Origin of the sequence: Salirhabdus sp. Marseille-P4669 (assembly GCF_900240405.1) — a bacterium.
In the GTDB taxonomy this organism is placed as follows: Bacteria; Bacillota; Bacilli; order Bacillales; family Alkalibacillaceae; genus OEQK01.
Genome location: NZ_OEQK01000002.1, coordinates 1 through 57671, shown reverse-complemented (window position 1 = coordinate 57671; position 57671 = coordinate 1). Strand labels below are relative to the sequence as shown.

General features: G+C 35.5%; 54 protein-coding genes, 1 rRNA gene and 1 other annotated feature. Of the genes, 20 read left to right on the top strand and 35 right to left on the bottom strand.

The features are described 5' to 3' along the window. Positions 1–20 precede the first annotated feature (20 nt). Positions 21–647: a DUF2953 domain-containing protein gene (locus C1A05_RS03300; RefSeq protein ID WP_102026772.1), complete on the bottom strand. Its 627-nt coding sequence runs from the start codon at positions 645–647 to the stop codon at positions 21–23. Between the two features lie 129 nt (positions 648–776). On the opposite strand from C1A05_RS03300, the gene C1A05_RS03295 reads away from it, so the two are divergent. Beyond that, positions 777–1580: an NAD kinase gene (locus C1A05_RS03295; protein WP_102026771.1), complete on the top strand. Its 804-nt coding sequence runs from the start codon at positions 777–779 to the stop codon at positions 1578–1580. Positions 1581–1741: 161 nt separating this feature from the next. Here C1A05_RS03295 and C1A05_RS03290 read toward each other — a convergent pair whose 3' ends face one another. From C1A05_RS03290 to ezrA, 4 genes are all read right to left on the bottom strand, one after another. Next, entirely contained in the window at positions 1742–1951 is a 210-nt protein-coding gene (locus C1A05_RS03290) for an alpha/beta-type small acid-soluble spore protein (protein WP_102026770.1), read from the bottom strand. Positions 1952–2054: 103 nt separating this feature from the next. Then, complete coding sequence (thiI, locus tag C1A05_RS03285; protein ID WP_102026769.1) at positions 2055–3260, bottom strand: tRNA uracil 4-sulfurtransferase ThiI; 1206 nt, start codon at positions 3258–3260, stop codon at positions 2055–2057. Positions 3261–3266: 6 nt separating this feature from the next. After that, complete coding sequence (locus C1A05_RS03280) at positions 3267–4403, bottom strand: cysteine desulfurase family protein (protein WP_102026768.1); 1137 nt, start codon at positions 4401–4403, stop codon at positions 3267–3269. Between the two features lie 296 nt (positions 4404–4699). Beyond that, positions 4700–6400 carry a septation ring formation regulator EzrA gene (gene ezrA, locus C1A05_RS03275; protein WP_102026767.1) on the bottom strand — a complete coding sequence of 567 codons (1701 nt, stop codon included), beginning with the start codon at positions 6398–6400 and terminating at the stop codon, positions 4700–4702. 324 nt (positions 6401–6724) lie between these two features. Here ezrA and C1A05_RS03270 point away from each other — a divergent pair, with 324 nt between their 5' ends. Beyond that, positions 6725–7204, top strand: a complete 480-nt coding sequence (locus tag C1A05_RS03270; protein ID WP_304528543.1) for a GAF domain-containing protein — start codon at positions 6725–6727, stop codon at positions 7202–7204. Between the two features lie 116 nt (positions 7205–7320). On the opposite strand, the gene C1A05_RS03265 is transcribed toward C1A05_RS03270, so the two are convergent. Continuing rightward, on the bottom strand, positions 7321–9171 hold the full coding sequence (locus tag C1A05_RS03265) for a sensor domain-containing diguanylate cyclase (protein WP_159461984.1): 1851 nt from the start codon (positions 9169–9171) through the stop codon (positions 7321–7323). Between the two features lie 465 nt (positions 9172–9636). Here C1A05_RS03265 and rpsD point away from each other — a divergent pair, with 465 nt between their 5' ends. The 8 genes from rpsD (at position 9637) to C1A05_RS03225 (ending at position 16815) form a co-directional block, all read left to right on the top strand. Continuing rightward, positions 9637–10239, top strand: coding sequence for a 30S ribosomal protein S4 (gene rpsD, locus C1A05_RS03260; RefSeq protein ID WP_102026765.1), 603 nt, complete (start codon positions 9637–9639; stop codon positions 10237–10239). A gap of 393 nt (positions 10240–10632) precedes the next feature. Continuing rightward, positions 10633–12084 (top strand): NADP-dependent glyceraldehyde-3-phosphate dehydrogenase, encoded by a 1452-nt coding sequence (locus C1A05_RS03255; RefSeq protein ID WP_102026764.1) that lies wholly within the window; start codon positions 10633–10635, stop codon positions 12082–12084. Positions 12085–12274: 190 nt separating this feature from the next. Further along, complete coding sequence (locus C1A05_RS03250; RefSeq protein WP_102026763.1) at positions 12275–13930, top strand: AAA family ATPase; 1656 nt, start codon at positions 12275–12277, stop codon at positions 13928–13930. A gap of 23 nt (positions 13931–13953) precedes the next feature. Beyond that, the gene (locus tag C1A05_RS03245) at positions 13954–14403 is read left to right on the top strand and encodes a hypothetical protein (RefSeq protein ID WP_102026762.1); all 450 of its coding nucleotides are present in this window, start codon (positions 13954–13956) and stop codon (positions 14401–14403) included. Between the two features lie 4 nt (positions 14404–14407). Then, complete coding sequence (locus C1A05_RS03240) at positions 14408–14623, top strand: DUF2997 domain-containing protein (protein ID WP_102026761.1); 216 nt, start codon at positions 14408–14410, stop codon at positions 14621–14623. Positions 14624–14629: 6 nt separating this feature from the next. Further along, complete coding sequence (locus C1A05_RS03235) at positions 14630–15382, top strand: ComEA family DNA-binding protein (RefSeq protein WP_102026760.1); 753 nt, start codon at positions 14630–14632, stop codon at positions 15380–15382. Then, positions 15382–15984 carry a 4Fe-4S single cluster domain-containing protein gene (locus C1A05_RS03230; RefSeq protein WP_102026759.1) on the top strand — a complete coding sequence of 201 codons (603 nt, stop codon included), beginning with the start codon at positions 15382–15384 and terminating at the stop codon, positions 15982–15984. Before C1A05_RS03235 ends, C1A05_RS03230 begins: the two co-directional genes overlap by 1 nt. A 93-nt stretch (positions 15985–16077) precedes the next feature. After that, the gene (locus C1A05_RS03225) at positions 16078–16815 is read left to right on the top strand and encodes a DUF3784 domain-containing protein (protein WP_102026758.1); all 738 of its coding nucleotides are present in this window, start codon (positions 16078–16080) and stop codon (positions 16813–16815) included. Positions 16816–16882: 67 nt separating this feature from the next. On the opposite strand, the gene tyrS is transcribed toward C1A05_RS03225, so the two are convergent. Continuing rightward, on the bottom strand, positions 16883–18151 hold the full coding sequence (gene tyrS, locus C1A05_RS03220) for a tyrosine--tRNA ligase (protein WP_102027348.1): 1269 nt from the start codon (positions 18149–18151) through the stop codon (positions 16883–16885). Positions 18152–18209: 58 nt separating this feature from the next. Then, positions 18210–18424: a binding site (T-box leader), on the bottom strand. A 127-nt stretch (positions 18425–18551) separates the two neighbouring features. Here tyrS and C1A05_RS03215 point away from each other — a divergent pair. From C1A05_RS03215 to C1A05_RS03200, 4 genes are all read left to right on the top strand, one after another. Next, positions 18552–21920 (top strand): transglycosylase domain-containing protein, encoded by a 3369-nt coding sequence (locus C1A05_RS03215; protein ID WP_102026757.1) that lies wholly within the window; start codon positions 18552–18554, stop codon positions 21918–21920. 187 nt (positions 21921–22107) lie between these two features. Continuing rightward, the gene (locus tag C1A05_RS03210; RefSeq protein WP_102026756.1) at positions 22108–22749 is read left to right on the top strand and encodes a GNAT family N-acetyltransferase; all 642 of its coding nucleotides are present in this window, start codon (positions 22108–22110) and stop codon (positions 22747–22749) included. Positions 22750–22761: 12 nt separating this feature from the next. After that, positions 22762–23409 (top strand): acetoin utilization AcuB family protein, encoded by a 648-nt coding sequence (locus tag C1A05_RS03205; protein ID WP_102026755.1) that lies wholly within the window; start codon positions 22762–22764, stop codon positions 23407–23409. Continuing rightward, positions 23406–24572: an acetoin utilization protein AcuC gene (locus tag C1A05_RS03200; protein WP_102026754.1), complete on the top strand. Its 1167-nt coding sequence runs from the start codon at positions 23406–23408 to the stop codon at positions 24570–24572. The genes C1A05_RS03205 and C1A05_RS03200 overlap by 4 nt, the downstream gene beginning before the upstream one ends. A gap of 27 nt (positions 24573–24599) precedes the next feature. Here C1A05_RS03200 and motS read toward each other — a convergent pair whose 3' ends face one another. From motS to C1A05_RS03180, 4 genes are all read right to left on the bottom strand, one after another. Beyond that, a complete protein-coding gene (gene motS, locus C1A05_RS03195; RefSeq protein ID WP_102026753.1) occupies positions 24600–25394 on the bottom strand; it encodes a flagellar motor protein MotS in 795 nt (264 codons plus the stop codon). After that, the gene (gene motP / locus C1A05_RS03190) at positions 25384–26211 is read right to left on the bottom strand and encodes a flagellar motor protein MotP (RefSeq protein ID WP_102026752.1); all 828 of its coding nucleotides are present in this window, start codon (positions 26209–26211) and stop codon (positions 25384–25386) included. The genes motS and motP overlap by 11 nt, the downstream gene beginning before the upstream one ends. 53 nt (positions 26212–26264) lie before the next feature. Further along, positions 26265–27260, bottom strand: coding sequence for a catabolite control protein A (gene ccpA, locus C1A05_RS03185; protein WP_102026751.1), 996 nt, complete (start codon positions 27258–27260; stop codon positions 26265–26267). Positions 27261–27611: 351 nt separating this feature from the next. Next, positions 27612–28682: a bifunctional 3-deoxy-7-phosphoheptulonate synthase/chorismate mutase gene (locus C1A05_RS03180; RefSeq protein WP_102026750.1), complete on the bottom strand. Its 1071-nt coding sequence runs from the start codon at positions 28680–28682 to the stop codon at positions 27612–27614. Between the two features lie 254 nt (positions 28683–28936). On the opposite strand from C1A05_RS03180, the gene C1A05_RS03175 reads away from it, so the two are divergent. Next, positions 28937–31087, top strand: a complete 2151-nt coding sequence (locus tag C1A05_RS03175; RefSeq protein ID WP_102026749.1) for a cell division protein FtsA — start codon at positions 28937–28939, stop codon at positions 31085–31087. A gap of 43 nt (positions 31088–31130) precedes the next feature. On the opposite strand, the gene ytxJ is transcribed toward C1A05_RS03175, so the two are convergent. The 9 genes from ytxJ to C1A05_RS03130 all read right to left on the bottom strand — a co-directional run bounded on the left by ytxJ (position 31131) and on the right by C1A05_RS03130 (position 40069). Then, positions 31131–31463: a bacillithiol system redox-active protein YtxJ gene (ytxJ, locus tag C1A05_RS03170; protein WP_102026748.1), complete on the bottom strand. Its 333-nt coding sequence runs from the start codon at positions 31461–31463 to the stop codon at positions 31131–31133. A gap of 20 nt (positions 31464–31483) precedes the next feature. Further along, positions 31484–31876: a YtxH domain-containing protein gene (locus C1A05_RS03165; RefSeq protein WP_102026747.1), complete on the bottom strand. Its 393-nt coding sequence runs from the start codon at positions 31874–31876 to the stop codon at positions 31484–31486. 19 nt (positions 31877–31895) lie between these two features. Next, positions 31896–32300, bottom strand: coding sequence for a DUF948 domain-containing protein (locus tag C1A05_RS03160; RefSeq protein WP_102026746.1), 405 nt, complete (start codon positions 32298–32300; stop codon positions 31896–31898). A 328-nt stretch (positions 32301–32628) separates the two neighbouring features. After that, positions 32629–33924: a UDP-N-acetylmuramate--L-alanine ligase gene (gene murC, locus C1A05_RS03155; protein WP_102026745.1), complete on the bottom strand. Its 1296-nt coding sequence runs from the start codon at positions 33922–33924 to the stop codon at positions 32629–32631. 254 nt (positions 33925–34178) lie between these two features. After that, positions 34179–35282 carry a nicotinate phosphoribosyltransferase gene (locus tag C1A05_RS03150; RefSeq protein ID WP_102026744.1) on the bottom strand — a complete coding sequence of 368 codons (1104 nt, stop codon included), beginning with the start codon at positions 35280–35282 and terminating at the stop codon, positions 34179–34181. A gap of 188 nt (positions 35283–35470) precedes the next feature. Continuing rightward, a complete protein-coding gene (locus C1A05_RS03145; RefSeq protein WP_234998314.1) occupies positions 35471–37936 on the bottom strand; it encodes a DNA translocase FtsK in 2466 nt (821 codons plus the stop codon). A 197-nt stretch (positions 37937–38133) separates the two neighbouring features. Continuing rightward, positions 38134–38739 (bottom strand): YtpR family tRNA-binding protein, encoded by a 606-nt coding sequence (gene ytpR, locus C1A05_RS03140; protein WP_102026743.1) that lies wholly within the window; start codon positions 38737–38739, stop codon positions 38134–38136. 18 nt (positions 38740–38757) lie between these two features. After that, positions 38758–39564, bottom strand: coding sequence for a DUF1444 domain-containing protein (locus tag C1A05_RS03135; RefSeq protein ID WP_102026742.1), 807 nt, complete (start codon positions 39562–39564; stop codon positions 38758–38760). 172 nt (positions 39565–39736) lie between these two features. Continuing rightward, positions 39737–40069 (bottom strand): thioredoxin family protein, encoded by a 333-nt coding sequence (locus C1A05_RS03130; RefSeq protein ID WP_102026741.1) that lies wholly within the window; start codon positions 40067–40069, stop codon positions 39737–39739. Between the two features lie 184 nt (positions 40070–40253). On the opposite strand from C1A05_RS03130, the gene C1A05_RS17960 reads away from it, so the two are divergent. After that, on the top strand, positions 40254–42410 hold the full coding sequence (locus C1A05_RS17960; protein ID WP_102026740.1) for a methyl-accepting chemotaxis protein: 2157 nt from the start codon (positions 40254–40256) through the stop codon (positions 42408–42410). A gap of 166 nt (positions 42411–42576) precedes the next feature. On the opposite strand, the gene C1A05_RS03120 is transcribed toward C1A05_RS17960, so the two are convergent. Then, entirely contained in the window at positions 42577–43101 is a 525-nt protein-coding gene (locus C1A05_RS03120; RefSeq protein ID WP_102026739.1) for a hypothetical protein, read from the bottom strand. A gap of 182 nt (positions 43102–43283) precedes the next feature. Between C1A05_RS03120 and C1A05_RS03115 the strand changes: the two genes are divergently transcribed. Beyond that, positions 43284–43724, top strand: a complete 441-nt coding sequence (locus C1A05_RS03115) for a YtoQ family protein (protein WP_102026738.1) — start codon at positions 43284–43286, stop codon at positions 43722–43724. 41 nt (positions 43725–43765) lie between these two features. Here the strand turns inward: C1A05_RS03115 and C1A05_RS03110 are convergent, their stop codons facing one another. Continuing rightward, the gene (locus C1A05_RS03110) at positions 43766–44275 is read right to left on the bottom strand and encodes a DUF84 family protein (protein ID WP_102026737.1); all 510 of its coding nucleotides are present in this window, start codon (positions 44273–44275) and stop codon (positions 43766–43768) included. A gap of 57 nt (positions 44276–44332) precedes the next feature. Then, positions 44333–45400, bottom strand: coding sequence for a M42 family metallopeptidase (locus C1A05_RS03105; RefSeq protein WP_102026736.1), 1068 nt, complete (start codon positions 45398–45400; stop codon positions 44333–44335). A gap of 146 nt (positions 45401–45546) precedes the next feature. Here C1A05_RS03105 and C1A05_RS03100 point away from each other — a divergent pair, with 146 nt between their 5' ends. After that, entirely contained in the window at positions 45547–45855 is a 309-nt protein-coding gene (locus C1A05_RS03100; RefSeq protein WP_102026735.1) for a PepSY domain-containing protein, read from the top strand. A gap of 31 nt (positions 45856–45886) precedes the next feature. On the opposite strand, the gene C1A05_RS03095 is transcribed toward C1A05_RS03100, so the two are convergent. From C1A05_RS03095 to C1A05_RS03065, 7 genes are all read right to left on the bottom strand, one after another. After that, the gene (locus tag C1A05_RS03095; protein ID WP_102026734.1) at positions 45887–46741 is read right to left on the bottom strand and encodes a YtnP family quorum-quenching lactonase; all 855 of its coding nucleotides are present in this window, start codon (positions 46739–46741) and stop codon (positions 45887–45889) included. A 126-nt stretch (positions 46742–46867) separates the two neighbouring features. Beyond that, complete coding sequence (gene trmB / locus C1A05_RS03090) at positions 46868–47506, bottom strand: tRNA (guanosine(46)-N7)-methyltransferase TrmB (RefSeq protein ID WP_102026733.1); 639 nt, start codon at positions 47504–47506, stop codon at positions 46868–46870. A 109-nt stretch (positions 47507–47615) separates the two neighbouring features. Continuing rightward, positions 47616–48413: a phosphotransferase family protein gene (locus C1A05_RS03085; protein ID WP_102026732.1), complete on the bottom strand. Its 798-nt coding sequence runs from the start codon at positions 48411–48413 to the stop codon at positions 47616–47618. Between the two features lie 122 nt (positions 48414–48535). Then, positions 48536–49465: a diacylglycerol/lipid kinase family protein gene (locus C1A05_RS03080; RefSeq protein WP_102026731.1), complete on the bottom strand. Its 930-nt coding sequence runs from the start codon at positions 49463–49465 to the stop codon at positions 48536–48538. Between the two features lie 118 nt (positions 49466–49583). Beyond that, positions 49584–50522 (bottom strand): NERD domain-containing protein, encoded by a 939-nt coding sequence (locus C1A05_RS03075; protein ID WP_102026730.1) that lies wholly within the window; start codon positions 50520–50522, stop codon positions 49584–49586. A gap of 19 nt (positions 50523–50541) precedes the next feature. Beyond that, complete coding sequence (thpR, locus tag C1A05_RS03070) at positions 50542–51102, bottom strand: RNA 2',3'-cyclic phosphodiesterase (protein ID WP_159461983.1); 561 nt, start codon at positions 51100–51102, stop codon at positions 50542–50544. Positions 51103–51145: 43 nt separating this feature from the next. Beyond that, positions 51146–52156 carry a potassium channel family protein gene (locus C1A05_RS03065; protein WP_102026728.1) on the bottom strand — a complete coding sequence of 337 codons (1011 nt, stop codon included), beginning with the start codon at positions 52154–52156 and terminating at the stop codon, positions 51146–51148. A gap of 149 nt (positions 52157–52305) precedes the next feature. Between C1A05_RS03065 and C1A05_RS03060 the strand changes: the two genes are divergently transcribed. Beyond that, positions 52306–52524 (top strand): HTH domain-containing protein, encoded by a 219-nt coding sequence (locus C1A05_RS03060; RefSeq protein WP_102026727.1) that lies wholly within the window; start codon positions 52306–52308, stop codon positions 52522–52524. Positions 52525–52596: 72 nt separating this feature from the next. On the opposite strand, the gene C1A05_RS03055 is transcribed toward C1A05_RS03060, so the two are convergent. After that, entirely contained in the window at positions 52597–53310 is a 714-nt protein-coding gene (locus C1A05_RS03055; RefSeq protein WP_102026726.1) for a pseudouridine synthase, read from the bottom strand. 12 nt (positions 53311–53322) lie between these two features. Beyond that, on the bottom strand, positions 53323–54939 hold the full coding sequence (locus C1A05_RS03050; protein ID WP_102026725.1) for a putative polysaccharide biosynthesis protein: 1617 nt from the start codon (positions 54937–54939) through the stop codon (positions 53323–53325). A 105-nt stretch (positions 54940–55044) separates the two neighbouring features. On the opposite strand from C1A05_RS03050, the gene C1A05_RS03045 reads away from it, so the two are divergent. Then, positions 55045–56310 (top strand): NAD(P)/FAD-dependent oxidoreductase, encoded by a 1266-nt coding sequence (locus tag C1A05_RS03045; RefSeq protein WP_102026724.1) that lies wholly within the window; start codon positions 55045–55047, stop codon positions 56308–56310. A gap of 48 nt (positions 56311–56358) precedes the next feature. Here the strand turns inward: C1A05_RS03045 and C1A05_RS03040 are convergent, their stop codons facing one another. The 3 genes from C1A05_RS03040 to rrf form a co-directional block, all read right to left on the bottom strand. Further along, the gene (locus C1A05_RS03040) at positions 56359–56811 is read right to left on the bottom strand and encodes a GNAT family N-acetyltransferase (RefSeq protein ID WP_102026723.1); all 453 of its coding nucleotides are present in this window, start codon (positions 56809–56811) and stop codon (positions 56359–56361) included. A 106-nt stretch (positions 56812–56917) separates the two neighbouring features. Further along, complete coding sequence (locus tag C1A05_RS18150) at positions 56918–57091, bottom strand: hypothetical protein (protein WP_200816470.1); 174 nt, start codon at positions 57089–57091, stop codon at positions 56918–56920. 263 nt (positions 57092–57354) lie between these two features. After that, positions 57355–57470: ribosomal RNA gene (gene rrf, locus C1A05_RS03035) — 5S ribosomal RNA — on the bottom strand. Positions 57471–57671 lie beyond the last annotated feature (201 nt).

Sequence of the window (57671 nt, the reverse complement as noted above, 5' to 3'; positions counted from 1 at the left end):
ATTTACGCTTTTTTCGATTTCTAAATTGCACTTGATTGTTTTTCACTAGTATCCTCCCAATTCCGAGCAATATGCATAAATGCGTACATAGCTTGTCCAACTTTAAAAGAAAACATGCAATGTATCTTCGTTTTGAAAACAATTTGGTGAAAATGTGGAGTAACAGATAGCTCAGGGGCACCCTTGACATTTAAGACTTGATCCATCCATCCAATTACCGCCCCTTTTAATCCCCATATAACCCCGGTAGTTATTCCGGTACTACTTGCATCCTTTAGGCCAATTTCTGTATCCCATTCGAGCTTATATACAAAAACCTTATGTAAAAAGTTTTTTATTGGTGGGAATGACTTTTGTATACGTTTAAATAACACCTTCCACTTTTTTATAATTGTTTTTATTTTATTATCTTCAGCGTCTTCTTCATCCGCTACGGTCATTTCCAAATTTTCCAACTCCACCATATCTTCCAAAGTAAAACTTCTCGTAATAGTAAAGAAATGCCAAAATCGAACTTTAATTGTTATTTCATTCGTACTCTCTTCCATTACATATAAAACATCTATATGCAGTCTTGTGAATAGTATGGCAAAGACTATAAAGACAAGGATTAAGGTAATAATTCCTAATATAATCAGCCAAGTCAAAGTCTTCACCTCCTTGCTACCATTATTTTCATAAAACAAAAATTTAAACGAACTGTAACAATCAAATTTAGACGCATTGGTACAATATAAGTAGCTAATCCTAATCCATTATGTAAGGAGATGAAATAGGTGAGTCGAAAAAATTTATTTTTCTTTTATTCAACAAACAAAGAATTAGAGAGCCAATTACAGCCATTAATGCAATTAGCTAAAGAGAATGGCTTCCAACTCGTTGAAGATATACATAAAGCAAATATTATTGTCAGTGTTGGTGGTGATGGTACATTTTTACAAGCTGTTCGACAAACGGGCTTTCGACAAGATTGCCTTTATATGGGGATTAAAACCTTCGAAGAAGCTGGCCTTTATTGTGATTTTGAATTACATCATTATGATGAGATGGTACGTCTCTTAATGAATGATGAAATAGAAGTTCGAAGGTTTCCAATTATTGATGTAACAATTAATCAAAACGAAACGACTTTCCATTGTTTAAATGAAGTAAGTATTCGATCGTCCATCATTAAATCTTTTGTATTGGATCTTCGAATTGATGATGTCTATTTTGAAAAGTTCCGTGGGGATGGCCTAATTATTTCCACTCCGACTGGTAGTACTGGATATAACAAATCCGCAAATGGCGCAATAGTGGATCCTTTATTACCATGCTTTCAAGTTACTGAAATTGCTTCTTTAAATAATAATCGTTATCGCACTTTGGGTTCACCATTTATATTAAGTGGAGAAAGAAAATTAACAATAGAAGTGATACAAGATGGAAATGATTATCCAATTATTGGACTAGATAACGAAGCGTTTCCCATACAAAATATACAATCAGTAGAAATCCAACTAAGTAGCAAAAAAATAAAAACGATAAAGTTAAAAAACAACACGTTTTGGGATCGGGTGAAACGTACTTTTCTCGAATAGCAGAACATTAGTTGGAATTGCTTTAGCTTTCTTTGCTATAAATGGGATTAGCTTGTATCTCGAGGGGCTAGGCGTGGTTATTCCTATTAGACCGTTTTTTAAACATAAAGTAAAACGGGCGGTGGATACCGCCCGTTTCTTTATCCAAAGGTATTTAATTATTATTTTCCACCATTCATTTGTTGTTGTGCCATAGAAACTAGGCGCTTTGTAATTTCTCCACCTACAGATCCATTAGATCTAGAAGTAGAATCAGCCCCTAATTGTACACCAAATTCACTCGCAATTTCTGCTTTCATTTGGTTTACTGCCTGCTCGGCACCTGGGACAACAAGTTGGTTTGTGTTACGGCTTCTTTGATTATCTGCCATGACTTATCACCTCCTTGTCACTAATTATGTTGTGCAAAAAGGGAGTTATCATGCAAGAGAAGCGTTGGTAATACTTAGTTTGACTTACATTATATTGGAGTTTTTACAATAAGCCTTCAAATTTATCTTCTTGTTTCTTGTTATTTCCCTTGAAGGTTACCGTTTCAATATTGCTCATAATCTCATCAATATCAGGCTTAAAATCTACGACATCTTCAAATTGGTGAATTTTCTCACGACGTGGCTTCGTCTTCGGTTGTTTTGGTACAAAAACCGTACAGCAATCTTCGTAAGGTCGAATTGAAATATCGTACGTATCTATTTTCTTCGATATATCAATAATTTCATTTTTATCCATAGCGATTAGCGGTCGAATTATTGGATAATTGGTCACTTCGTTAATGGTATGCATGCTCTCCATTGTTTGACTTGCTACTTGACCTAAGTTTTCTCCAGTTGTTAAAGAAAGAATATTTTCTCTTTCTGCCAGTTTCTCGCTAATTCGAAACATCATTCTTCGCATAACCGTCATTCCATAGCCTTCTGGAATTTCTCTAAATATTTTTTGTTGTAGCTTAGTAAAAGGAATAATATGAACCTTTACTTCATGTCCATATTTCGTCAATGCTTGGGCTAAATCCAGCACCTTTTGTTTTGCACGATCACTTGTAAAAGGTGGGGAATGAAAATGGATTGCTTCTACTTTAACCCCTCTTTTCATAGCCATATAGCCCGCGACTGGACTATCAATCCCCCCGGATAATAGCAACAAAGTCTTACCAGTTGCCCCTACAGGTAATCCTCCTGCACCTGGAATTTTATCGGCCATAATGTAGGTGCCTTCATGACGAAGCTCTACTCGTACTTCAACATCAGGATGATGAACATCCACTTTTAATCCTTCTGTATTCGACAGCAAATGCCCACCTAATATTTGGTTCATATCTTGAGAAGAAATCGGAAAGTCTTTATTTGGCCGTTTTGCAGTTACTTTAAAGGTTCTCGCATTTAGAGCTTCTTTTAATGCAAATAAAGCTCCTTCTTTAATTTTCTCAAGGTCGTTTTCCACTCGTAGTGCTACATTTAAAGACTGGATTCCAAAGACTTCTTTACTTCTTTCAATCACTTTTTCGTAATCTTCCCCGTTTAATTTAATTAACATTCGGTCTCGACCACGGATAATATGCACATTGGGAAACTCGGCTAATTTTTGTTTTAAATTGGACTTTAATTGATTAATAAAGTGTTTTCTGTTTTTTCCCTTTAAGGAAATTTCACCGTAGCGAACTAATATATGATCGTATTCCATGTATATCTACCCCATAACATTTTGTAATTCTGCTAAAACGTCTTTAAAAGCTTGATAAAATTGTCTTATTTCTTCTTCTGTGTTTTCATAAGATAAACTAATGCGTAAACCGGAATGGGTTCTAGCTGTATTTAATCCACACGCTGCTAATACGGCACTTTCATCACTATGCTTAGAGGAGCATGCTGATTTCGTTGATATGAAGATATCCCTCTTACCAAGTGCATGAATGATAACCTCTGGCTTATAACCTGGAACGGAAAAATTTAAAATATGCGCTGCTCCATCTTCAGGTGAATTGATTACTACTTTTTCTTCTTGTAGCAAGAAGGAGCGCAATAGCTTATTTAGCTGAACTAAACGCTTGTATTCATGTTGTTGCTCTAACGTAATTCGTAAAGCCTTGACCATGGCTACTTGTCCTGCCACATTTTCAGTTCCTGGACGAATAGATGATTGCTGACCACCACCATGTAAAATAGGAAAAAGGACAGTACCACTTTTTATATATAATATCCCTGTTCCTTTTAAGCCATGAATTTTATGACTCGACATAGAACACAAATCAATACCAGGATGATTTAGGGAAAGTGGTATTTTTCCTAGCCCTTGCACGTAATCTACATGAAAGAATACTTTCGGATACTTTTGCGCTATGTTCGCTATTTCTTCAATAGGCTGAATGACTCCTATTTCATTATTGACATGCATAATGGAAATTAAAATGGTATCCGGTCGTATAGCCGATTCTAGATCGGAAGGATTTACTCTACCATATTTAGTAACGGGAAGATATGTCACTTCAAATCCAATTGTTTCTAAAGCAGCACATGCTTCCAAAACAGAAGGATGCTCAACTTGAGATGTAATAATGTGTTTTCCTCTGTTTTGATGTTGAAGTGCAATTCCTTTGATAGCTAAATTATTACTTTCTGTACCGCCAGAAGTAAAAATCAACTCATTATGTCCTACATGTAATAATTCTGCAGCCTGCATTTTTGCCTTTTGAAGCAACTGCTCGACTTCCCCACCTAAATAATGAATTGAAGAAGGATTCGCAAAAAAGGCTTGAGATACTTTATTAAAACTATCGATAACTTCTTTATAAGGCCTTGTTGTGGCACTATTATCTAAATAAATCATTGGTTCCTAAACTCCTTTTTTCTATGCAATTCATTATCTTAACATAAATCATCCATTATATATATTCCATTTCCTAAAACATTAGTGGAAGTACATATATTTTCCCCTTGTTCCTTGAACCAATTTATTTACATCCTATGTCATTTTTTCGTTTCCCAGCCCTACTATACTAGCATGAATGGAATTCTAATTGAACAAACATGCATTGGAAGCAAAGGAAAAGCCGTCCCAAAGTTGAGACAGCTTTTTAGTACTTACTTAATAAAAGGTATTTACAATATGTTTTTTACTACAACTTACACATAGGAAATTTCTTGCTTTAACATTTCTTCTAATCTTTGTACTGCACCTGGCTCAATTGCATCCAAGGCTGAAGCAGCAATTTCGATTGCAACCTCGTACTCCCAATTACGAAATGCGGCTTCTGCTTCTAGTAATTTTGCCGCTAACATTGGGTATTGACTACGATATCGATTTCCATATTGAATGACATATTCAGCTAATTGAGCTTGCTCAAATAAATAGTCCATTTGTTCCTTTGCAGTAGAAGTATTTCTTTCCGCTTTATACAATAGCTCATAAATCTCTTCCATATTAAGCGGATGCTGATGAAGCTTGCTGTTAGCCTTTTGTATATAATTTGCAACTTCCTGGACTGCATCAAAGATATATTGGGGGATACCCGGAAGATTGCTCTTTTGTAATTTCCTTCTTAAATGAACTAGTTCATTACTTAATCCTTTTATTTTTTCCTTTGCTTCCAATTCATCTTGTCTTAAAGAATTAATTTTTTCTTTAAAGGCTTCATGGGTTTCATTAAGGACATTCCACTCATTTAACCATCCTTCTAACTCAATTCGGATGTAGGTGTAATTTTTCTTGTCCTCTTCAAGCTCCTCTGATATTTTTTCAGCATGTGCTTTTAGCTGTTTTAAAAGATTATCTAACGTTAATTGTGTCTCTTGATCTTCTTCATCAAAGTGATAGCTTTCTTGAAGCACTTTGACTTCTTCCTTTGTTTTCATTAACTCTTTCTGAATCTCTTCCAAATTTCGATGCATGAAAGGTATTTGTTTTTCCGTATAGTTTTTAGCTAGTGCTTCTTGCTCTAATTTCTGATAGATTTCCGCAATACGATTTTCCATTTCGTTAATGGAATCTTCTACACCTTCGATTTCACCTTGCTCTAATAGTTCTATCAACAATATTAATTGTTCATGATATTTATGTATTTCTTTTTCAAAACCAAAATGATGAATGCGGTGTCCAAGCTCTTTCATTTCCTTAAGTCCACTTGCAAGCTCATCTAATTGCTCAGGCAATTCTGTTTTACAAGCTTTATAAAGGATAGGTAAAACTTCAATCTTATTATTGAGGGTCTCCAGTCGCTCATTCGCTTCTTGAACTAGTCCTTGTGCTTCTGTATAATTTCCTTCGTTTGTTAAGTCCTCAAAATAATTGATTTGTTCTTCAATTTCATCTAGCTCTACATCAAAAACAACTTCTGCTTTTCCAAATTGATATCGATTTTGTAAAAGGTACTTTCTAGTTTCTTTAATTTTAGGACGAATATGTTCAATCTCATGAACACTTTCTTCTTTTGCGTTAATAAGTTGATCCACTTCCTCGTACATTTTATCAATGGATGTTTCAATTTTAGTTAATGTATTTGAAATATTCTTCATGATTTTATTCGCTGTACGAAAGCGAAACTTATCTGCTGCTTCTTCCGCATCAAACAATTCCTCTTCAATATCAGGCATTTTCCGAGTGAGTATATGATCCCAATCAGCACGCCATGTTTCGAATCTTGTTTGAGTTTCACCGGATAAATTTAAGTCTTTTATTTTGGATAGTTGTTCTGTTACATCGCGATGCATAACCTTTAACTTCCACTCTTCTAATTTATCTACTTTATCATATACTTTTTTTCTTAAGATGAGACCTAATATAATGAGCGCAATAAGTATAAGAATAACTCCGATGATGTACTCCATTAAAAAGCCCCCTGTTCATACATCTACTTAGGAAAACTCGCTTTACAAGCGTAAAGCATTAGTACCCCTATTTACTTTAATTATATAATTTTTAATCCGTTTAATTTTGACATAAATTCCGAACATAACAGAATATTGTGTTGGTATAATAATACCATGTATTCGCTAGTTTTTGCTAAGATTTTTCAAATTTCTTTAAGATTATCCTTAATAAGACATTTTTTGTGACCTTTTTCCTATTCATAGAGCAGCTTTATTTATTGATTTCTTGTTCAGATGATAGGATAATGATAAGAAATTAGCTATCCACAGGGGGAATACAAATTGTTTCAAACTACTTTATATAAAGGAACACGGGAAGATAATTATCAGCTAGTTCTTAAACAATTAGAAGCATTACTAATGGATGAAGACGATACAATCGCAAATTTATCAAATGCATCTGCGTTACTGAATCAGTTTTTAGAGGACATCAACTGGGTTGGTTTTTACTTATTTAAAAATGGCGAGCTTGTATTAGGGCCATTTCAAGGTTTACCAGCTTGTGTGCGCATAAAAGTGGGCCGCGGTGTATGTGGAACTGCATTCGAAGAAAATAAAACCCTTCGCGTAGAGGATGTTAATCAATTCCCAGGTCACATTGCTTGTGATGCAGCAAGTCAGTCAGAAATAGTGGTACCTATTGTAAAGGATAATCGAAAAATTGGTGTTTTGGACATTGATAGTCCATCAAAAAATCGTTTTGATGAACTAGATCAACAATATTTAGAGCAGTTTGTTCAAATATTAACGAAATATATATAAATTCCTAACCGATTTATCGTTGGTAACAACCTCCACAAAAAGTAAGAAGTCCACACCATCAAAAATATTCGATGGTGTGGACTTCTTTGTTAAAAAACATTCCAAATCAACATTTATTAATTAAAGACTTCATCATGGCGCACAACTTGATTTTTTCCTTTTTCTTTTGCAATGTAAAGCGCTCTATCTGCTCGTAAAAATATGTCAGATGTTTGTTCTGGCAATGTATCATCCCAGTGGGAAATTCCACAGGATATTGTCACTTTCGGTTGTGTTTGTTCCGATACTTTTTCAACAAGGCGTTCTGCAACCTGCAAACATAAATGTATCGGTGTATTAGGTAAATAAATAGCTAATTCTTCTCCACCCCATCGAGCAGCAATATCGTGACTACGAATATTGTCTTTAATAATATTCGCAACCTGTAAAATAATTTGGTCTCCAACATTATGACCATATTGATCATTGATTCGTTTAAAGTTATCAATATCAATTAAAATAAAGGAGCCTTTACTACCATTCATAAGGTGAGAGTTCATCGTCTCGTCTAAAAACTTCCTGGAATAAAGCTTTGTTAAATAATCTGTTCGTACGAGCTGTTCTAACTCTTCTTTTAATAACGCATTTACAATCGTTAAGGTAGAATGTTGTACTAATGACTTCAAGAGCTTAAATGTTTCTAGGGAAAAGAAATATTCTTGCTGATGTAACACAATGACACTACCAATAATTTCTTTTTCATGTAACATCGGCACCATCATTACAGATTGATACGGAAAATCAATAGAATTAGTTTTCGAACCAAAATCCCCTATAAACAGACCTTCATCTAACTTTTCACTTCGATGATTTAAATGTTCAATAAACCATTTTCCTTTATCTGTCGAAAAGAAGCTTGTACTTTCTTCTTGAATACGAAATGTATTGTTTTCATTTTGATAATAAATAAATCCTACCTCTTGTGCATGAAAGGAAGACTGAATTAAGTTCGACATGTAGGCATGAGTGTCGGACAAGCTCATATTCGTATTTAGCTGTTGGGAAGATTGGTCCACAAGCTTTAAATCTTCAATTAACCTTGTCGATTGGGTGTAAAGCTTTACGTTCTCAAGTCCTCGACCTGCAGATTGAGCTATATTCGTAATGAATTCAATATCCTCCGAATAAATCCCCTGGTTAAAAGTAGAGATAATTACTTCTAATACGCCATACACTCCTTGTTTCCCTTGTAAAGGTACATACAAAAGTCTATTGTCATCCAGATTGCTAAATTGTATTTCTCCATTTAGATATGCCTGTGTACTAGCCTCACATTCTTTATAATAATCAATCGGCTTTATAGGTAGTTTCCCTGAGTTACTAGCCTCTTCCAGAATAAAATAATATCGAAGGTCCGGATAGCTCTCCTTCAAGCATTGAAATACCCCTTCTAAGATCGACTCCACATTCATCGTAATTCGAAACGAGGAGGATAAGTCCAATAATATTTGATTCTTTTTTGCTCGATCCGCTTCTTTATAGATGGATTTCATATTCACCAAGAATTGCTGTGTTTCGGAAACAATTTCACGAAAAATAGGTATATATTTTTTTGTTTTGAATTTCGTTATTTTTACAAGAATAAAACCAAAATAATCGGTTTTAGATTTCATTTGGAATATAAGAGCATCAACGTCGTCATCTGATTTTCGAAGTATCTGATTTGCTAATGAAAAACCCGCTTGACCATTTTCCTCTGTTAATAATGATTGAAACTCTTCCATGGACATACTATCTACTAAGTTATAGACACTTGCTTGTTTTTGTCTATTTTCGAATCTATTTGTAAATGCATTGAATAAAAAGATATCGACTTTCTCTACCTTCAAAACCGTCTGAATCGAAGTGGATACTTCATCTAAAAGCTCGGAAAATGAGAGAAATCCATGCTGTGTGAACAAGTGAAAATATTTTTCTTTTAAATTCAAAATAACTTTCTCCATGTTTATGATGTCACCAGTCACTTTGCATCACCTTGTTTTTTTATTAAAGTTAAGAAAAAATAGGACTTTTCATCTATTGTAATGAGTTAGTAAATATTACCTACTTATATTTTATCATAAAATATTAGAAAATAATGAGTTTTGCGTATTAAAATTTAAAATTTTCTCTATACTTATGAAAAGGAAATTTTTGTTTTTACATTACTAATAAAGACATGGATAACGTAAGAACTTCCTTGACTTATGTAACAAAACAACTTATAATGACGTTTGTGTAAAATAAAAGGTAGCTTAGGTGAACCGGTGTTTGATTTCATTTTGTTCCTCTTTCATGAGGTGTATCGAGTAACTCTCGGCTGCTGGAGCGATGGTACATGAAAACAAAATGAGCAAATATTAGGAACACAATTCTTTATTTTATGCAAAAACATATATAAAGGAGAATGTCTAATGTCTAGATATACAGGTCCATCTTGGAAAAAATCTCGTCGTTATGGTATCTCGTTGACTGGTACTGGTAAAGAGCTTGAAAAACGCCCTTACGCTCCAGGTCAACACGGTCCTAACCAACGTAAAAAAGTTTCAGAATATGGTTTACAACAAAACGAAAAGCAAAAGCTTCGTTTTATGTATGGCTTAAACGAGCGTCAATTCCGTCGTTTATTTGATCAAGCTGGTAAAATGAAAGGTGTACATGGTGAAAACTTCATGATCCTTCTTGAATCTCGCCTTGATAACCTAGTTTACCGTTTAGGTCTTGCTCGCACTCGTCGTCAAGCTCGTCAGCTAGTTAACCATGGTCATATTACTGTTGATGGTAGTCGCGTTGATATTCCATCATACCGTCTAAAGCCAGGTCAAGTAATTGGTGTACGTGAAAAATCTCGTAACCTAAACATTATTAAAGAAGCACTTGAAGTGAATGTATTCGTTCCTGAATACCTAACTTTCAATGAAGATGCTCTAGAAGGTACTTTTAACCGCTATCCTGAGCGTTCTGAATTACCTTCTGAAATCAACGAAGCGCTTATCGTTGAATTCTACTCTCGTTAATAAGAATAGAATCAGCTTTTCAAAACCTGACTCCTTATATAAGGAGTTGGGTTTTTTATTTTGTACATAGAACATGCCCCCTCCTAACCCTTACATTCCCTAATAAAATTCCAAAAAATGCGTCATCCAATTATTAAATTAGACTACCGAGTTTTTTTACATGACATTTCATTTTAAATCTATTATATTACTAATTCTAAACCTCCCATCTTGGGCAAAGCATAATTCTAGTCCACCAACTACAAATATGTTATTATGTATAGCATCTAGTATTAGTACCAGATAACAAATTATTTTTCAACGTTTGTACTGGGTAAAACTAGTCATCATCTTGTTCTAAAATCTGCATAGGACATGAAGAATGGAGTCAAAACATTTTAGGAGGAATTTAACATGACATCTAAGAATGGAACCGAACCAATATACAAGTTTTATATAAATGGTGAGTGGAGAGAAAGTAGTTCTGGTGAAAAAATTGTAGTAAACTCCCCATATCTAAATAAACCTATTGGTAGTGTACAAGCCATTACACAAACAGAAGCGGACGAAGCAATTCGTTTTGCGCACAAAAGTCAACAGGAATGGAAACGCGTATCTTTGCAAGAACGGGCAAAGTACTTATATAAATGGGCGGATGAGCTTATCCTCATGCAAGAGGAGATTGCAGAAATCATGATGAAGGAAGTTGGTAAAGGGTATAAGGATGCAATTAAAGAAGTAGCTCGTACTGCTGATTTAATCCGCTATACAATAGAAGAAGCGCTACATATGACCAATGATAGTCTAACTGGTGACAGTTTCCCTGGGGGTGCAAAATCTAAGCTTGCTATTGTGAATCGAGTACCCCTTGGTGTTGTTTTAGCTATTTCCCCTTTTAACTATCCGGTAAATCTCGCTGCAGCAAAAATTGCTCCAGCACTAATATCTGGTAATGCAGTGATCTTTAAACCTGCTACTCAAGGTGCAATAAGCGGAACAAAAATGATTGAAGCACTTGCCAAAACAGGTTTGCCGGCCGGGCTAATAAACCTAATTACAGGCCGAGGCTCTGTTATTGGTGATTATTTAGTAGAACATAATGGTATTAATATGATTTCCTTTACAGGTGGTACAAAGACAGGTTTACGTTTGGCCAAAAAAGCATCTATGGTTCCACTAGTTCTGGAACTAGGAGGAAAGGACCCAGCAATCATACGGTCAGATGCTAATTTAGAAGAGGCAATGAAACACATTATTAGTGGAGCATTCTCCTATTCCGGACAAAGGTGTACTGCAATTAAGAGAGTATTGGTAATGGACGATATTGCAGATGCATTCGTTTCCCGCTTAAAAACCGAAATAGAGAAGCTATCGGTTGGTTCTCCTGAGCAAGACAGTGTCATTGTACCGTTAATCGATGAGGATTCTGCAGATTTTGTACAAGGTCTAATCGATGATGCAGTCGATCAAGGAGCAACAATAATAACAGGTAATAAACGTGAACATAACTTAATTTATCCAACTTTAGTCGACCATGTTACAGAAGATATGAAACTAGCTTGGGAAGAACCATTCGGGCCAGTATTACCTATCATTCGTATTTCTTCTGATGACGAAGCAATCCATATTGCCAATGAATCTGAATTCGGTCTTCAAGCTAGTATCTTTACCAACGACATAAACAAAGCATTTTCTATTGCGAATCATTTAGAAACAGGAAGCGTACAGATTAATGGTAGAACAGAGCGTGGTCCAGACCACTTCCCATTCTTAGGTGTGAAAGGCTCTGGAATGGGTGTACAAGGTGTTCGGAAAAGTATTGAATCCATGACCCGCGAAAAGGTTACGGTAGTTAATCTTTACTAACAAATAATAAAAAATCCCTAAAGGAGCCAGTTACTTCGGCTCCTTTTTTTATATAATAGACCTTTCAACTTACTACCTTTTTCCTATTTTAGTAAATTATCAATACCCAAAGCTTCCTTCATCCCTTGCTGTGATAAAATAGGTTTGAACTTATTACCTATTTTATCAATGTTTAGTGAGGTGTTTTTTGGTGAATAAAGACTTATTTTCTACCAGATTGGCACATTATTTACGTGCTCGTTTCTCCTTTTTATCTATTACAACTTGGGAAGAAGATCGACTAATACGAGATATAAAAAACGTTTGTTATAACCCGGAATTAATAAAGACAACAAGAAAAGTGTACACATGGAGTTTAACAGAAGGCTTAATGGATGACGAAGGGAAAACAAAACACAATACGAAACAGCCTCTTACCGCTCTAGATTATATTGAAAAAATCGAAGAGCCATCCGTAATTATATTAAAAGATTTTCATATTTATCTAGGTGGAGAAAATCGAAATCCTGACTTTCAACTTATTCGACGTATTCGTGATTTAGTTACTGTTTTAGTGAAAAGTCCAGTTCCTAAAAATGTGATTTTTATCTCTCCTACCTTTTCCATACCATTAGAATTACAAAAAGATATCATTATTGTTGATTACGGTCTACCAACCTATGACGAAATAAAAAAAGTACTACATCAAATGATTGACTTAAATAAAAATAATTCAAGAATAGAAATTAATTTAAATGAGGAAGAGGAAGAAAAATTAATTAAGGCGGCCCTCGGATTAACAATTCAAGAAGCTGAAAATGCCTTTGCTTTGTCTATGGTTTTTGATGGAAAGCTTGATATCAATACAGTAGAACATGTGCTACAAGAAAAGCAACAAATCATTCAGAAAAATGGTCTATTAGAATATGTTCCACATGAACCTAGTATGGATGATATTGGCGGGCTGGAGAATTTAAAACGGTGGTTAAAGAAGAGAGAAAATTCGTGGCTAGGTTCTGCAAGCGAATACGGACTTCCTTCCCCGAAAGGTCTTCTCATTACTGGAGTACCTGGATGTGGAAAAAGTTTAATTGCAAAAGCAGTCAGCTCTCTTTGGAAGCTCCCTCTACTAAAATTAGATATGGGAAAAATATTTAGTGGACTAGTGGGGAGTAGTGAGGAAAATATGCGTAAAGCTATACAAACTGCAGAGGCTATTTCCCCTTCTATTCTTTGGATTGATGAAATTGAGAAAGGACTTGGGGGCACTAATTCAAACGGAGATAGTGGTACATCTACACGTATTTTTGGAACGCTGCTAACATGGATGCAAGAGAAAACAAAGCCTGTATTCTTAGTAGCCACAGCGAATAATATTCGTGCGCTACCTCCTGAACTACTTAGAAAAGGCCGATTTGATGAAATTTTCTTTGTAGATTTGCCAACGAGAAAGGAAAGAAAGGAAATATTTAAAATACATATAGAAAAACGACTAATATCGGAGAAAGTAAAAGGAGATTTCCAATTAGATGCAGAAACATATGAAAAATTAGCAGATGCATCTGAAGGATTTATTGGGGCAGAAATTGAACAGGCGGTAATCTCAGGCTTATTTGAAGCGTATTCCGAACAACGCGCATTACATGTCTGTGATATATTGAAGGCCATACAACAAACTGTTCCATTATCTGTAACACAAGCAGAACAAATTCGTTCTATTCGGGATTGGGCAAATGTCCGTGCTGTTGCCGCAACCTTACAAGATGACCGTGCAGACTATAGTCAAAACATAGTGCTTGAACCAAGTCAAGATCCGCTTGATGAAGATATTTATCGTTCTCGCGGTGGTAGAACATTAGATTTTTAAGTATGTGAAAGGAAGTGTATGCATTGAGTTTATCTGTATTTTTAGTCCCATTAGCTATCGGTGCCGTTAGTTCTGCCGTATCCTTTGCTTTGGAAGAAAAAGTAGAGGAAGGCGTTTTGTATCGAATTGATACGAACATAAAGGATGAAAACATTCTAGAAGAAGCATTAAAAAACTTTGGTTGTAATGTAGACTTAAACAATGAAACCTTTCATTCTACTTTAGGTCAAATCGAAATTGCGTTTCAACAACAAGAAAATGGTACCATAAGTGGCTATTTCAATGAAAGTGTATCAAAAGAAGAAGCTGAAGAATTTTTACAAGATATACAAAAAGAATATACGAGAATAGTTCAACAGCAAACCTATGAAAAATTACTCGTTCGAGCAAAGCAAGAAGGTCTGCTATTAGAGACAGAGAACAAACAAGATGATAATACAATTGTCTTAACATTCCAAGTAAAGGAGAAGTGATACGATGAGTAAACAAATTCGATTTGAAATTACTCCTTCTGGTGAGATTAGAGCAAAAACAATTGGAATGAAGGGCGAGGAATGTTTAAACTATGTGGATGTAATAGAGAAATTAGTAGATGCACAAGCAGTGGATTCGGAATTTACAGAGGAATACTTTGAAACTTCTATAACAGAAGAACAAAAAATCCAAAAGCGCACTCATCTTAAGAGGGAGTAGATTACGATGATAGATCCAATAACTCCTTTTGGAAAACGTTGGGAAATACGGCATTCTATCTGGATGATATGGTTATTCGGAATAGCTGGCTTAACTTCATTTATTAGTTTTTTATATATTGGAAGTCGAATGAAAAAGGTAAAGTGGAATATTGCAGCCCTTATCTATTTTATTTGTATGGCACAATACTTTTTTTATGGTGGGGACTATGATATTGATCATATTATATTCGAAATTTCTTTAGTTATCGCTCTTGCCGCTTGGGTGATATCCATCATACATGGATTTAATGCTAGAAGAGAGTATTTACGACTATTAGCTACTAAAATTATTAAAGACCCGTACATTACTACCCCTCCTTATCTTGTGAAAACAAGGTATTTTAATACGAAGGGACCTATGGAAGTTAATACTATAAAGAAAATTAAAAAGAAGAAGAAAAATGTATCCATCCCGGTTGCAGATAAAGAGAAGCCATTCATGCTGCCAATAAACAAAGCTAGTTTAAAAGATATTGCATCTCATCCTTATATTAGCAATGTAGTTGCTAGACAAATTGTCGATGCACGGAAAAGAGTGAAAACATTTGAGTCTTTTGCACACCTAGTTCAAGAGACCAATATGAAGCCACATGTCATTGCAAAAGCAAAGCCTTATCTCATTTTTGATGAAAAGGCTCAAACGAAGGAACATCCACCTGAAAAGCAAGAAGAGGTCAAAAAGAAGGAGTACAGTACAGGAAGGATTGTCGATTACTAATGGAAGTAAATCTACATCGTTATTTACCATTCACAACTGCGGAAGGTCCAGGGAAACGAGCATGCGTATGGGTTCAAGGATGCCCTATTCATTGTAAAGGCTGTGGTGTTCCTTGGACATGGAATCCTAAAAAAGGTACACCTACTTCCGTAGATTCTCTATGGGAACAAATCTTGAAGAGTAAAGAAGAACATGACATTGAAGGCATTACCTTTTTAGGTGGAGAGCCTTTTGAACAAGCAGAAGCATTAGCCATTCTAGGTAAACGCGCACAAGAGCATGGTTTAACCGTGATGGCATTTAGCGGATATTACAAAGAGCAGTTAGAAGCGTTACATAAACCTGGATGGAAGGACTTATTAAATGTTACGGATATTTTTATCGATGGCCCATACGAACAAGACAAACCCGAAAAAACAAGGCCATGGATAGGATCAACGAATCAGCGTATTCATTTTCTAACGGAACGATACGAATCTATTAAACAAGAATTAGAGACGATTCCAGATCGACTAGAAATTTACGTTAAAAGCGATGGAAAAATAGAAGCCAACGGAATGGTACCATCTGAAACGTGGAAACGAATTTTTAACAATATATAAACAATTTAAGGAGAACTTGTTATCTGTTCTCCTTTTTATATTCATTACGCTATACTATTATCATCAACAGATTGATTTCAAGAGGTGGATACTTTGTCGAAAAGTATGATTATCTTTGTCATTATAATGGGATGGGCTATTCTTATTCATGGTGGGCTCATTTATTTAATCGTAAAGAAAAAAGAGTACAGCTTGATTTCTGGCTTTTATAATAGGCCAGATGAAGAAAAAGAGTATCTAATACACAATGGATATATAGAAAAAATGGGAAAGGTATTTATTTATACCTTTTACTTATTAATCCTTGCCTTCCTACTAACATTATTTAACGTTCCTTTTGGGACAGAAATAGGATTCGGATTATTTATGATTGTTTTATTGGGAGGCATTGTTTATATCCAAAAGTATGAGGTACCCCACAAACGAAAAAAGTATTATTGGATTACCGGAACGGTTGCTGTTGGTACTATATTATTTATCGGTATTTTAGTAGGACTAGGTTATATGGACAATGATGTAAACATAAGTAACGAAGCTTTTGAAGTGACAGGAATGTACGGGGTAAATTGGTCTACCGATGAGATTGAAACCGTAAAGCTGCTTGAAGAGCTGCCAGAAATAATCGTTCGGAATAATGGTATGGCTACAGCCAATTTACTAAAAGGAAAATTCCGCTTAGAAGAACCATTTGGGCATGGACGATTGTTTATCCATAAAAAGAATAGTCCTTATTTATATGTAGCTACACAGAATGACTACGTTTTACTAAACCGAAAGGATTCGAATAAAACAGAAGCATTATATGAGCAATTAAAAGAGCTTGTGGAATAATGCGCTTTCGAGAGAAACATATATGTAAAAACAGATGAAATCAATTGATTTCATCTGTTTTTTTATGCTAACGATGTCGGATTAAGAAATATTTCTTTTTCCCTCTTCTTATTATCGTAAATTTACCGTCAATCTTATCTTGATTTGAAAGTACATATTGTACATCTTGCTGACGCTCTCCATTAATGTATACAGCCCCATTACCAATATCTTCACGAGCTTGGCGTTTGGAAGATGATATGTTCGCTTCCACTAATAAGTCTACTAATCCTTTTTCTACTTCTTCTAGAGTAAAGGATGGCACGTCTTTAAATCCTTGCTCAATTTCTTCACCAGTTAAGGATTTAATATCCCCACTAAATAATGCTTCGGAAATATTTTGCGCTTGTTGTAGCGCTTTTTCTCCATGAATAAGCTTTGTCATTTCCTCAGCAAGTCGTGTATGTGCAACCCGCTTTTCCGGCTCTGTTTCCACAGATTTTTCTAGCTTTAGAATTTCCTCTTTTCCAAGGAAAGTAAAATACTTAATGAATTTAATTACATCCCGGTCATCTGTATTAATCCAGAACTGGTAAAACTCGTATGGCGTTGTTTTTTCTGGATCCAACCAAACCGCTCCACCAGCTGTTTTCCCAAACTTAGTTCCGTCTGCTTTCGTAATAAGTGGAACTGTTAATCCAAATGCTTGACGTTCTTCACCTTCCTTTGAAGTACGACGGATTAGTTCGAGTCCAGCTGTAATATTCCCCCACTGGTCACTTCCACCAATTTGTAATGTACAGCCTTGGTTTTGATATAAGTTTAAAAAGTCCAAGGACTGCAAAATCATATAACTAAACTCTGTAAAAGAAATACCATTTTCGATGCGAGATTCAACGGAGTCTTTCGCAAGCATGTAGTTCACACCAAAGTGTTTACCGATATCACGTAAAAATTCAATAACACTCATATTAGAAAGCCAATCAAAGTTATCTGCTGGAACAACTTTTTCTTCTTCATCATTGGTATTTAAGATACTCGTAATTTGATCCTTTAGTTTTTGACTCCACTCTTGTACTATACTTTGATCATTTAATTGCCTTTCTGTGCTTCTACCACTAGGGTCCCCTATTAATCCAGTTCCTCCACCAACAAGTGCGATAGGTTTATGACCAGCCCGCTGGAATCGCTTCAACATAAGAAGGGGTACTAAATGGCCAATATGCAGACTATCGGCAGTTGGGTCGAAACCACAATATAAGGTAACCGTACCTGCCTCTAAATGTTTCTTTAGCCCTTCTTCGTCCGTAATTTGATTAATGAGTCCTCGTTCTTTTAAATCTTGTAAAATTTCCATTTCCATTTATCCTCCTTTTGTTTCAAGCAAATTAAAAAACCTCGTCTCTATTCCTTCGAATAGGGACGAGGTTTACCCGCGGTACCACCCTTGTTACAGCATGTATAGCTGTCACTTCATTCTATAACGGCATGAACCGTCTCCTACACAAAACAACTGTATAGAAGATGCTCCAAAACGTAATTCGTACTACTGTTTTGTACTGACTTTCACCCACCGTCAGCTCTCTAAAACATGGAACAGTATACTACTTCATTTCTTCCTTGCATGAACTTTTTGATTGTTGTCTTAAATTTATATCACAAAAATTGATTTTTAGCAAATACTAAAAACCTAAAAGTCTTTAGTCTTAACCAACTACTATGGTATAATTATGTTGGATTTTTAGGGGGTAAGGAATATGAATGAGAAATTTTTACACTTTTTCCATAAATTTAAAAAATGGTGGTCGAAAGGGAAAGTAGCCAAATTCTTTCGGATGGCAACAGATGTATCCTGGAATATTATTTTAATCTTTATTATTCTTGGATTTATTGGGGCCTTCTTTATAGGTGGCATTGGATTAGGTTATTTTGCTTCTCTTGTTAAAGACGAGCCTATCCGTGCTAAAGAAGTAATGGCCCAAAACATTTACAACTATGAGGAAACAACAGATATTTATTTTGCAGATAATAAATATTTAGGGAAACTATCTGCAGATCTACATAGGGAAGAAGTTAGTATTGAAGAAGTATCCCCATTTGTAAAAGATGCGATTATTGCAACCGAGGATGAGTACTTTAATGAGCATAAAGGGGTAGTACCAAAAGCGATTTTCCGAGCATTATTTCAAGAGTTCACAAATGCTGAAATGAAATCTGGTGGTAGTACATTAACCCAACAGCTTATTAAAAACCAAATTTTGACGAACGAAGTTTCCTTTGAACGGAAAGCAAAGGAAATATTACTAGCAATGCGCCTAGAACAGTTCTTCGAAAAAGATGAAATTCTAGAGGCATATTTAAATGTCGTTCCATTTGGTCGTGATTCATCAGGACGAAATATAGCAGGTATTCAAACAGCAGCCCAAGGTGTATTTGGTGTAGATGCGAAAGATCTTAACTTACCTCAAGCAGCTTATTTAGCTGGACTACCTCAAAGCCCATTTGGATATACACCATTTAAAAACGGCGGTCAAATAAAATCAGCAGAAGGTCTAGAAGGCGGTTTAAACAGGATGAAAATCGTTTTAGACCGGATGTATGAAACAGGAAAAATAAACGAAACACAATATGAAGATGCATTAGCCTATGATATTACAGCCGATTTTAAAGAACGAGAACCACTTCCAACACAAGAATATCCATGGTTAACCGTAGAAATTGAGCAACGAGCAGTAGAAGTCATTGCCGAAAAATTAGCTGTTGAAGCTGGTTACACGATTGAGGACTATGAGAATAATGACACATTACAGGAAGAATTTCATATCTTGGCGAGACGGGATATACGTCAAAAAGGCTATGAAATTCATACAACAATTGATAAAGAAGTTTATGACGTTTTCCAAGATATAGCAAAGAATTACGAGCACTTCACTCCAACTCATACCATTTTAAAAATAGATGAGGAAACAGGAGAAAAAATTACGGTTGATAATCCAGTACAACCTGGAGCTATGTTAATGGAAAACAGAACAGGAAAAATTATTGCATTTGTTGCTGGTCGTGACTTTGAATTGAGCCAAAACAACCATGCGACTGATACAATTCGTCCAAACGGTAGTACTATGAAGCCGCTATTAGATTTTGCCCCAGCTATGGAAATGGGTATTGTTCAACCTGCTACTCCATTCCCAGATGTTAAAAATGCTGGCGCTAATGTCGGTGATAATTGGTTACCAAATAACTATACAAATAGAGAGTACGGGATTGTAGATGCAAGAACAGCGCTCTATAATTCTTACAACATTACATCGACTCGAATATATAAAGAAATTCTATCAACAACACCTGCAACATATTTAGAGAAAATGGGATTCACTTCCCTTTATGAGGATGAGTACACAAGTGACTACGAAAACCCATCTATGGCAATTGGAAGTTTATCTAAAGGGGTTTCTGTAGAAGAAAACACGAACGCGTATGTTACTTTCGGTAATATGGGTAAGTTTGTAGATGCCTATATGATAGAAGAAATCAAAACAAAAGATGGTGAAGTTATTTACGATCATGAATCTGAAATGGTTGAAGTATTTTCACCTCAAACAGCTTATTTAACAATTGATATGATGCGTGATGTATTAACACGAGGTACTGGAACGTATGCCAAATCTGCTCTTAAATACAACAGTGTAGATTGGGCTGGTAAGACAGGTTCAACCCAAAACATTCAAGATGCATGGTTTGTTGCAACAAACCCTAATGTTACGATAGGAAGTTGGATAGGATATGATGAATACGATGCAGATTTAGATGGTAAGGCAGATAGTCATATTCACCTAAACTATAATCGGGATACAAACCTCGGATATAGTGCAAGAAATATTCAACTTTGGGCAGAGTTAGTAAACGCAGCGTCTGATTTAAGACCTGATTTGATGATACCTGACCAAGGGTTCCAAAATCCAGGTGGAATTGTATCCAGAAGTGTATGTGCCGTTTCTGGACTGTTACCTAGTGAAGCTTGTCAAAAAGCAGGACTTGTAAAAACGGACATCTTTAATGCAAAATTTGTACCTACAGAAAAAGATTACAGTCTATTAGAAGGTAGCTATGTAACAATTGATGATAAAAAATATGTCGCAATTGAAGATCAAACACCGGAAGAATTCACGGAAGAAGGATTTATTTTGAATCCAGAGTTCTTAAAAGACCGTGGTTGGGATAAAGTACATGATTTAAAAGCACTTATACCAAGCGGTGAAAACTGGCAAAAGATCCTACTACCGGAAACTGAAGATTTACCAAATGACGGGAAAGCTCCATCATCACCAAGAAATGTAACGATTTCTGGGAACACATTACGCTGGAGTGCACCACCAGAGAAAGATGTAATTGGTTACCGGATTTATCAAGCTAATGAGCCAGGACAAGAAGGAAAATTAGTTGGCAGTACGAAGGAAACGGAATTCCAATTGCCATCCAATAATCAAGCATACTTCGTGAAAGCAGTAGACTTCTTTGGAGAAGAATCAAGCTTCTCTGATGGCGCTATTCACGGTGAAATAAAAACTGAGGTTGATCCTGTAACAAACATTTCAGCCAAAGTAAAGGAACGAGATGTAACAATTACGTGGTCAAATCCTTCGATGGACGACTTTAGCCATGTAAAAATATTTCGTGGTTCTTCTGTCATTGCCAACAATGTTAAAGGACAAAGCTACGAGGACAGCGACGTAAAACCAGGCTCATACACCTATACAGTTGTTGTCGTGAATAAAGATGGACAGGAAAGTGATGGAAGAAGTGTTAAAGTGACAATTGGTGATGCTGAAGAAACGGATGCACCACCAGTTGATGAAAAACCTGAACCAGTTTCAGTGATTTCAGTAGATTCGATAACTGATAAAAGTGCTGTTATAAACTTTTCTCCAATCAGCGATAAAGATGTGGTAGAAGTTAATGCCTACAGAGATGGAGTTAAGATAAGTACTGCTAAGCCTCGTTCGGGTAAAATTACTATTAAAGATTTAGACCCAAACATAGAATATATAATTGTATTACGGGCAGTAAATCAAGCCGGATTGGAAAGTAAAGATGTAACAGTTGAGTTTACAACGAAAGAATCATAAATAATAAAGTAATATCAGAATTATTTTTGTAATCAAAGAAGGATGAGATAAGTACTCATCCTTCTTTTTATAATTATTTTTTATCAATTGCTACGATATTTTCATAATCGGGAAACAAATTCTTTTTGAAATTCGTGTATAATGTTACTATCTAGAAAAGTGACTACTCATTTAGGTGGTGTTCGGAATGGATCATCAAAAGACATATCATTCCACAAAGATAGAAACAGATCAAGGTACCATAACAATTGAAGGGCCACTTTCATCAGATCAATTGGAAACCTATCATTTTCACGAAGGCTTAAAAGCGTTTCGACCTCCAAAAAAGCAATTGGAAGCACTCGTCCAAATTGCTGACTTTGATGAGGGAAGAATATTAGTTGCAAGAACAGATGATACGATTATTGGCTATGTTACGTTCCTTTATCCAGATCCATTGGAGAGATGGTCAAAGTTTCAAATGGAAGATTTATTAGAGCTAGGTGCTATTGAAGTAGCTAGTCCTTATCGCTCTTATAAAATTGGCTCGACATTATTAAAAGTATCCATGTTGGATCCATTTATGGAAAACTATATTATAATTACTACCGAATATTATTGGCATTGGGACTTAAAAGGAACTGGATTGAATGTGTGGGAATATCGACACGTAATGGAGAAAATGATGGGCGCAGGGGGATTAAAGCCTATGCCTACAGATGATCCAGAAATCGCATCTCACCCTGCAAATTGCTTATTAGCTTATATCGGGAAAAATGTTCCAGAAGAATCTATTAAACAGTTCGAAGAGTTACGATTCTTAGGTAGAACAAATCAAGATTGGTATTAGAGGGGGATTTCCATGCTAGTTGAAGAAATTATGACAAGGGATTGTATTACACTCCCGCCTCATGAAAAAATTGAAACCGCTTTAAAAAAATTAAACCAGCATCGTATTCGGCATATCCCAATTGTAAATGAAGAACAGGAAGTAATTGGGATTGTATCCGATCGTGATGTTCGTGATGCCAGTCCTTCCATTTTTGATCCTCCAGAGAAATCAGAAGTTCTCCACCATGAAATTCAAACAATTATGTCTAAACCTGTAATAACGGTACATCCATTAGACTTTATTGAAGATGTTGCTAGTATTTTTTACGAGCATGAGATTGCCTGTGTTCCAGTTACAGAAAATAATAAATTAGTTGGTATTGTTACAGAAAAGGATGTGTTATATACTCTTATTCAATTAACAGGTATTCATGAACAAAGCTCTAAGATTGAAGTGAAGGTAGATAATAAAATCGGAATGTTGCCGGAAGTTACGAATACGATTGGCGAATTTAAAGTAAATATATCCTCTGTCTTAGTTTATCCGTATAAAGATAATCCGAACAAAAAGATTTTAACATACCGAATTCAAACCATGAACCCTTTACCTATCATTGAGGCATTGAAAACAAAAGGCTTTGAGGTATTATGGCCAAACATACCTGGGATCTCACGATGAACTGTAAATCAGCATTTATTTACGCAGAGGATTATAAGAGCTATCATTTTCGGACAGATCACCCTTTTAATCAACTAAGGGTTCAATCTACTTATGATTTATTAAAATCTAGTGGTGCACTATCAGATACTCAAGTCCTCTCTCCACGTACAGCAACAATAGAGGAGCTAAAACTTGTGCATGATGAACGGTTTATTGAAGCTGTTATTGCTAGTAGTAATGGTCAACTAAAGGAACAAGATGCTGCCGAATTTGGATTAGGTACGGAGGATACCCCCATTTTTTCCGGAATGCATGAGGCAGCTTCTCTTCTCGTCGGAGGAACTTTACAAGCAGTTGATTATGTTTTAGAAGGTAAAGGACAACACGCCCTAAACTTAGGTGGTGGGTTACATCACGGGTTTAAACGGAAAGCATCTGGGTTTTGTATTTACAATGATGCTGCTATTGCGATTGCTTATATAAGAAAACATTATAATGTAAAGGTTCTATATGTTGATACGGATGCCCATCATGGAGATGGTGTACAGTGGTCCTTTTATGATGATCCAAATGTTTGTACATTATCCATTCATGAGACTGGACGATATCTATTCCCTGGTACCGGAAACGTAAATGAGCGAGGAATTAAAGAAGGCTACGGGTATTCCTTTAACATCCCAATAGATGCATTCACAGAAGATGAATCCTTTCTACAAATCTATGAAAAAGCGTTTCGAGAGATTATGGATTACTTTCAACCGGACATTATTGTGACGCAAAATGGAGCAGATGCTCATGCTTACGATCCATTAAGTCATTTATGTGGCACGATGAAAATCTACGAATATATTCCCATGCTAGCACATGAATTAGCTCATACATACTGTGACGGGAAATGGATTGCACTTGGTGGTGGTGGATACGATATTTGGCGGGTCGTTCCACGCGCTTGGGCTCAAATATGGAATGTGATGAATGACCAAAAGCCTTTTTCTGGTTCATTACCGAAAGAATGGATTGATAAATACCAGTCGAAGTCTCTTGTTCCATTACCAGACACTTGGCACGATCAACCGAATTTTTATAAACCAATACCTCGCAAAAAGGAAATTACGGAGAAAAATGAACAGACCCTAAACAAGGCATTACAATTTATTTGGAATCGTTACAATAAGCCTTAACGTAAAAAAGTGCTTGATTCATACGAATCAAGCACTTTTTTCTTGCTCTGGTTCTAATATTACAATTTCTACTCTACGGTTTTTTTGCATATTCTTATCCGAATTATTCTCTGCAACAGGCCTTGTATCTGCAAAGCCACTTGATTGGAATCGTTCACTGTCTAAGGTTGTATTATTTTCAGTCAAATAGCGAATCACACTACTTGCGCGAGCTGATGAAAGCTCCCAATTGGACGGATAACGATAGGTTGCGATAGGTCTACTATCTGTATGACCCTCTACCTTCACATCATTTGGAATTTGGCTCAATAGCTTACCAACTTTATCTAAAAAAGGTTTCCCCTCATCAATAATATTGGCTTCCCCAGATTCAAACAAAATCTTTTCTGATAAAATTAACACAACTCCACGATCGGTACGATTTGCTGTAATAACATCCTGAAGTCCCTCATTCAGTAAGAACTTATTTACCTCTTCCATTACTTTAGCCAACTCATCTTCTTGGTCTCGTAAGCCTTGTTCCTCGCCAACATCCTGTTCTTCAGATTCATCATCGACAGAGGCAAGCTCATCTTCATCAGGGTTATCAATCGTATCTCCAAGTTCAGAAGGTGTTTCGGCTGGAACGATGGAAGGTTGAAAGTCAAATATTACTCTATCTCGATAAGATTGAGCTACCGTTTGAAATTTTTCCGCATCAATTTGAGAAATGGAAAATAGTAAAATAAAAAATACGAGAACAAGTGTAATCATATCTGCATAAGTATTTATCCAGCTGGAAGTACTTTGCTTTTTTTTATTACTTTTACGTCTATACTTCATTGACGGTCTCTCCTGCAACTTCCTGTTCCATCGCCTCTTCTTCCACTTTCCGCTTCTGCTCATCGGAAAGGAATGCACTAAGCTTTTCCTTTAAAATATTCGGATTTTGCCCAGATTGTACACCAATGATACCTTCAATAATAATTTGCTTTAGAAATACTTCTTCGTCTGTCTTATTTTCCAATTTACCTGACATCGGAATAAATATTAAATTTGCCAGCAAGGTTCCATAAAAGGTAGTTAAAAGTGCAACAGCCATACTTGGGCCGATTGTTTCTGGATTTTGTAAATTATTTAACATTAAAACAAGTCCAATTAAAGTACCAATCATTCCCCAAGCTGGTGCATAATCACCGGCTTTAACAAGAATTGTTCTACCCTTGTCATGACGTTCTTCCATAGCTGCTATTTCTGCATTCATGATATCTTGGATTACTTCCGGTTCGATACCATCAATTGCAAGCAGTATACCTTTTTTAATAAACGGATCATCTACATTTTCAATTTCCGATTCTAAAGCGAGCAATCCTTCTCTTCTCGCTTTTTCTGAAAGTGTTACAAACGTATCAATTAGAGTTCGTAAGTCATGGTCATTCTGATTAAAAGTCTCTTTAAATATTTTAAACGTTAGTCTCAAATCACGAAAACCAAAGTTTACAAGCAATGCCCCTAATAATCCACCTAGTACAATTAATATAGATGCTACATCAAGAAAAGTGGTCATTCCACCTAAACCACCATTTGAGTATATACCTAGGAAGACAACGGTGATCCCAACAAATATCCCGATAGCAGTAAGTATATCTTTACGTTTCATTGCAGTTTCTCCCCAATCAAAAACATGTCTTTCTCTTTATATCGGACAATTAATTACTTTGTTGAGTCTCTTTCAATAATTCTATGTGGAAGAATTACATTTTGCTCGTCTACTGTTTCCTTATTCATATACTTCGTTAATAACCGCATTGCAACAGCTCCAATATCATACATAGGTTGTACTACCGTTGTTAATGTTGGTCGTACCATGGATGCTAATCGAGTATTATCAAAACCAACTACCTCAATATCTTGCGGTACAAATAAACCGTTATCCTGTACACCATGTATTGCACCAAGAGCCATTTCATCAGAAGCAACAAAGATCGCAGTAGGCTTTTCTTCTAACTTCAAAAATTCCGCAACTGCATCCATACCCGCTTGATAAGAATAATCGCCATTTATAATCAGCTCATCCTTCATATCCAAGCCAGCTTCCGTAAGTGCCTTTTTATAGCCATTGAGTTTTTGAACATCCACATCCGTATCAAGAGCCCCTGATAAAAGTGCAATTCGTTTATTACCGCTATCGATTAGTTGTTTTACAATTTCATATGAAGCTTCTTCATAATTTATATTTACCGACGGAATTGTCATCGTCTTATCTACGGTAGCAGCTAATACAACCGGTACAGGAGAGGATTGAAATTCTTTAATATGCTCCTCTGTAATTTCACCACCCATGAATACAATTCCATCTACTTGTTTACCTAACATCGTATTTATTAAGTGAATTTCTTTATTTTTGTTTTGATCCGAATTACTTAAAATTATATTATACTTATACATTGTAGCTATATCTTCAATTCCGCGAGCAAGCTCTGCGAAAAAAACACTCGAAATATCTGGAATAATAACTCCTACTGTTGTTGTCTTTTTACTAGCTAATCCCCTTGCTACTGCATTTGGTCGATATCCTAATCTGTCAATTGCCTCTAAAACTTTCTTCCTAGTAGCAGGCTTTACATTTGGATTTCCGTTCACTACACGAGAAACTGTCGCCATTGATACATTTGCTTCCCTTGCCACATCATATATTGTTACGTTCATTTCCTTGTTTTCCTCCTTCATTCTAGTGCTTTATTAGCACCGAGCGAACCATTACTGTTCCATTAATATTATAATGATACGATACTATGAATAAACAAGCAATTACTATGAAAAATTTAACGAATTATTAATTATTATAGAATTACCCACATTTTGTTATCCTATGTACTACATCATCTTACCAGATTAAGAAGGCAGGTGCTTAATGTAAGCCCATATGTGACCGTTTTTTCTACCTCTCTCTGTTTTGTAGTCTGTAGTAGCTATATCAACTTAAAGCACTAAAAAAAATTCCAAACCCATATAACAATATATGAGTTTGGATCTTTAATAAAATATTTCCATCTTTTATTATCTTCTTTCAAACTTAAATAATTCATTCATAAAATTTTCAAAAGTTGGTATATCCATTTGTTGTTGGGAATCAGATAATGCTACTGCAGGATCTGGATGTACTTCCGCCATAACCCCATCTGCACCGATAGCAATTGCTGCCTTAGCAGTTGGTAGTAGTAAATCCCTTCTACCAGTAGAGTGGGTTACATCTACGAATACCGGTAAATGTGTTTCTTGTTTTAATATAGGAACAGCTGAGATATCTAACGTATTTCGAGTTGCTTTTTCATACGTACGAATACCTCGCTCACAGAGAATGATATTTTCATTGCCACGAGACATAATGTATTCAGCAGCGTTAATAAATTCAGAAATCTGCGCTGCTAAGCCTCGTTTTAATAGCACTGGTTTATTTACAGAGCCCGCCGCTTTTAACAATTCAAAGTTTTGCATGTTACGTGCGCCAATTTGGATGACATCAATATAATCCAAGGCAGTTTCCACATCTGCTGGATTTACGATTTCACTAATCACTGCTAAATCATATTCATCTGCTACTTGCTTTAAAATTTGCAGACCTTCTAAACCAAGACCCTGGAAATCATAAGGAGATGTACGAGGTTTAAAAGCCCCTCCTCGAAGTAACTTCAAGCCTTGGCTTTTGACTGCTTTTGCAACTTCGGCTACTTGCTCATAGCTTTCCACTGCACAAGGACCCATTACATAATGTACTTTACCATCCCCTATTGTTTCACCTTTAATGGAAACAACAGTATCTTCTGGTTTCTTTTTACGTGAAACTAATAAAGCCTTGCTATGATCATCCTCTTGAAGCTCAAGACTCATTTTAAAAATTTCTTTAAAAAGATGTTGGATTGTAGAATATTCAAATGGCCCATTATGGTGTTCTAAAATTTTATTTAGCATATCTCGTTCACGTACTGGGTCAAATCGATTCATACCTTGCTTTTCTTTCACTTCACCAATTTGTTGAACAAGCTCACCGCGCTTATTAATTAGCGATAAAATTTCTAGATTTAGATGATCTAAATCTTCTCTTAACTGATCCAATTGCTCATTACTCACGTTACATCTCCCCCATCTACGTTTATTAAATGAAAAGTTTATGATACATTTTAAATAGAAAAGCGTAAGAGTAATTATACTAGTTTCTTACGCTAAACATAAAATCATATGGTAAGATTTTTATACTTTAAAGCTATATAACTTTAAATTTCTAAAGTTTAAAAATTATTATAGCTAATTACAAACAAAATGTCACCATCTACCAGTAGATTTTTTTAGAATTTTCATATTTTTAGAAGGGGATCGAATATAGAATGGAAAAAATTGTAGCATTTGATATAGGAACACGGTCAGTAGTAGGTATTATGTTAGATAAACAAGAGGGACGCTATGAAGTTACGGATTTCGTATCAGTAGAACATAAGGAACGGTCTATGTTAGATGGGCAAATTCACGATATTTTGTCTGTATCAAATACAATTATCGAAGTGAAAAAATTGCTTGAGGAGAAGCATGGTCCTATTCAAAAAGTATGTGTTGCTGCAGCTGGTAGAGCGTTAAAAACTTTACAGACAACCGTAGAAAAAGATATTACAAATCAACCGTTAATAACAACAGATGATATTTTACATTTAGAATTAAGTGCTGTTCAACAAGCCCAATTCGATTTGGCCAACGAAATGCAAGACGAAAGCACCAATTACTACTGTGCAGGTTATTCCGTATTGCACTATAAGTTAGACGGAAGTGAAATAGGATCCTTAATCGACCAAACAGGTAAAAAGGCAGAAGTAGAAATTATAGCTACCTTTCTTCCTAAAGTAGTTGTAGAATCCTTAATTTCTGCCTTACACCGTGCTCAGCTGGAAATGGACGCCCTAACCTTAGAGCCCATTGCAGCAATTAATGTTTTAATACCACCATCGATGAGAAGATTGAATGTTGCATTAGTAGATATTGGGGCTGGGACTAGCGACATTGCGATAACAAATTATGGGACTGTGATCGGTTATGGAATGGTGCCTATTGCAGGAGATGAAATTACAGATGCAATAAGTCAGCATTATTTGCTTGACTTTCCCCTTGCCGAGAAAGTAAAACGAGAAATTACGACAAATGGAAAAGCAATTGTACAAGATATATTAGGATTTGAATCCGAGATTACCTTAGACGAGCTTTCTAACCATATTAATGAAACCATTGAGCAGCTAGCAAATGGAATCTGTGAAGAGATCTTACAACTAAATCACAAAGCACCTCAGGCTGTTATGCTAGTGGGTGGTGGTAGCTTAACACCAAATTTAACAAAGAAAATAGCAGAGCTGTTAAAACTACCAGAGAACCGGGTTGCCATTCGGGGTACAGAAGCTATACAAGATCTACGACAATCTACTGGCATCTTACCTGAAGGACCAGCATTTGTAACGCCAATCGGTATTGCGATAGCTGCTAAACAAAATCCCATTCATTATATTACCACCTATGTGAATGAACGGCCTGTTCGATTATTTGATTTAAAGCAGTTGACAGTCGGGGATGTCTTACTAGCTGCTGGTATTCAAATGAAAAAGCTATATGGTAAACCAGGTATGGCGATTATGGTGAACCTAAATGGGAAGGATATTACGATTCCAGGAACACTCGGTAACGCTCCTACTTTATTACGAAATGGAGAAAATGCCACATTAAAGGACACCATAGCTGAGGGAGATAGAATAACCGTCATACCAGGTGATGATGGTAAGGACCCTGTTCTAACAGTGGAGGAATTAGTAGGAGAAGTCCCACAGTTAGAAGTTTTGTATAATGGAAATTCCTATCAGATTTCAGAGCAAATTATCATAAATGGAATCAAAGCACAGCCTAATACTTTTTTGCAGGATCGAGACATCATTATTATGCAACCTATCCAAACGATACAGGATTTTCTTTATAGAATTAAAGAAGAAAGTTTGTTAGCAAATATTAAACCATTTACCTTTGTATTAAATAATAAAAAGGTAGAACTTCCTAAACCATACATGTCTATTTTACGAAATCACAAACCTGCTACACCAAATACAACAGTTAAAAATGGGGATCATATCCGGACCACGACCTTAGAAAAAATAACTGTAAAAGAGGTAGTTCAGTTACTAGATATGAATGTAAACGAGGAATTACCTGTAACGTTCAATGGGAAGAAATATGTAATACAAAAGCCGATTAAAACCTTTTATCGAAATGAAGAGCCGTTAAATGAAGAAGAATATATTCACAATGGAGAACAATTAGTTACACATAGTAAAGAGTCTGAACCATTTATTTTCCAAGATATATTCCGCTATATTGATATTGATTTATCGAATTTAAAAGGTAAACAATTTAAACTATACGTGAACGAGAAGGAAGCAAACTTTATGACACCATTAGCACCTCACGATCAACTGAAATTAATATGGGTGGAATCCGCATTTCACGAATAGAATACGTCAAAGTAAAAAAGAGCCAAGTTAATTGGCTCTTTTTTTACATATATTGTTTGTCTACATCCAATAAGGCTTTTTTCGTTACATCCCAATGAGAAGCGTTCCAAACAATCTTATTCTTTTGAAATAATAATGCTTGCGGGGATTCATGCTTAACCCCATATTTCTCTGCAATCTCGTTCGATAACGGTCTTGCTTCCTGAACATGTAGTATGTATGTTGGGGTTTTACTTTCACTAGCATAGTTTTCAAACTGTACTTTCGCCTCTGCACTGATTGGGCAGGCTATACTATGTTTTAACAGAAAGAACGTATCATCTTTTTCTGTAATTTTTTCGAATTCCTCAACTGTTTCAATTAATTGTAGATCCATACATATCTCCCCTAAAAAATCTACTTGTTTTTTTCGAGTTCCTCAGCAGCCTCTTCAATTGCATCTGCAATGTCTTCAACTGCATCCTCAACATCGTCGCTTTTGGAACGAAATTCATAAACTTTATCTTGAATTTGGTTTTTGGTGTTTTTCACTCGTTCTCCTAAGCCTTCTGTTTTTTCTAAAGCAACTGTTTTCCATTCTGCACTTTTTTCAGCAGCAACATCTTTCCATTCCTCAGCACGTTCCCGAACATAATGTGCACCTTGATTTATATCTTGGCGTAATTCTCTTCCTGATTTCGGTGCAAAAAGCAAGGCTACGGAAGCACCTACAATACCACCAATAATAGTACCTAACAAAAAGTCTTTACTATTTATATTTTGATCTTGATTATGGTTGTTTTCTGCCATGACCATTCCTCCTTATATGTTATCGTTTGTATTTTTTCCATAGCTCCATGATAGCTTGTCCCCATTTAACAGCTTGGGCCGCACTTTCTTTATTTTTTTCAGACTCCACAACGATTTCATTCGAAACTTTTTGTAGAGACCCATTAAACTGTTTAACAGAGTCACCAATTCCTTGAATACCTTCGACTAAATTATTTAACTTTTGGGATTTCTCCATAATGTCTTCGGTTAAGCGATTGGTTTTGTTTAATAAAGCGGTAGTCTCCATGGTGATTCCTTCCATTTGCTTCTCAAAACCTTCTAAAGTACTGGCTACATTATTTAACGTACGTTGTGTTGCTTTTAAGGTACCCGCTAAATAACCTACTAGAACTGCAAAAGCAACTGCAGCGATTATAGCTGCGATGTAGAGCAGAATTTCCATATTCCATCTTCAACTCCTAACCATGTATATATATATTTATTGCAAGCTGTAACACGAACTATTAAGGTATATATATAATGTAACCTTGTTAGCAATATTCGTCAAATCATGAAACATTTACTAATACAATCATTTTATACCCTATTAAGTTTATGTAAAACATGCATACTTTATCCATCCCCAAATAAGAAAAATTACGGATAGAAAACTGTGTGGACTAGCTTCGCATTGTAAATGAACAAAATAGAAAAGCAAGAATAAAACGACCTTAACCTACCTTTAGGGGCACAAAAGCCTCTTCAACACATGCGTTAAAGAGGCTTTCTCATTAAAATAATTTTTCGTATTCTTCTTGATATTTTTGAATATCTCCAGCTCCCATAAAAATGAGCACACTATTTTCATGAAGTTTTAACACTTCTGTGTTTCCTAATTCTAAGACGCTTGAGTTTTCTACTTTTTCTTGTAAGTCTTTTATTGTTAAAGTAGCAGCCTTTTCTCTAGCTGAGCCAAAAATTTCACACAAATATACATGATCTGCTAGGTTTAAGCTATCAGCAAATTGCTGCATAAATGTTTTTGTTCGTGTAAACGTATGCGGCTGGAAGATTGCTACAATATCCTTCGTTGGATATTTTTTTCGGGCTGCGTCAATGGTTGCCTGTATTTCTGTTGGGTGGTGTGCATAATCATCAATCAAAATTTGACTATTTTCCCACTGCTTCTCTGTAAATCTACGTTTAACACCTTTAAAGTTTTTTATTTCCTTTATGTTTTCCGCTTCGATTCCTTCATACTGGCATAACGCAATAACGGATAGAGCATTTAACACATTATGGGTACCAAAGAATGGAATTTCAAATGTATCATAATAGGTATTCCGTACAAAAACATCAAATGACGTTCCGTGTTCTGTCTCTTGAATATTTTTTGCTTGAAAATCATTTCCCTCTGAAAGACCGTAATAAACGACAGGAACCTTTGTTTGAATTTGCTGAAGCTGCTCATCATCACCGCAAGCAATAATTCCTTTTTTCACTTTCATTGCCATCTCTTGAAATGCATCAAATACATCTTCCACACTTGTAAAATAATCTGGATGATCAAAATCTATGTTTGTCATGATGGCATAATCTGGTTCGTAAGCAAGGAAGTGTCTGCGATACTCACAAGCTTCAAAAACAAAATATTTACTATTTTCTTCTCCTACACCTGTGCCATCACCAATTAAATACGATGTAGGTTCTACCTGTGATAACACATGCGCAAGTAAACCTGTAGTCGATGTTTTTCCATGAGATCCAGTTACGCCAATGCTAATATAGTTTTGTAACCATTCACCTAAAAACTCATGATAACGATAGAAAGGAAGACCCAACTCTTTTGCTTTTACAACCTCTTCATGGTCATCTGAAAAGGCATTTCCAGCAATAATCGTTAGACCTTCTGTTATGTTATTTTCTGAAAAGGCCATCATTTTTATATTTCTTTTTTCTAAAGCATCTTGTGTAAAAAAATGTTTATCAATATCTGATCCTTGGACATTTTCTCCTGTATCATGAAGAATTTGTGCTAAAGCACTCATTCCCGTACCTTTTATACCAATAAAATGGTAAATAGTCATATGTTGGACCTCCACAAATCTTTATCTCCGGTTTATTATATGTATTCGCCTAAAACATGTTAATTTTTTTGTTTCCAAGTTATTATAACAAATTCCCAAGTAAGAGTGAATGTTATACATTGGAAATTTTCTATTGAAATCTCTTCTATACCTTGATCGTGCGTACCATTTTTTAATAAAAGTTTTATTTACATTTATCATTTTATGGCTAAACATCATAATAATACCCTTGCTAGGATAGCAAGGGTATTTCTTTATTCAAATTCCACTTTTTCTAATCTCGGATTTGGTCGTAACCTACGTCCTTCTTTAGCTTGCGGTTCGCCGTTTAACATAACATTGTCTCCAGTAAATCCGATGTTTACCTTTAATAAACTACTTCCTACCCCATACATATCAACAGGAACCTTTAATTCTTCAAATTTACGTATGCGATCTTCTGTAAATCCTCCTGTTGCACATATTTTGACATGTTCAAATCCTTCTTCATCCAGCGCTCTCCTTAAAGCAAATAGAAGCTCTGGATTCACTCCCCTAGGGTCAAAGCTTCCCATTAAATGTGGATTGCGGAAAAAATACTGATCTACGAGTGTTCTGGATGTATCAAGACGAACGGCACTTAGTTTATCTCCAAAGGCTCTTGCTACCTTTAATGAATCTGTAATGACATCATTATTATAATCAACTAATGCCATAAGGTCATCATTCGGAAAGGTTTTATAATACGCCTTTGTTGCTTCCACAACATCGCCATTAAAAATTTGAATTAATGCATGAGGCATTGTTCCCATACCTTCTTTGCCCCACCATTCATTCATAGCATGTGTTGCTTGCGCAGTGGACCCACCGATGTATGCAGCATAACCATCCCCTGCTTGTTGGGTATAATGGTCATCCCGGTCTCCCATGAAAATGACTGGCTTTTGCTTTCCTGAAGCACGTGCCGCTTTTACTACATGGTAGACATTTGTAGCAACAGATGTTCTTCTAGCTAATATTCCATCAATGATTCCTTCTAAATATCCAAAGTATTGATATGGACCTTTAATCGTTAGTACCGTTTCAAATGGTGTAATTTTGTCTCCATCCTTTAAAGAATGAATTTCAAGTTTTTCTGGATGCTTTGCAAAGGTATGAATAAGTGCAATTACTTCATCCGTACCACATAATACAGCATTCTTCTTTTGGAAAAACTGCATGGTAACAATGTTATCTGGCTTCTCCTTTTCGACAATTTCTCGAGTTTTCAAAAAATATACTGCCGAAAACCAACCTTCTCGGATACGCTCATCAAACTTGAATGTTTTATTTGTAAGTCGTTTAATTTCTCCTGAAAGCTTTAATTCTAATTCTTTCATTTTGAATACCTCTTATAAATTTTTTCGTTTATGCATAAACGTTTTCACAGCTTTACATTATTTTAACACGTTTACATGAGATATAAAGTTATTTGCTACTCTTTAGTATCTAAACAAAGTACTCAATATGTTATTTTTTTTAGTTTTTACAAGGATTTTAATGTTATAAGCAATACTTAGAAATCTGCTTATTCGAATACATTTTTAACTTGTTCTTTATCTAATAAAACCTCACGAGGCTTACTGCCATTTTGCTCTGAAATGAATCCCTTTGCTTCCATTCGGTCAATCAGTCGTGCGGCACGATTGTAGCCAATACTAAATCTTCTTTGTAGTAATGACGTACTAGCTTTTTTTTCCTCTATGATTAGATGAACTGCTTCCTGCAATAAATCGTCTTCTTCTTCATCAAAGCTTACATTTTGAATTAAATCCTCTTGCTCAAATAAATAATTCGGTTCCGCTTGTTTTTTCACATAGCCCGTAATTCTTTCTATTTCTTGATCCGAAACATAGGCACCTTGGATACGTTTTACTTTACGTACCCCATTTTCTAATAGAAGCATATCTCCTTGTCCTAAAAGCTTATCAGCACCATTCGTATCAATAATGGTACGAGAATCCACTTGTGAAGAAACACTAAATGCCATTCTAGTAGGTATGTTTGCTTTTATTAATCCGGTAATAACGTCTACAGATGGGCGTTGTGTCGCTAATAGTAAGTGAATACCACAAGCGCGTGCTTTTTGTGCAATTCTACAAATTGCATCCTCTACATCATGTGGGGATACCATCATCAAATCTGCTAATTCATCTATAATAATAACGATGTAAGGCATTTTTTCACCATTTATCACATTAGCCTTTACTTTTTCATTATATCGGTCGATATCACGCACGCCTTCACGTGCAAAGGCTTCGTAACGATGCTCCATCTCCTCAACCGCCCACTTTAAGGCATTTGTTGCAGCTTTTACATCTGTAATAACAGGAGCAACAAGATGTGGCAAATGATTATATGGTGTAAGTTCTACCATTTTAGGGTCTATTAATAAAAATTTCACATCATCCGGTGAAGCTTTATACAGTAAACTTACTAAAATGGTGTTGATGCTTACACTTTTTCCAGAGCCAGTTGCTCCAGCAATAAGGCCATGTGGCATCTTTTTCAAATCAACTACGATAGGCGTTCCCTCAATATCTAATCCAAGGGCAACCGATAAATTCGAGCGATGCTCCTTAAAAGCCTGACTTTTAAGCAATTCAAGCATACTCACTGTTTGTCTTGACTGGTTCGGCACTTCAATACCAATGGCATTTTTACCTGGTATAGGTGCTTCAATTCGAATATCCTTTGCCGCTAGGTTTAGTTTAATATCATCAGCTAAATTTACAATTTTACTTACCTTCACACCTACATCTGGCTGTACTTCAAACCTAGTCACAGCAGGTCCTTTAACTGCTTTTAACACTTTAGCTCGGACATTAAATTCCTTTAATGTTGTAGCTAATCTGCGCATTTGCTCTTGTATCCAATGCTCATTTCCATCATCTTTTACTGGTATATCATCTAATAAATGTAATGGAGGTATTGTATTGATGGTTCGTATGGCTGAACCCTTTTTTTCTTGTAACCGCTCTTTATCCTCTGTTGTCATCATGACATTAAATGGAACAGAAGCTTTACTACTATGATTCTGGTTAAGCGTAGTCTGTGCTGAACTTGTTACTTGCTGTTTTAGTTCTGACTTTTCCTCGGCTTCTTCTAAAGACCGTTCTTGTTCAACCATATTTTCATGCCCTACTTTTTCCTCTTGTTCCATGGCATTTACAGTGTCCGTTATTTCGACCTTTTCGTCTGTATCCATTTTCATTGATTCTTCGTGCAGAACAATATCTTCAAATACTTCTATATGTTCATGTTTTTCTTCTTGTTCGACTCTATTTATAGCTTCTGTATCTTCCTCTTGATTAATGAAGCCTTTATCTTCTTCTTCCTTCGTTTTCTCTAAAGGGGTATATTGCTTCTCTTCATGGCGATCCATTCGCGTTTTCACATCGGTAAAGTTGATCTCTTCTTTTTGTACTTCATCGCTTGTCAGCCCTTGAAAATAAGCATCCTCCATGGTTCGTCTTTTTCTACTTCTTTCCCTTTTTATATTCGCATCAAATGGTATTACATTTGGAATATTATAGTCTGTTGATATGGGGTCTTCACCCGTTTGCTCCCTCGGACTGTTTAAATCACTATTTCGTTTTCTTATGTATGCAGGTGTATTCGATACTTCCTCTTTATGAGCATCATTTCGTGCACCAAAACCATATATAGGCGAAGGGACATCTGTCCGCTGAAAAGCACGTTTAGATACTTGTTGTCCCTTATCTTCACGTTTAGGCATTTCTTCCTTTATGACATTTGTAGTTACATTTCTAGTAGGTTGAGAGGTCTTCCTTTCAACCCTTCTTGTTTTCATTTCTGGTCGGTTATAGAATAACGGCACATTATCTTTTTGCGGATATTGATAAGAAATACGCGCTTGAATAGGACGACTTTTCGTTGTATCCTGCTCACGAAATTGCATCCTTGCTTTCTCCGAGTATTCTTCTTCTTCAAGAAACGTTTTTTTATACCATTTTTTAAACCACTCGATCATTCCATTCACTCTTTTCAAAAAACTAATATTCGACAATCTATTATTTTCATTATGATTTGAAAATCAATAAAAATCAATAGGATGCCAATACATATCCTATAAGGAATGAGTACTAGCATCCTATAAAAAAGGAAACCTTCCATTAACTTTTTCGATTTTCTTTTGATTAATCGATTCCCTTTTCATCATATGATGAATTAAAATTCAAAAACGGAACCTACCTTATAATCATCTGATAGTACTAGAATACCCTTCTCTTTCGGCGCGTCTGGTAAATCTAATTCTTTAGCAGAACATATCATCCCATACGAAGGTACACCACGTAGTTCAGCCTCTTTTATGACCATACCACTAGGCATTGTAGCACCTACTTTAGCGACAACTACTTTTTGTCCTTTCTCTACATTAGGTGCTCCACATACGATTTGTAATTCTTCATCCCCAACGTCAACCTTACAAACGCTTAGTTTATCCGCATTTTCATGTGCTTCTTTCTCTTTTACATAACCAACTACAAATTTTGGTGTTAGGTCTACTTCCAGCGGTGTCTCCACACCATTATCTTTTAAAACGTTATTGATTTTGCTTAATAGTTCCGCTGTTAGCTCCATTTGATTGGCTTCATCCAAATCAAAATAGTTAGAAGCATTAAATATATTGAAGCCATAAAGCTCTTTTGATTGAGCATGATGAATCTCAACTACATCTCCATGCCTCTCAGATTCGATAGAATATGTTTTTCCTTCTTTAATAGGAATAATTAACACATCACCGATACCTTCACGATTATAAAAAACATTCATACAACAAACCCCTTTCCCTTATTCCTCTTTTTTTCGATTCTTTGCAAGGATAAAAACTGGCTCTAATTTTTTATTTTCATATAAGAAGGAGAGAGACGTTATTGGAATCCTGCCTTCTGTAAAAAATTGCATTGTGATTTGAGCTAGTACGTCATACCCTGTTGGATTGACAACATCTACTAGTATAAACACATCTTGATGAGGTACTGCGACCGCTAGCTCTCCAACTGCCTTACCAGCCATTTCTTCCAGGAAGGCTTCATTTAAAATTCTACTTGCATCATAACCATCATTTGTTGCAATAAAGTAAAATGTATTCCCTGCTACTTGGTCTTCCTTATATGTAACAGGTAATGATCGTAAATTAAATTGTGCAACTTCCTTTACCCGTTCCAAGGACCAATCCTCAACCTCAAGCATCTCTTCATCAATTAAACGATACGATTTACCCAAGTCTAAAGCATAATAAATTCTTGTTTCTGCTGTATGGTCACTATAGATTAGCTTTTTCCCACTTTTAGCCTCCGTTGGAAAGGATGTGGACCGAATGACTGGGTAAATATCCTTCTCTTTCCCTACTAGATCCTGCTTTTCGTTCATAATTGTTAATGATTCTGTTAGATGCTCCACTAACTCGTCAATAGCAACATCTTTCCGACGCTCCCACTTAGCAATAATACCAGGTAGGGAAATATCAATTCCTACTTTTGTATCTTTCCACTCTACACGAAATGTATCTTTATCTCTGTTAAAAGAGGTAGTCCATTCAGAATTTGCTAGCTTTTCTTCTAAAATCTTCTTCATCTTCAGGCTTGTCATTTTCATATTCTTTTCCTCCTTATGTATGGAAGGATAAACCAACCTATATTTTAGCATAATATTCACCAAGAGAAAAAGGAGCGCTGGTTTGGGGTGCCTGGCACCACCCGAATTCTGTCAAAATATGTCGTATTGCGTGCAAAAAAATACCAGGTACTTAGATACCTGGTATACCTTTTTAAGCCGAAACTTTCGTTTGTACTCCATCTAAGAAGCTTTCTATTTCTTCTTGTGTTTTACGATCTTTACTAACAAAACGATCGACTACTTCCCCATCTTGTATAGCAATAAAACTCGGAATACCAAATACGTCATACGATATACAGACATCAATAAATTGATCTCGGTCTACTTTTACAAAGGTGAAGCTATCCTTATATTTTTCTTCTACTTCTGGCATGAACGGATCAATAAATCGACAATCCCCACACCAATTAGCTGAAAATAGTAAGATTACATTCCCTTTATTATATTCAGTTTGTAATTGTTCTTCTGATTGTAATGTATGCATGCGATCATCCTCCTTGTCTAACACTCTTCTATAGTATCAAATCGACTTCAGGAGAGCCAATATTTTGCAATTATAGAAAACAATTTTTGTAATGTAATTGTAAAGTGTGTAAATTTTCCTTATAATTAATTGTAACAATTTTCTACAAAATTCGTAAAAGTATTACTATACAGGAGGCAAACTAGTGAAAACAATAAAAGGAAAAATAGGCTTTATATTATCCTTATCCATTATCAGTTTAATTGTTGTTATTTTATTTTCTATTTATTTCTTTCACCAACAAGTTAAGATGACCTCAGAAATGCAAGAGATTGATGTTATTATAACCGATAGTGAAACCATTAATGAACAAATGCTAACAACCAGGTACGAAGAAGAAAAATTTCTACATAATCCATCTCCTGAACAGGCGGATGTATTAATGAATTCCATTCAATCTGTTCAAACCAATGCAAAAACCTATGCAGCCGAGCATGATGAATACAGTGATATTGCAGAAACCTTCCAATCTATCGCAAATAACGCCTTAACGTATAAAGGAGAAGTAGAGATTGTTACCAACATGCATAACAAAGTTGGATACAATGCAAACGAAGGTAAACGAAAAGAATTGAATGATATTTATAGTGAAACGTACACATTAGTGCAGGCAACTAATCATGCACAATTGATGACCATGTTATTAGAAATGCGAGTGAATGAAAGTCAATACGTAGAAAATGGTGTTCCTTCTTATTTCGAATCCTTTGATGAGACATTTTGGAGCTTTAAAGAGGTTTTAGAGGATCCTTCCATAGATCCGGAGCAAGCAAACACCATAAATGAAAACCTATTAAACTATAAAATGACGTTATTAGATATTAGAAGTAACTTAGATCAAACTACGAAAAATATTAATCAGTTTTCAACAATCTCTCAAAATGTACAAACCCAAATCAAAGATGTAAATGCGACCGTTCAATCATTAAAGCAGGAATTGTTAAATGAACAAGAAGAAACACAAGGAATGATTTCCAGCTTGCTTATTGTAATCGGCGTATTAGCACTTATCGTTTTAGTTGTTACTGGCTTGTTATTAAATCGCTCTATCTTAAAGTCCATTCAAACCTTAAAAAATGGAGCAGAAATTATGGGTAATGGAGATTTAGCTTACCGTGTAGAAATTAAAGGAAAGGATGAAATGGCTGAATTGGCATCTTCCTTTAATCGAATGGCTGAAAAAATGCATAATTCTTTAGTAAAGGTGCTCAACGCTTCTAAGGTTCTTGGAGAATCCTCTGGTAATTTAACAGAAATTTCCCAAAACACATCATTACAAACGAATGAAATCAGTATAGCTATTAATCAAGTAGCAGTCGGTGCACAGGAACAAGCGAGCCAAATTGAAGAAAGCACCAACCTAATTAGTCAAGTTGACGCTGCGATTGAGAAGACAAAATCTGCTGGTCTTGAAATCTTAACTGCTTTGAAAAAGGCCGAAACAGACAGTCAGCAAGGGATTGAAAAGATAAAAGTACTAGAGAATACATCAGAATCCTTTATAAAATTAGCCAATCATTTATCATCTGAGGTGAAGGAAGCATCTCAGCAATCCAAAAAAATCAATAAGATTGTATCTACTATTCAGGAAATTGCCGATAATACAAACTTGCTCGCATTAAATGCAGCAATTGAATCTGCAAGAGCTGGTGAAAATGGAAGAGGCTTTGCAGTAGTAGCGGATGAAGTTCGTAAGCTAGCAGAACGTTCAAAACAAGAAGCAGAAGAAATTTATAAATTAATTTCGAGTATGACGAAACAAATGAATTCCTTATCTATTGAGGCAGAGAAATTTGATGTATATGAAAAAGAGCAAGCAAACTCTGTTGAAGAGACAAAACATACTTTTTCGAGTATTTCAAAACAAGTCTATGACATGAATGATATGATGGAGGGAGTAAATGCTTCTGTAGTTAACATTACATCTGCTAATGAGACTCTGAAACAAAAGATTCATGAAATAAGTGTAATTTCAGAGGAGTCTGTTGCAACTGCAGAAGAAGTAGCTGCATCAAGTGAACACCAAACAGAATCGATTGTTCAACTTAACAGTGCTGCTCAAAGTTTACATGCCATCTCTCAAGAATTAGAAACGGAAGTAAGCGAGTTTAAGATTGATGAGAATATAGTATTTGCGGAAGAGGAATCAGAAGAAGCAGTAGCTAATGAACCTGAATCCATAGAGCATGATATGGAAATTAATAATCAATCAGAATCTGATGTAGATGTAAGTGATAAGGAATGGAACGAAGAGAATGATGAAGAGGAAGAGGAAATGAACGAGATCAAAGAAAAAGAATAAAACGTAGTCAAAGAAAAATCCAAATCATGACACATCATATGTGTTGATTTGGATTTTCTTTTTGCGTTTTTATTAAGTGGTAAAAATTTTTCAACAACCGAAAAGGAAGTGCTAGGAATTATTATCAAACACGAACATATACCCGTCATAAAATTCAATAATAACGTTATTTATTCACGACAATCGATTGCAGCATTTCCATTAGATCATGTGCTTCTGTTTCTAATTCATCAAGCCCTACAATCGTGGTAACCTTTTTTACCGCACCAACACCTACTTGTAGCTCGTACTCTTCTTCAGCATGTGGGAAAATTGCAATATAACCGAACTTATTATCTTGTTGAAAGGATTCTAATAACAATGGGTCTGGTCGTTGTTTAATGCTTTCATACAAGTGTTTACTGCTTTCATCCTCAAACTGATTATAAAATAATAAGTAATCTTGACCGTTTTTCTCTAAAAAGACATTATTATTGGAACTTCCGTTGATTTCCATCTCTTCTTCTAAATACAATGAAATTTGATCAATCGTTTGATTTACTTCCTTAGCCTCTGCTGTAAATGCTTCCTCTGCAGATTCTTTCGCATCCTCTAACGCTTTTTCTTCCGATTGGAAACAACCACTTAATAGTAGGATAAAGGATAAGCAAAGGAATCCATACACGTATCGCTGTCCACTTTTTATCTTCAATTTAGACACCACCCGATCTTTTCTAATACATTTACTTTATATATTTTTATACTATATTGCAAATTTCACCATTATAGGTATTTTTTCGCATACTCCTTATTTTATAATACTATTGATTTATAATTTGACAAGAGGAAAATGAGAATAGATGATAGTATATAAGTAATGAAGGAGGGATTGTAATGAATTTAACAATTTACTTAGCCGGGGAAATTCATACGGACTGGAGGGAGCAAATTAAAGTTAAAGCAAAAGAAAAAGGACTTCCTTTAACTTTTGTTGGGCCACAGGAAAACCATGAACGTTCCGACAATATTGGCGAATTCATTTCAGGCGAGCAACCGAACAAATTGTATAAAGACCATACCGCATCAAACATAAATAACTTGAGAACTCAAGTCTTGATGCAAAAAGCTGATTTAGTCATTGCCTTATTCGGAGAGCAGTATAAGCAATGGAATACAGCAATGGATGCAAGCATGGCTTATGCTTATAACAAACCGTTAATTTTAATTCGACCAGAAAGCTTAATCCATCCACTAAAAGAGCTATCCAATCGCGCAAACGTTACCGTAGAATCCGTTGATCAAGCGATGGAAGTACTAGCTTACATATTTGAATAATAGAAAAATGGTCACTATGTGTTAGTGACCATTTTTAATCTTTACATAGAAGCTCTATTAAATTCATACTGTCCCTTTAGTAAAAGGACAACATGCGAAAACATCGACATACGATCGACATGCTGATTTGTAAAGACTCCTACAGCACCTTCTTTTTTACGAATCCCCTTTGATTTTGTATAATCATCCATTATATCCCCAAGCTCTTTACCTTGAGAAAGTTCATCTCGAAATTTATCTGGCAATGGAATTCGTGCCCCACTCGCTTTATAAATATTACCTTTTTCATCCACTAATGCTCCCCAATTACAAACATAGAGGGTATTGTCTATTATCATAACTCCCCCTTCTAGACCAATACCGATTGTATGTGCCTCGCTATTGGCACATGCTTTCGCTCGGTTGATAGCTCCAGTCAACGTTTCTTCATCCGAATAAGGTTGAGCAGATACATTAGATGGTACAGCAAGACCTTTCACTTCTACATCCGAAAAAACATCTTTAACTGCATTTACTTTAGCTGGATTTTTGGAACCCACGATGATTTTCATTCCAACACCTCATTCACTAAGTATAGGAAAACCTCCACGTTAGGTGGAGGTTCGCTTTTATCCATTTTTTCTTATTTGATCAACAGCATTTTGATCCGTCGTTTTCACTAATTTTACTAGCAATTCTTTTGCCGCTGCGTAATCATCCACATGTATCATAGCTGCATGTGTATGGATGTAGCGAGAGCAAATTCCGATTACAGCTGATGGAACACCATTGTTAGACAAATGAACACTTCCTGCATCCGTTCCACCTTGGGAAATAAAGTATTGGTAAGGAATATTATTTGACTCTGCAGTATCTAGGATAAATTCTCTTATTCCGCGATGGGTTATCATGGAACGGTCATAAATACGAAGCAACGCCCCTTTTCCAAGTTGCCCAAATTCTTTATCGTCTCCAGCCATGTCATTTGCAGGGGAGGCGTCTAGAGCATAGAAAATATCTGGCTGAATCATATTAGCAGCTGTTTTGGCACCTCTTAAACCTACTTCTTCTTGTACCGTAGCACCAGAGAATAATTGGTTTGGCAGTTTTTCATCTTTTACTTCCTTTAATAACTCAATTGAAAGTCCACAGCCATACCGATTATCCCATGCTTTCGCTAAAATCTTTTTATCGTTTGCCATTGGAGTAAACGGTGTGATTGGTAAAATAGTTTGTCCCGGTTTTATTCCAATTCTTTCTGCATCTTCTTTGTCATCCGCTCCAATATCAATTAACATATTTTTAATATCCATCGGTTTTTGGCGTTGCTCTTGAGTTAAATTATGTGGAGGAATCGAACCAATAACCCCTACTATTGGACCATTGTCAGTAATGATTTGCACACGTTGAGCTAATAATACTTGACTCCACCAACCACCTAATGTTTGAAAACGTATCATACCGTTTTTCGTTATTTGTGTAACCATAAATCCTACTTCATCCATGTGACCTGCTACCATCACTTTCGGACCTTCACCATGGCGAACACCGAACACTCCTCCAAGTCGATCTTGGATTATTTCATCAGAATATTTCTCTAATTCTTGTTTCATAAAAGCTCGTACAGCATGTTCGTTCCCAGGAGCACCTGGTAGCTCCGTTAACGTACGAAACAATTCTAATGTTTCTTTTTGCATTATGTATCAGCTCCATTTTATTAGATATACTATTATTTTATCGGAATAAAGCATGTATTTCCATTTTTTAATTTCTAAAATTTTGCAGATTCGTTATACTAAAGATAGAAAAGGGTTATTAGGAATAGTTATTGGAGTGATAAAAAATGCGCTGGAGTAAAGTTGCAGTTGGGACAGCAGTTGGTGCTGTTGCCGGATTTTTTGTTGGAAGAGCCGTAAAAAAAGAATGGATCACCCCAGAAAAAGCACTTAAAATTGCTAAGGAAAAATTTAGAGCAAAAGGACCAATTAGTGGCTCTTGGATATATATGAAGCCACAAACACTTTCAAAAGAAAACATCGATTATAAGGTCTATTATGGTGGGATAACACGGCAAATTGAAGAAAAACCGGTACAATATGAGTTTTATGTTGATGCCAAAACAGGGACGATTGTGGATGTTTCTAGAATTTAGTAGGAAAGGGTACTGATTAATCAGTACCCTCCTATTTATATTCGTATCTCACCCGGTCCAATTGATTGATACGTTCCCCTTGTTCATTAAATTGTATCGCACGATAATAAGCATCATGGTAAAAAGTAAACCATGCTTTCCTTTTCATCCCATATGCAATCCATTTTTCTTTCTTTTTTACCGAAGTAACAGGAAAATCATCATATGCTAATACCCATAATGGATTTTGATGAGCATTCGTTGGCATGATATCCCCCATATGAAGAAAGGAATCTTCACCGTCCTCAAATAATACAATAGCATGGCCATCACTATGACCACCGGTATGGATCATCTTCAAGCCAGGGACGATTTCATATTCCACATCAAACGTTCTGACTTTATCCTGAATTGGTTTCCAATTTTCTTCCCAATATGTATTTTTCGAACGGGAATTAGGCTTTCGCATTTCCTCCCATTCTACTTTGGTTGTGTAAATGGTTGCGTTTGGAAAAGTAGGTTGGAATCCATCATTTTCTAGCTTTGTTAAACCACATGCATGGTCAAAATGCAAATGTGTCATTAACAGTCCATCAATATCGTTGAAGTCTAATTGTAGTGTGGTTAAGGATTGAAGGATTTTAGATTCTTCTAAGACACCAAAATTTCGTTTTTGTTTATCGGATAATTTTTGAAGGCCAATTCCAGAATCTACTAAAAAGTTTTTTCCATCCACTTGTACTAATATGGGGTCCGTTCTTAGTTCTATTTGGTTTTTTTCATTTACTGGATACTTTCGACTCCATAGCGGCTTTGGAACGACACCAAACATTGCTCCACCATCGAGATGCGTCACACCACCATTTAGCCAAGTTAATTTTGCACGACCTATTTGTAACGTTTCCATAATTCATTCCTCCCTTCCATTTTATATTTTAACATAATTAAAACGCTTACAAGGATATTTAACTGAAGATTTTCAGGATTAAAAAAAGACAAGTAGCTACAGCTCGTAACTACCTGTCCACATGAATTATTTAAATTGCGCCCGACATCTGTAAATAGGTTGCCCTTTCCCAGAAAACTTCTCTTCATATTCTGTCATTACATTCAATGGGTCTTCCATAGCATGCAAATCTAATGTAACTTCTTGTAGTTCCATTCCAAATTTGGAAAAGCTTACAACGGAATACTCAAATAAGTGCTGATTATCTGTTTTTAATACGATTTCACCGTTTGGGACTAAAATTTGTTTATATTGTTCTAAAAATGTTTTATACGTCAATCTTCTTTTTTCATGTCGATTTTTTGGCCAAGGATCTGAGAAATTCAAATATAATTTGTCTACCTCATTTTCAGCAAAAAGCTCAGTTATATTTTGAGCATCTGCATTTACTAGCCTTATATTTTCAACTTCTGCAGTTTTTACTTTTTCAATTGCAGTCACAATGACACTTTTGGCGAGTTCTAATCCGACAAAGTTATATTCTGGATGCTGCTTACCCATTCCAGCAATGAATTGTCCTTTACCAGTACCTATTTCCACATGAAGTGGTTGTGCATTTGCAAATAATTTCTTCCATTCTCCTTTATAGGAGCTTGCATTTTTGGGAACTATATCACTATTATCCCTAATATAATCATCAGCCCAAGGCTTGTTACGCATTCGCATATTATATACCTCCTAGTACCTCATTCTTTTTTATCCTAACATTTTTTCTGTTTTACATAAAAATTTCCCTTTTGATTGACAAAAGGGAAATACGAGAAAGTAATAATAATTAATAAATAATTGCAGTATGATTTAATGTTTCATGAAGTATTTTTTGCCAGAATAATAGTTGTTTTTCTTCTTTTCTTTCGGTATGCCAATAAATAAAATGTAAAGCTTGAGCCAACACATACCAATAAATTCTAGTCATTAACTGTTCGTCTTTCTTTATACCGTATGTTTCTAACCAGTTGTCCCATTCTGATATCGGAATATATAAATGTAATATCATTCCAATGTCTGCAGCTGGATCTGAAATCACTGCATTATCCCAATCTATTAAATAAAGATGATCGTCTGTACCTAGCATCCAGTTATTATGGTTTACGTCACAGTGGCAAACTACTTTTCGTTGACCGAGAACGGCATGCATATATTTATTTAAAAACTTTAAAGCTTTATGATAATCAATATTCGCAAACTCACTATTATTTTGATATTTATTTTTTAACTGTATGAAAATAGTTTCCGGTTCTAGGGGCTTTTTTCCCATACGCATAAATAAATCTAATAATTCTGTTGAATGGTGAATTTTACTTAATAAGTGTGCTACACGCTCCAGTTTCATTTCTCTAGCTGTTAGCGCTCTACCTTCCAACCATTTTTGTGCTGTAATGACATCTCCATTTTCTAGTCGCTTTGTCCAAACTAGCTTGGGAACAATACCTTCTGCAGATAATACAGCTATAAAAGGAGAAGAGTTGCGCTTTAAGAATAATCTCTTTTCATTATGTTGTGCGGAATATGCGTCACCAGTTGAACCTCCAGCTGGTGTTATTGTCCACTCATTACCTAAACCTTGTATCAAAAGTCTTCACCTTCACTTTATCCCCTGATTGACGTATTTTATATTATAACGCAATTATGGTACAAAAAGATAGGTTTTTTTACACGTTCTAACAAATTTTTTATAAGAATAACACAGATATTTTAATACCGTTGTACAGTTCGCTCTCGATGGTCCTTCTCGATTATCCATTGATAACCATGACCAGTTTGACCATCTGCTTGATAATCGACACCTTTTTTCACTTGAATCTCAATTCTTTTCGCCTTGTAAATGGATACCTCTTTAAATTTTACATGCTTCCCGAAAAACACAGTAAAAAACAAAAACAATAGTTTCCATTTCGAAATATCATCCACAATAAAAATATATAAGTATTCTTTACTCATTTTAGCCTGAGGAACGATCTTCATGCCACCGCCAAAATATGGATGATTTGTAATGGTTGCCATCCATGCGTTCGAAAATTCTATCCGCTCCCCATCTAGTATTAGCTCCATTCTTTTTGGTCGAAAGGTAAAAAGAACTTGAATTAAAGCAATAACATAACGAATAGAGCTTAAATGAAGAATCTGAATCCATTTCCTACCTTTTGAGGTGCTAGCTTTTTTCGCAACCTCTCCGTCAAAACCAAACCCAATGCTATTGGCAAAAAGAAAATCTACGTTCTTTCCCTCCTGCTTTTTATGCACCTTTCCCATCCAATAGGAATTCCAAGAAGGACCTCGTAAAATTTGTCTAAATAAGTCAACACTCTTCTTTTTTACATTACATGCTCGTACAAAGTCATTTCCTGAACCTGCTGGAATTACTGCAACTCTTACATTAGGTTGAGAAATTAAGCCGTTCATTACCTCATGTACTGTACCGTCTCCACCTACTACTATAATCGCCTCTACTTTGTCTTCATATATATGTGTCACTTGTGCTGCAATTTTTGTAGCATGGCCTTCATATTCCGTAAAAAACGTTCGACATTTTTTCTCCTTAAAAAGGATTTCCTTTTTCAAAGATTCATAGACTTTTCTACCCTTACCACCACCGGCTTCAGGGTTAACGATTAAAATATACATATGTATTCTCCTTTAATGAAAGAGGATTACGGCAAGTTAACGGGGCATATAACGTTTAGCACAACGTGTATACTTGTTTTTTTAAGTTATACTCTTTTCTGCTAGTGATAAATATCTCTTATTGTGAGAATTTACCCCAATCCTCATCCTCTTCCATCTCCCATTCAGGTCTTCTTACAGCTGTTGTTTGACAATGTTTCAACAAGGCTTCCCCAGCTTTTAATTGGTCATGTTTTAATGGAGAGGAAAGCTTCCGTAACCTTTGAAACCAACCTTCATACTGCGTTTCATCTATATAGTTTGTATGAAATGGCTCAGAATGAAACTCTATCTTATTATTTTTCGCCAATACTACTTTATAAGTAGGTATCGAGATGTCATATTTTTTTAAGATACTTTTCACAATATTTTCTGTTCTTCGTAAACTAATCATCGGGCTTATTGTTTTTTTCTGAATATCATCCTTCTCCAAATACCATGTTCTACCCTCATTTGCAATAAATGTAGTATTCTTACTTTCCTCTAAAATGGATAGACAAAGGATTTCTACTGGTGTAATAATTATAATATTCCCTTCCACTACAGCATTTTTCAATTGGAAAACAGGAAAATATAAAACAAAAAACGTATCAGGAAACCGCTGCAATAAATATTTTAATAGAGGATCAAATTGATATCCTTTATCTACAAAGGACGATTGAGATATTGTACTAGAAGCCCATTTTATTTGAAACGGGTATAAATAATCTAAAAAGTACTGCTTCAAGTCCTCTTTATTTTTTGGTAAAAGCGGTACATCGTCTACATCAGGAAAAAAGTCATTAGTCTCCTCTTTTTTTCGACTAAAAAGCTTCCATGACTTTTTTTTCGCTTCTTGACTTTCTGCTTTATCTTCGTTTTGTAATTCATTTTCAAGTAATTGGTATTGCTGTTTTTCCCATTTATTCTTTAAGGAAATCCAACTTTCTTTTTTCATGCGAAGAAATTGACCAGGGTAATGAAAGAAATCTTGTTCATATCTTGATATGTAATCTTCCAGTTTTATTAGCTGTGCCATATACAGCTGACACCTCTTTTTATTTCAATTTAAAAGTATGGACAGGTTCATATTTCACTTGTCTAGAAGGAAAAATCCGATACAAATGAAACTGTTCCACTTGCATTCGTTGTTTATTCATCTCCGGAATAAAAGCCTTCATGTTGTTGGGATCAATATGCAATTGATCATCTGACCATTTTTTTGCCAATGTTATATGTGGTGTATACGGCCGATTCTCTTTTGAAAAGGAATGCTGAAAAGCCGTTTCCTCAATTATATTATATAACATCTGTAATGTGTCTGTTTTTTTCACTTCTGCCCACATTACACGGGGCTGAGTCCGTTTTCCAAAAAAGCCCAAATCACCAATTTCTAGCTGAAAAGGTACATATTCTTTTACATAGAGATGCGAGGAAAGAGCTTCGATTTTTTCACTAGGGGTAGCTCCTAAAAACTTTAACGTTATATGTAAGTCCTTAGGGTTTGTCCACGTCTTATATGCTACTTGTCCTCGTAGCTCATCTTGCCAATTAGACAACCAAGACTGTATATGTTCTGCAACAGAAATGCCAAAAAAGTAGTGTGGTAATGAGCTCATCTGTTTCATCCTTTCTCTATGACTGTTCCTAGGAAAATTCATCCTATTTTATTAGTCTTTCATAGGTAGCTTCATCACAAATTACAAAAAGTCTTGCATCATCTTTAATTTTGTCAGAAAGCATACGATTAATACCTAAATTGCGCCCATCTGCTATCAATGTCGCCCCTTCTTTTAATAAGGCATGAAAAGCATCACTATATGTATTCCATTCCTTCTTCCTTGGTATTTGATACAAATCATCCCCAAAGTCCCGATTTAGAAGTTGACTGAATAGACTAGAAACCCCTTCCGTAAATGCAGTCCGAACAGCTAGAGAAGAGATGGTTTCATGGGAGAAAATAAACTCATCTACGTTTATATGTTTAAAGTTTTTAATATGATTCTCTTCCATAATTTCCACAACTGTATGTACATGTGGTGCTAAAGCTTCAACCGTAGACGCAATTAAAAATGTTTTACCATCTACTAATTGATTGTCTCCGATTGAATCATCAGCAAAAATGAGTACCGCCTTCGCTTCACGAATATTTGCACGATTTAATGTATCTTCTGTAGTCGGTTCGCCACTAATATAAAATACATGATCCGTTAACATCGGAGCTTTTTCTAATTGATCAATAATAATAATGTCAACTTCCCCATCACTTGCCATCATTTCCTTTAATGCATATTGTGCCTTTTTAGACCATCCAATAAGTATATAATGCTTGCTTCCTTTATACACAATTTTCCCCTCCTCTTGTTTCTTTCGGAATAATGAGAACGCATCCACTACTTTTCCAATTACAACACCAATTAAACCAATCCCTACGATATAAAGAAAAATGGCTAAAATTCTCCCAGCTGTTGTAACTGGCGAAAAATCACCATATCCTACTGTTGTAACTGTAGTCATTACCCACCAAAATCCTTCAAAGTAGTTGGAAAATGATGTGGGATCTAAATGTACAATGAGGATGGTGCATAAAAGAATGACAAACCAACTAATAGCTATTAAAAATATGGTGTTTACTTTTATTATTTTCACGATAATCTGCCGAAAAAATAACATTGTCTACCCCCTTACATAAAAATGATTAAAAAATTTTTTCAAAAAATACGAAAAAAAAATATTTTTTGGTATAATAATATAACAAAGGATACTATCTTCAAAGTTTCATAACACCATTGAAAACCAAAATTTCCTTAAGGAGTGGTTTTTTGAATCGTTCAACCTCCAGAATGCTAGATAGGGTGAAGGCTGTCTATTTGTACATTAAAGAAAAAGGGACAGTAACGACTACAGACATAGCAGAGGAGTTTGGGATCACAGACCGAACAGTTCAAAGGGATTTACATGTTTTGGAGTATAATGGACTTGTTTCTAGTCCGAGTCGTGGACATTGGACGACAACAGGTAAAAAAGTAAAAATTTCATAGAGAAATAGTATTAAATGGTATAGAAAAACCCCGGTCACCTTTTTTCCGAGGTTCTTTTTTTGCACCGCGTCCCTACTTCTGAGATTGAAGTAATGTTAATTCTTCATTCGTTAACTCACGATATTCCCCTAACTTTAACTGTTCATCCAACGACAGAGCTCCCATTTGAATTCGCTTCAATTCCAAAACCCTTTTGCCGACAGCTTGAAACATTCGCTTCACTTGATGAAATTTCCCTTCAACTATGGTTACCTCAATTTCAGAAACAGAATCTCCACTTATAATGGATAACTGTGCTGGCTTTGTTACGTATCCATCATCCAAGACGACACCTTTCTCAAAGGCACGAACATCTTCCTCATTAACCAGACCTTCAATCTTTGCCCAATACCGCTTTGCTACCTTTTTCTTTGGTGCAAGGAGCTCATGGGCAAGCTTTCCATCGTTTGTCAAAATAAGTAGGCCAACTGTATCTTTATCTAGTCTACCAACTGGAAAAGGCTCAAAACGCCTTAACGAATCATCCAACAAGTCTACAACACATTTTTCCCGTAAATCCTCTGTAGCAGAGATGACACCTTTTGGCTTATTCATCATAATATATATATTTTCTCTATATTCTACATATTCTCCAAGAACATATATTTGATCGTTTACTGGATCTATCTGTAATTTACCATCTTTCTTTACTTGGCCGTTCACTTCAACCGCACCAGTTTTTAACATTTTCTTTACATCCGTTCGGCTGCCATATCCGCTATTTGCTAATAATTTATCAAGACGCAATGAATATCACTCCTATGGGAAGAACTTACTTAATACTCGAGCTTTATTCCCTAATACATGTTCCATTAATGTAGACTTATAGCTTAGCCATAAATATAAATATCCGCCAATTCCTGCAGACACTATCACAACCACAATGGATTGCAATCGTGATGGTTCATCAAAAATGAGACCATTCAGAATGCCTTTTACTATAAATACAACAATTGTCATAATGACTGTAAAAATTAAAACAAGTAAAGTTCGTTTATATAGCGGTTTTAACGACATATTTGTTGTTTTTTGGATTTGCCAAATATTTAGGATAGATGCTGTTAAAACAGCTAAGCCTGTTGCGAAAATAGCACCTTTTCCTTCAAAGAGATAGATAAATGGAATATTACAAATAACTTTAATCAATATGCCGATTCCTAAACTAATTAATGCAAAGTTTTGTCGATTTAAACCCTGTAAAATGGATGCTGATACCGTGAACAATCCAAAGAATAGGGCAACAGGTGCATACCAGCTTAGCAGTGGTCCAGCAATGGCTAAGTCTTCATCTACACCATAAAAACTAGCATATGCTTCCGTCCCTAGTATCGATAACCCAACTGCTGCTGGGATAATGATTAACATCACCGTTTGTAAAGATAAATTAATTTGGTGTATATAAACCTCTCTTTTATTTTCCGTAAAAGATTTCGTAATTACTGGTAATAGTGCGAGAGATAGTCCTGTTGCAATTGTTACTGGAATGATAACCAGTTTATGTCCTAAGGATACGATTACAGCATATACAAGTTCACTAATGTCTTTTAGCCCGATATTACCCATTGCTCTGATAATCGTAAATTGATCAATTAACTGATATAAGGGAGTTGCAATTCCAACTAATACAAATGGTCCAGCATAGCTTAACAATTCCCGATACATCTGTTTTTTTGTATGTCTCTTTTTTACCGTTTGTTTTTGTAATTCTACATCTAAGTATGCCTTGCGTGATTTCCAATAAAAAGCTAATACTAGTAAAGATCCAACTGCGCCAACAAAGGCTGCAAAGGTTGCAATTCCTACCGCACTAAGTGTGGATCCATCCATTATTTTAATAATAATAAATACACTTCCAAGCAAGAAAACTATTCGAACAATTTGTTCCATTACAACGGATATAGCGGTTGGCCCCATGGAGCCATAACCTTGGAAAAATCCTCTTAAAATACTCATGGTAGGAAGTATAAGTAAGGCAAAACTCACCATTTTTATTACAAAGGCTGCATCTTCAACCGAATTATTTAAATCATAATCTGCTATACTTAATTTTGCGATGGATTCCGCCCCAAAAAAGAGTATTAAAAAAGCGATGAAACCAGTTAGTACCATTACCTTCATTGCTGATTTCAGCATGACACGACCAGCACGATAATCTCCCATGGTATTATGTTTTGAAACAAACTTACTCATTGCAAGTGGTATCCCCATTGTGGAAATACTAATTAAAATAGAGTAAGGTGTATATGCGAAAGTATATAAAGCTATTGCATTATAACCAACTAAAGCTTCAAACGGAATTAAATAGATAATTCCTAGCAGTTTTGATAAATAATTAGCACCAGTTAAAAGCATAGTACCACGGATAATATTTGACATTGTAAGAGTTCACCTTGCTTTTAATTTTCATTTTAATGTTTCTATTTTAACATTATTTATCTATAACAACATTAATATTATTACATAGTGAGAGGATTTGATATTTTGATTTATGATGTAGCGATCATTGGCGGAGGACCATCTGGCTTAATGGCAGCCATTACAGCAAGTCAAAACGGTGCAAATTGTATACTAATTGATAAAGGTAATAAACTAGGACGTAAGCTTGCAATATCAGGTGGAGGTCGTTGCAATGTAACAAATGTTCTTCCTGATGAGGAACTAATAGATCATATTCCCGGTAATGGACGTTTTTTATATAGTGCATTTTCTATTTTTAACAACCAAAGCATTATACAATTTTTTGAATCATTAGGTGTTGCATTAAAGGAAGAGGATAAAGGAAGGATGTTTCCTGTAAGCAATTCGGCCAAAGAAGTTGTTCAAGTCCTTTTAAATCAATTGGACAAGCTTAATGTTACGACGAAGAAGGATAGCCCAGTTAAAACGATTCACTACGGAGATTCTACTCATACTGTTACCCTAAATACCGGGGAAAATATTATCGCTAGGACTGTTATTATTGCAGTCGGAGGTAAATCTGTTCCTCAAACTGGTAGTACTGGAGATGGCTATGCTTGGGCTAAAAAAGCTGGCCATACCGTTACAGATTTATATCCAACCGAAGTACCTCTTACTTCTAAAGAGCCTTTTATTAAAGAACGTGTTTTACAAGGTTTATCTCTGCGGGATATCGTTATTTCCGTGCTTAATCCTAAAGGAAAAACAATTAAGTCCCACCGTTGGGATATCATATTTACGCATCAAGGAATATCCGGACCTGCGGCACTTCGGTTAAGTCAATTCGTTGTAAAAGCATTGAAAAAGTTCAAGACAAAGGAAGTCACTGTTACGATTGATAGCTTTCCAAATGAAAATGAAGAGCAGGTTTTCCAAAAGCTTATGAAACTTGCTAAAGACTCCCCAAAGAGAGCAATAAAAACTGTCTGGAAAGGGATAGTACCAGAACGTTACCTGCACTTTTTACTCGAGAAGGCTGGAATACCACTTGATCAAACATATGCTCATTTACCAAATCAAGATGTCCGAAACGTTGCCAAGCTATTAAAAGCTTTTCCAATTCAAGTCAATGGAACACTATCAATTGAGAAAGCATTTATCACAGGTGGAGGAGTATCGTTAAAAGAAATTGTTCCGAATACAATGGGTTCGAAAATTATGCCAGGTCTCTACTTTTGTGGCGAGGTATTAGATATTCACGGATATACTGGAGGCTTTAATATTACTGCTGCATTTTCTACAGGTCATGTAGCTGGAAAAAGTGCTGCGGAGTATAGTACAACGGTTTAGTAAACAACGAATGCTTGTATCGATTCAATTCATTCAAGCATTCGTATACTATAATTGCATTCGAAGGCGAATCATATCCAAGCATGGAATACCATTTTCGAATATAGGTTCTTCATAATTTTTCAAAAAGAAGTCCTTCTCTATTTCTACGAATCGAAATCCACACTTTTGATATAATGCTAATTGACCAATACTAGAATTACCCGTACCTATTTCAATTCTAGTAAAGCCTTTCTCTTTGGAAACAGTTACTGCATGCTTGATTAACTTCTTCCCAATACCCTTTCCTTGATATTTTTCAGAAATTGCAATATTCATTATTTCGATAGTGTTACATGTTTTTGCCAATAACACATATGCTCCAATAAAAATAGAATTTTGCTCAGCCACATAACATTGTCCATTTAATAAATATTTTTCGATTAATTTTTGAGATGGATCCGCTAATAGTAGTATATCCATTGGATAAGCTTCGGAATTATATTCTGGTCTAATAATCATTGATCATCGTATTCCCAACTTTAAAATTGATTTTATAACCAGGATAGCACGTATTAAAAAAGACTGCTATAGAATAGCAGTCGAAATTATGTATTTTCAATTTATGTTATTCAGCTATACTTTCTTCAATGGCATGATCCCAATCTGGGAAATAATGCAGTGCACTTCGCATCAATTGTGGATTTTCCTTCTTAATTCGTTTCTTACTTAAACTTTCCCCCCTTGCACGTAATTCTTTAATTTGTTGAAGTACTTCTTTGGAGCTCATTTTAACTTCCATTTACATACCTCCTTTTAAAAGTTACTTATATAGTTAACATATAATTAGAATTTATTCGTTAATTTTCATATTTCAGTTATTTTCATCATTATTTTATGTTTTTACCAGAGAGAATGCGGTACTTGCAGAATATAATTATTCATATATACAGATGTATATTTTGAAGAAGTCATATGTAGTATAAGTAAACCTTCTAATTTTAGGGGAAATATCCAAATAACAAAAAAAGTCTCAGATCTAAAAAGACCTGAGACTTTATCTTTGCCTAGCGATGTCCTACTCTCGCAGGGGAAACACCCCAACTACCATCGGCGCTGAAGAGCTTAACTTCTGTGTTCGGAATGGGAACAGGTGTGACCTCTTCGCCATCACCACTAGACTTACAGGATGTAAGTCGTTCTGTGTTGCTCACAAGACGTGAGCGTTGTTAACAGAACATCCTTTTTGAAAGTTTTTAACACCTTCAAAACTAGATAAGAATCGGAATCACGCATGATTATTTTTTTAGTTAAGTCCTCGATTGATTAGTATCCGTCAGCTGCACATGTCACCATGCTTCCACCTCGGACCTATCTACCTC

Bases quoted from the DNA above. Each gene is read 5' to 3' on its own strand.
- C1A05_RS03280 (WP_102026768.1), bottom strand. From the start codon at position 4,403: ATGATTTATTTAGATAATAGTGCCACAACAAGGCCTTATAAAGAAGTT.
- C1A05_RS03135 (WP_102026742.1), bottom strand. From the start codon at position 39,564: ATGAAAATGACAAGCCTGAAGATGAAGAAGATTTTAGAAGAAAAGCTA.
- C1A05_RS03175 (WP_102026749.1), top strand. From the start codon at position 28,937: ATGGAAAAAATTGTAGCATTTGATATAGGAACACGGTCAGTAGTAGGT.
- C1A05_RS03065 (WP_102026728.1), bottom strand. From the start codon at position 52,156: ATGTTATTTTTTCGGCAGATTATCGTGAAAATAATAAAAGTAAACACC.
- tyrS (WP_102027348.1), bottom strand. From the start codon at position 18,151: ATGGAAATTTTACAAGATTTAAAAGAACGAGGACTCATTAATCAAATT.
- C1A05_RS03160 (WP_102026746.1), bottom strand. From the start codon at position 32,300: ATGGAAATTCTGCTCTACATCGCAGCTATAATCGCTGCAGTTGCTTTT.
- C1A05_RS03080 (WP_102026731.1), bottom strand. From the start codon at position 49,465: ATGTATATTTTAATCGTTAACCCTGAAGCCGGTGGTGGTAAGGGTAGA.
- motP (WP_102026752.1), bottom strand. From the start codon at position 26,211: ATGAAACGTAAAGATATACTTACTGCTATCGGGATATTTGTTGGGATC.
- ytpR (WP_102026743.1), bottom strand. From the start codon at position 38,739: ATGAATGTTTTTTATAATCGTGAAGGTATCGGTGATGTGTTAATTATT.
- C1A05_RS03290 (WP_102026770.1), bottom strand. From the start codon at position 1,951: ATGGCAGATAATCAAAGAAGCCGTAACACAAACCAACTTGTTGTCCCA.
- thpR (WP_159461983.1), bottom strand. From the start codon at position 51,102: ATGAGCTCATTACCACACTACTTTTTTGGCATTTCTGTTGCAGAACAT.
- motS (WP_102026753.1), bottom strand. From the start codon at position 25,394: ATGAAGTATAGACGTAAAAGTAATAAAAAAAAGCAAAGTACTTCCAGC.
- C1A05_RS03100 (WP_102026735.1), top strand. From the start codon at position 45,547: ATGCGCTGGAGTAAAGTTGCAGTTGGGACAGCAGTTGGTGCTGTTGCC.
- trmB (WP_102026733.1), bottom strand. From the start codon at position 47,506: ATGCGAATGCGTAACAAGCCTTGGGCTGATGATTATATTAGGGATAAT.
- ytxJ (WP_102026748.1), bottom strand. From the start codon at position 31,463: ATGGATCTACAATTAATTGAAACAGTTGAGGAATTCGAAAAAATTACA.
- C1A05_RS03235 (WP_102026760.1), top strand. From the start codon at position 14,630: ATGATAGATCCAATAACTCCTTTTGGAAAACGTTGGGAAATACGGCAT.
- C1A05_RS03205 (WP_102026755.1), top strand. From the start codon at position 22,762: ATGCTAGTTGAAGAAATTATGACAAGGGATTGTATTACACTCCCGCCT.
- C1A05_RS03230 (WP_102026759.1), top strand. From the start codon at position 15,382: ATGGAAGTAAATCTACATCGTTATTTACCATTCACAACTGCGGAAGGT.
- ezrA (WP_102026767.1), bottom strand. From the start codon at position 6,400: ATGGAGTACATCATCGGAGTTATTCTTATACTTATTGCGCTCATTATA.
- C1A05_RS03095 (WP_102026734.1), bottom strand. From the start codon at position 46,741: ATGGAAACGTTACAAATAGGTCGTGCAAAATTAACTTGGCTAAATGGT.
- C1A05_RS03115 (WP_102026738.1), top strand. From the start codon at position 43,284: ATGAATTTAACAATTTACTTAGCCGGGGAAATTCATACGGACTGGAGG.
- C1A05_RS03130 (WP_102026741.1), bottom strand. From the start codon at position 40,069: ATGCATACATTACAATCAGAAGAACAATTACAAACTGAATATAATAAA.
- C1A05_RS03075 (WP_102026730.1), bottom strand. From the start codon at position 50,522: ATGGCACAGCTAATAAAACTGGAAGATTACATATCAAGATATGAACAA.
- C1A05_RS03215 (WP_102026757.1), top strand. From the start codon at position 18,552: ATGAATGAGAAATTTTTACACTTTTTCCATAAATTTAAAAAATGGTGG.
- C1A05_RS03165 (WP_102026747.1), bottom strand. From the start codon at position 31,876: ATGGCAGAAAACAACCATAATCAAGATCAAAATATAAATAGTAAAGAC.
- C1A05_RS03040 (WP_102026723.1), bottom strand. From the start codon at position 56,811: ATGATTATTAGACCAGAATATAATTCCGAAGCTTATCCAATGGATATA.
- C1A05_RS03200 (WP_102026754.1), top strand. From the start codon at position 23,406: ATGAACTGTAAATCAGCATTTATTTACGCAGAGGATTATAAGAGCTAT.
- thiI (WP_102026769.1), bottom strand. From the start codon at position 3,260: ATGGAATACGATCATATATTAGTTCGCTACGGTGAAATTTCCTTAAAG.
- rpsD (WP_102026765.1), top strand. From the start codon at position 9,637: ATGTCTAGATATACAGGTCCATCTTGGAAAAAATCTCGTCGTTATGGT.
- C1A05_RS03105 (WP_102026736.1), bottom strand. From the start codon at position 45,400: ATGCAAAAAGAAACATTAGAATTGTTTCGTACGTTAACGGAGCTACCA.
- C1A05_RS03255 (WP_102026764.1), top strand. From the start codon at position 10,633: ATGACATCTAAGAATGGAACCGAACCAATATACAAGTTTTATATAAAT.
- C1A05_RS03145 (WP_234998314.1), bottom strand. From the start codon at position 37,936: ATGATCGAGTGGTTTAAAAAATGGTATAAAAAAACGTTTCTTGAAGAA.
- C1A05_RS03110 (WP_102026737.1), bottom strand. From the start codon at position 44,275: ATGAAAATCATCGTGGGTTCCAAAAATCCAGCTAAAGTAAATGCAGTT.
- ccpA (WP_102026751.1), bottom strand. From the start codon at position 27,260: ATGAACGTAACAATATATGATGTGGCAAGGGAAGCAAATGTATCAATG.
- C1A05_RS03150 (WP_102026744.1), bottom strand. From the start codon at position 35,282: ATGAAAGAATTAGAATTAAAGCTTTCAGGAGAAATTAAACGACTTACA.
- C1A05_RS03210 (WP_102026756.1), top strand. From the start codon at position 22,108: ATGGATCATCAAAAGACATATCATTCCACAAAGATAGAAACAGATCAA.
- C1A05_RS03050 (WP_102026725.1), bottom strand. From the start codon at position 54,939: ATGTCAAATATTATCCGTGGTACTATGCTTTTAACTGGTGCTAATTAT.
- C1A05_RS18150 (WP_200816470.1), bottom strand. From the start codon at position 57,091: ATGGAAGTTAAAATGAGCTCCAAAGAAGTACTTCAACAAATTAAAGAA.
- murC (WP_102026745.1), bottom strand. From the start codon at position 33,924: ATGACTATTTACCATTTTATTGGTATAAAAGGTACGGGAATGAGTGCT.
- C1A05_RS03240 (WP_102026761.1), top strand. From the start codon at position 14,408: ATGAGTAAACAAATTCGATTTGAAATTACTCCTTCTGGTGAGATTAGA.